The 57348-nt window shown below is 73.3% G+C and carries 46 protein-coding genes (1 of these 46 only partly in view); 32 read left to right on the plus strand and 14 right to left on the minus strand.

Annotated elements, in window-relative coordinates; translation table 11 throughout:
• Positions 1-170 (minus strand): maltotransferase domain-containing protein (locus ABWI07_RS35945; RefSeq protein ID WP_353821330.1); only part of this gene is annotated, 170 nt, incomplete at its 3' end.
• 128 nt (positions 171-298) lie between these two features.
• Positions 299-880 carry a hypothetical protein gene (locus ABWI07_RS35950; protein ID WP_353821295.1) on the minus strand — a complete coding sequence of 194 codons (582 nt, stop codon included), beginning with the start codon at positions 878-880 and terminating at the stop codon, positions 299-301.
• 318 nt (positions 881-1198) lie between these two features.
• Between ABWI07_RS35950 and glgP the strand changes: the two genes are divergently transcribed.
• On the plus strand, positions 1199-3796 hold the full coding sequence (gene glgP / locus ABWI07_RS35955; protein ID WP_353821296.1) for an alpha-glucan family phosphorylase: 2598 nt from the start codon (positions 1199-1201) through the stop codon (positions 3794-3796).
• On the opposite strand, the gene ABWI07_RS35960 is transcribed toward glgP, so the two are convergent.
• Together ABWI07_RS35960 and ABWI07_RS35965 are read right to left on the minus strand one after the other, a co-directional pair.
• Positions 3793-4368 (minus strand): hypothetical protein, encoded by a 576-nt coding sequence (locus ABWI07_RS35960; protein WP_353821297.1) that lies wholly within the window; start codon positions 4366-4368, stop codon positions 3793-3795. The two genes, glgP and ABWI07_RS35960, sit on opposite strands and share 4 nt — an antisense overlap.
• Entirely contained in the window at positions 4368-4625 is a 258-nt protein-coding gene (locus ABWI07_RS35965; RefSeq protein ID WP_235036618.1) for a helix-turn-helix transcriptional regulator, read from the minus strand. Before ABWI07_RS35965 ends, ABWI07_RS35960 begins: the two co-directional genes overlap by 1 nt.
• Positions 4626-4740: 115 nt before the next feature.
• Between ABWI07_RS35965 and ABWI07_RS35970 the strand changes: the two genes are divergently transcribed.
• Positions 4741-5910, plus strand: coding sequence for a sensor histidine kinase (locus ABWI07_RS35970; protein WP_353821298.1), 1170 nt, complete (start codon positions 4741-4743; stop codon positions 5908-5910).
• Positions 5911-5913: 3 nt separating this feature from the next.
• Here ABWI07_RS35970 and ABWI07_RS35975 read toward each other — a convergent pair whose 3' ends face one another.
• The 3 genes from ABWI07_RS35975 to ABWI07_RS35985 form a co-directional block, all read right to left on the minus strand.
• On the minus strand, positions 5914-6648 hold the full coding sequence (locus ABWI07_RS35975) for an ATP-binding cassette domain-containing protein (RefSeq protein ID WP_149257920.1): 735 nt from the start codon (positions 6646-6648) through the stop codon (positions 5914-5916).
• Positions 6649-6801: 153 nt separating this feature from the next.
• Positions 6802-7593 (minus strand): SWIM zinc finger family protein, encoded by a 792-nt coding sequence (locus ABWI07_RS35980; RefSeq protein WP_149257919.1) that lies wholly within the window; start codon positions 7591-7593, stop codon positions 6802-6804.
• Positions 7593-10592: a DEAD/DEAH box helicase gene (locus ABWI07_RS35985; protein WP_353821299.1), complete on the minus strand. Its 3000-nt coding sequence runs from the start codon at positions 10590-10592 to the stop codon at positions 7593-7595. Before ABWI07_RS35985 ends, ABWI07_RS35980 begins: the two co-directional genes overlap by 1 nt.
• A 101-nt stretch (positions 10593-10693) precedes the next feature.
• Here ABWI07_RS35985 and ABWI07_RS35990 point away from each other — a divergent pair, with 101 nt between their 5' ends.
• Positions 10694-11476 (plus strand): enoyl-CoA hydratase/isomerase family protein, encoded by a 783-nt coding sequence (locus ABWI07_RS35990; protein WP_149257917.1) that lies wholly within the window; start codon positions 10694-10696, stop codon positions 11474-11476.
• A 19-nt stretch (positions 11477-11495) separates the two neighbouring features.
• On the opposite strand, the gene ABWI07_RS35995 is transcribed toward ABWI07_RS35990, so the two are convergent.
• Positions 11496-11870: a winged helix-turn-helix transcriptional regulator gene (locus tag ABWI07_RS35995; RefSeq protein WP_353821300.1), complete on the minus strand. Its 375-nt coding sequence runs from the start codon at positions 11868-11870 to the stop codon at positions 11496-11498.
• A gap of 96 nt (positions 11871-11966) precedes the next feature.
• On the opposite strand from ABWI07_RS35995, the gene ABWI07_RS36000 reads away from it, so the two are divergent.
• The 8 genes from ABWI07_RS36000 to ABWI07_RS36035 all read left to right on the plus strand — a co-directional run bounded on the left by ABWI07_RS36000 (position 11967) and on the right by ABWI07_RS36035 (position 21192).
• Positions 11967-12650: an NADPH-dependent F420 reductase gene (locus ABWI07_RS36000; protein WP_353821301.1), complete on the plus strand. Its 684-nt coding sequence runs from the start codon at positions 11967-11969 to the stop codon at positions 12648-12650.
• A gap of 75 nt (positions 12651-12725) precedes the next feature.
• The gene (locus tag ABWI07_RS36005; protein ID WP_353821302.1) at positions 12726-13493 is read left to right on the plus strand and encodes an SDR family NAD(P)-dependent oxidoreductase; all 768 of its coding nucleotides are present in this window, start codon (positions 12726-12728) and stop codon (positions 13491-13493) included.
• 173 nt (positions 13494-13666) lie between these two features.
• Positions 13667-14614 carry an acyl-ACP desaturase gene (locus ABWI07_RS36010; RefSeq protein ID WP_149257914.1) on the plus strand — a complete coding sequence of 316 codons (948 nt, stop codon included), beginning with the start codon at positions 13667-13669 and terminating at the stop codon, positions 14612-14614.
• A 416-nt stretch (positions 14615-15030) separates the two neighbouring features.
• Entirely contained in the window at positions 15031-15843 is an 813-nt protein-coding gene (locus tag ABWI07_RS36015; RefSeq protein WP_149257913.1) for a serine/threonine-protein kinase, read from the plus strand.
• Positions 15844-15891: 48 nt separating this feature from the next.
• Complete coding sequence (locus ABWI07_RS36020; RefSeq protein WP_353821303.1) at positions 15892-17787, plus strand: serine/threonine-protein kinase; 1896 nt, start codon at positions 15892-15894, stop codon at positions 17785-17787.
• Between the two features lie 61 nt (positions 17788-17848).
• Positions 17849-19165 (plus strand): hypothetical protein, encoded by a 1317-nt coding sequence (locus tag ABWI07_RS36025; protein ID WP_353821304.1) that lies wholly within the window; start codon positions 17849-17851, stop codon positions 19163-19165.
• A 275-nt stretch (positions 19166-19440) separates the two neighbouring features.
• Complete coding sequence (locus ABWI07_RS36030) at positions 19441-20220, plus strand: electron transfer flavoprotein subunit beta/FixA family protein (RefSeq protein WP_149257910.1); 780 nt, start codon at positions 19441-19443, stop codon at positions 20218-20220.
• Between the two features lie 21 nt (positions 20221-20241).
• A complete protein-coding gene (locus ABWI07_RS36035) occupies positions 20242-21192 on the plus strand; it encodes an electron transfer flavoprotein subunit alpha/FixB family protein (protein WP_149257909.1) in 951 nt (316 codons plus the stop codon).
• A 48-nt stretch (positions 21193-21240) separates the two neighbouring features.
• Here the strand turns inward: ABWI07_RS36035 and ABWI07_RS36040 are convergent, their stop codons facing one another.
• From ABWI07_RS36040 to ABWI07_RS36050, 3 genes are all read right to left on the minus strand, one after another.
• On the minus strand, positions 21241-23082 hold the full coding sequence (locus ABWI07_RS36040) for a serine/threonine-protein kinase (RefSeq protein WP_353821305.1): 1842 nt from the start codon (positions 23080-23082) through the stop codon (positions 21241-21243).
• A 49-nt stretch (positions 23083-23131) separates the two neighbouring features.
• Complete coding sequence (locus ABWI07_RS36045) at positions 23132-24358, minus strand: MFS transporter (RefSeq protein WP_353821306.1); 1227 nt, start codon at positions 24356-24358, stop codon at positions 23132-23134.
• Positions 24359-24528: 170 nt separating this feature from the next.
• Positions 24529-25050: a TetR/AcrR family transcriptional regulator gene (locus tag ABWI07_RS36050; protein WP_149257906.1), complete on the minus strand. Its 522-nt coding sequence runs from the start codon at positions 25048-25050 to the stop codon at positions 24529-24531.
• 143 nt (positions 25051-25193) lie between these two features.
• On the opposite strand from ABWI07_RS36050, the gene ABWI07_RS36055 reads away from it, so the two are divergent.
• Together ABWI07_RS36055 and ABWI07_RS36060 are read left to right on the plus strand one after the other, a co-directional pair.
• On the plus strand, positions 25194-26369 hold the full coding sequence (locus ABWI07_RS36055; protein WP_149258089.1) for a cysteine desulfurase family protein: 1176 nt from the start codon (positions 25194-25196) through the stop codon (positions 26367-26369).
• 99 nt (positions 26370-26468) lie between these two features.
• Positions 26469-27236, plus strand: coding sequence for a DUF1206 domain-containing protein (locus tag ABWI07_RS36060; RefSeq protein WP_353821307.1), 768 nt, complete (start codon positions 26469-26471; stop codon positions 27234-27236).
• A gap of 198 nt (positions 27237-27434) precedes the next feature.
• On the opposite strand, the gene ABWI07_RS36065 is transcribed toward ABWI07_RS36060, so the two are convergent.
• A complete protein-coding gene (locus ABWI07_RS36065; protein ID WP_353821308.1) occupies positions 27435-28520 on the minus strand; it encodes a DUF695 domain-containing protein in 1086 nt (361 codons plus the stop codon).
• A 67-nt stretch (positions 28521-28587) separates the two neighbouring features.
• Here ABWI07_RS36065 and mnmA point away from each other — a divergent pair, with 67 nt between their 5' ends.
• The 4 genes from mnmA (at position 28588) to ABWI07_RS36085 (ending at position 35407) form a co-directional block, all read left to right on the plus strand.
• A complete protein-coding gene (mnmA, locus tag ABWI07_RS36070) occupies positions 28588-29664 on the plus strand; it encodes a tRNA 2-thiouridine(34) synthase MnmA (protein WP_149257903.1) in 1077 nt (358 codons plus the stop codon).
• A 148-nt stretch (positions 29665-29812) separates the two neighbouring features.
• On the plus strand, positions 29813-30814 hold the full coding sequence (locus ABWI07_RS36075; protein WP_149257902.1) for a methionine synthase: 1002 nt from the start codon (positions 29813-29815) through the stop codon (positions 30812-30814).
• A gap of 51 nt (positions 30815-30865) precedes the next feature.
• Complete coding sequence (gene ligA / locus ABWI07_RS36080) at positions 30866-33034, plus strand: NAD-dependent DNA ligase LigA (protein WP_353821309.1); 2169 nt, start codon at positions 30866-30868, stop codon at positions 33032-33034.
• A gap of 258 nt (positions 33035-33292) precedes the next feature.
• Positions 33293-35407, plus strand: a complete 2115-nt coding sequence (locus ABWI07_RS36085; protein ID WP_149257900.1) for a putative bifunctional diguanylate cyclase/phosphodiesterase — start codon at positions 33293-33295, stop codon at positions 35405-35407.
• 151 nt (positions 35408-35558) lie between these two features.
• Here ABWI07_RS36085 and ABWI07_RS36090 read toward each other — a convergent pair whose 3' ends face one another.
• On the minus strand, positions 35559-35807 hold the full coding sequence (locus ABWI07_RS36090; protein ID WP_353821310.1) for a DUF6458 family protein: 249 nt from the start codon (positions 35805-35807) through the stop codon (positions 35559-35561).
• Positions 35808-36005: 198 nt separating this feature from the next.
• On the opposite strand from ABWI07_RS36090, the gene gatC reads away from it, so the two are divergent.
• The 3 genes from gatC (at position 36006) to gatB (ending at position 39401) form a co-directional block, all read left to right on the plus strand.
• Positions 36006-36305, plus strand: a complete 300-nt coding sequence (gene gatC, locus ABWI07_RS36095; RefSeq protein ID WP_149257898.1) for an Asp-tRNA(Asn)/Glu-tRNA(Gln) amidotransferase subunit GatC — start codon at positions 36006-36008, stop codon at positions 36303-36305.
• A gap of 97 nt (positions 36306-36402) precedes the next feature.
• Positions 36403-37902 carry an Asp-tRNA(Asn)/Glu-tRNA(Gln) amidotransferase subunit GatA gene (gene gatA / locus ABWI07_RS36100; protein ID WP_149257897.1) on the plus strand — a complete coding sequence of 500 codons (1500 nt, stop codon included), beginning with the start codon at positions 36403-36405 and terminating at the stop codon, positions 37900-37902.
• Between the two features lie 14 nt (positions 37903-37916).
• Complete coding sequence (gene gatB / locus ABWI07_RS36105; protein WP_353821331.1) at positions 37917-39401, plus strand: Asp-tRNA(Asn)/Glu-tRNA(Gln) amidotransferase subunit GatB; 1485 nt, start codon at positions 37917-37919, stop codon at positions 39399-39401.
• Positions 39402-39425: 24 nt separating this feature from the next.
• Here the strand turns inward: gatB and ABWI07_RS36110 are convergent, their stop codons facing one another.
• Positions 39426-40532 carry a PQQ-dependent sugar dehydrogenase gene (locus tag ABWI07_RS36110; protein WP_353821311.1) on the minus strand — a complete coding sequence of 369 codons (1107 nt, stop codon included), beginning with the start codon at positions 40530-40532 and terminating at the stop codon, positions 39426-39428.
• Positions 40533-40996: 464 nt separating this feature from the next.
• On the opposite strand from ABWI07_RS36110, the gene ABWI07_RS36115 reads away from it, so the two are divergent.
• The 12 genes from ABWI07_RS36115 to ABWI07_RS36170 form a co-directional block, all read left to right on the plus strand.
• A complete protein-coding gene (locus ABWI07_RS36115) occupies positions 40997-43828 on the plus strand; it encodes a putative bifunctional diguanylate cyclase/phosphodiesterase (RefSeq protein WP_353821312.1) in 2832 nt (943 codons plus the stop codon).
• Positions 43829-43963: 135 nt separating this feature from the next.
• Positions 43964-45835 carry an acetolactate synthase large subunit gene (locus tag ABWI07_RS36120; protein WP_268843212.1) on the plus strand — a complete coding sequence of 624 codons (1872 nt, stop codon included), beginning with the start codon at positions 43964-43966 and terminating at the stop codon, positions 45833-45835.
• Between the two features lie 5 nt (positions 45836-45840).
• Positions 45841-46365 (plus strand): acetolactate synthase small subunit, encoded by a 525-nt coding sequence (gene ilvN, locus ABWI07_RS36125; RefSeq protein WP_141577682.1) that lies wholly within the window; start codon positions 45841-45843, stop codon positions 46363-46365.
• 69 nt (positions 46366-46434) lie between these two features.
• Entirely contained in the window at positions 46435-47418 is a 984-nt protein-coding gene (ilvC, locus tag ABWI07_RS36130) for a ketol-acid reductoisomerase (protein WP_149257893.1), read from the plus strand.
• Between the two features lie 203 nt (positions 47419-47621).
• The gene (locus ABWI07_RS36135; protein ID WP_149257892.1) at positions 47622-48236 is read left to right on the plus strand and encodes a PadR family transcriptional regulator; all 615 of its coding nucleotides are present in this window, start codon (positions 47622-47624) and stop codon (positions 48234-48236) included.
• Positions 48233-48949, plus strand: a complete 717-nt coding sequence (locus tag ABWI07_RS36140) for an ABC transporter ATP-binding protein (RefSeq protein WP_149257891.1) — start codon at positions 48233-48235, stop codon at positions 48947-48949. Before ABWI07_RS36135 ends, ABWI07_RS36140 begins: the two co-directional genes overlap by 4 nt.
• Positions 48946-50916 carry an FtsX-like permease family protein gene (locus ABWI07_RS36145; RefSeq protein ID WP_353821313.1) on the plus strand — a complete coding sequence of 657 codons (1971 nt, stop codon included), beginning with the start codon at positions 48946-48948 and terminating at the stop codon, positions 50914-50916. Before ABWI07_RS36140 ends, ABWI07_RS36145 begins: the two co-directional genes overlap by 4 nt.
• Before the next feature lie 56 nt (positions 50917-50972).
• Positions 50973-52604: a DUF2079 domain-containing protein gene (locus ABWI07_RS36150; RefSeq protein WP_353821314.1), complete on the plus strand. Its 1632-nt coding sequence runs from the start codon at positions 50973-50975 to the stop codon at positions 52602-52604.
• Positions 52605-53010: 406 nt separating this feature from the next.
• Positions 53011-53649 (plus strand): thymidylate synthase family protein, encoded by a 639-nt coding sequence (locus ABWI07_RS36155; protein ID WP_235036615.1) that lies wholly within the window; start codon positions 53011-53013, stop codon positions 53647-53649.
• 173 nt (positions 53650-53822) lie between these two features.
• The gene (gene serA / locus ABWI07_RS36160) at positions 53823-55412 is read left to right on the plus strand and encodes a phosphoglycerate dehydrogenase (RefSeq protein WP_149257888.1); all 1590 of its coding nucleotides are present in this window, start codon (positions 53823-53825) and stop codon (positions 55410-55412) included.
• 914 nt (positions 55413-56326) lie between these two features.
• Positions 56327-57271 (plus strand): NAD-dependent epimerase/dehydratase family protein, encoded by a 945-nt coding sequence (locus tag ABWI07_RS36165; RefSeq protein WP_353821315.1) that lies wholly within the window; start codon positions 56327-56329, stop codon positions 57269-57271.
• 6 nt (positions 57272-57277) lie between these two features.
• Positions 57278-57348, plus strand: the 5' portion of a protein-coding gene (locus ABWI07_RS36170) for an RNA polymerase sigma-70 factor (RefSeq protein WP_353821316.1). 922 nt of this gene lie beyond the right edge of the window; 71 of the gene's 993 nt are visible here — the first part of the coding sequence; its start codon is at positions 57278-57280; its stop codon lies beyond the right edge, outside the window.

The raw sequence follows: 57348 nt of genomic DNA on the forward strand, positions 1-57348 counted from the left end.
AACCGCTCGTGCCCCTCACGGAACACCGTCGCCGACACCTCGACCGTCTCACCCGCCACCGCCTTCGCCGGCCACCGGCCGCACCCCACCACCGGTTCGACGTTCACGATCGGAATGCGACCAAGCCTCGGAATGCCGGGCATGCTGGACGTTCCGGACTCGACGTGCATGTGCCATCTCCTACCCGTGCGAGACTTCCGAAACGTCTCCTGCCCGGGAAGGGGCCTTTAGCGTCCTGATTTTTTCGACAACTTTGTGCGACGCATCAACCGCGCAGGGTTGCGGTCGCGTAAGGCGCTCACCGGGTGGACCGCGCGGTCGGAGAGATCGGCGGGTCCGCCGACGTGACCTTGCCGGCGGCGTCCACGCACCTGCTGAACCCGCCGATCACCAGCGTCCCGTCGCCGGTGGTGCCGCTGAGCAGGATCTCCAGGTACATGCCCCGCCGGACGGCGATGAGCTTGCCGGCGTCGTCGCCGAGGGCCCAGCCGTCCCCCCGGAGCCGCTCCTTGACCGCGGCGTCCCTTGCGGCCGCCCCGTCCGGCCCGCGGTATTCCAGGCGCACCGCGTACTCCCAGTTGAGTTCGGCGGGCGCGCGCTCCGGGTCGTCCGGATCGTGGAAGCGGCACTGGTGGTCGTGGTCGCGGAGCACCGTCCGGGCCGTGCGCCCCTCGGCCGGGACGACGCCCGCCAGGCCGTCGACGGCGGTCCGGACCGCCGTCGCCTGCCGGTGCAGCAGCGGACGCTTCGCACTGGGGAACGGGCTCGGCGGCACGTCCGGGGACGCGACGAGGTTCCCGCACGACGTGAGCGCAAGCGCCAGGACAACGGTCAGCGCGGGCGCCAGGGCCCGCCGGACACCGCGATGGTCGGTGCGCACCGGCTCTCCTTCTTCCGCCCCGCGACGGCGCGCGGAGCATGTAGTGGTCTGCGGCTTTGACGGTGCGATGACCTGGTGTGATCGCCACTGGCCGACCTCGGCCAGTGGGGAACCGGTCTGGGGAAGGTCGAGTTTGGGCAAACGGTGGGCCGGGCCGCGAGGCCCCGCGCCGGCGACGAGCGGCCGCGGCAGGGCGCGAACCCCTGTGGCCGTGGGGCTCCGGGGACTCCTGCCATCGCCGGGACGACCGATCCGGAAGGTGAGGGTGTGGTCCCCGCCGTCGCGTCCATGCCCCCGAAGCGCATAGCGTGGCGTTGCGTGAAGGCAATCCGACGTTTCACGGTACGCACCGTCCTTCCCGAGCCCCTCAGGCAGCTCGAGGAGCTGGTCCTCAACCTGCGCTGGTCGTGGCACCACGAGACGCTCGACCTCTTCCGCGACGTGGACCCGGCGCTCTGGAAGGCCGTCCACCACGATCCCGTCCGGCTGCTCGGCGAGGTCGCCCCCGAGCGGCTCGCGCGGCTGGCGGAGGACCGGCGGTTCCTGCGGCGCCTCCAGGACACCGCCGAAGACCTGCACGAGTACCTGACGGCGCCGCGCTGGTACCAGTCGCGGCCCGGGGACTCACCGGTGAGCATCGCCTACTTCTCGCCCGAGTACGGGATCACCGCCGCGCTGCCGCAGTACTCCGGGGGCCTCGGCATCCTCGCCGGCGACCACCTGAAGACCGCGAGCGACCTCGGCGTCCCCATCGTCGGGGTCGGACTCCTCTACCGGCACGGCTACTTCTCCCAGTCGCTGTCGCCGGACGGCTGGCAGCTTGAGCGCTACCCCCCGATCGACCCCAACGGGCTGCCCCTCACGCTCCTCCGCGAGCGGGACGGAACGCCGGTGCGCGTCGTCATCGGCCTCCCCAAGGGCGGCGGCCTGCACGCGCAGGTCTGGATCGCGCGGGTCGGCCGCGTCCCGCAACTGCTCCTCGACTCCGACGTGGAGGAGAACGACCAGGCGGCGCGCGACGTCACCGACCGGCTGTACGGCGGAGGCGGCGACCACCGGCTGCTCCAGGAGATGCTGCTCGGCATCGGCGGCGTGCGGGCGATCCGCGCGTACTGCCGCATCACCGGGCACCCGGCGCCGGAGGTGTTCCACACCAACGAGGGCCACGCGGGGTTCCTCGGCCTGGAGCGCATCCGCGAGCTCGCCAAGGAGGAGGGGCTGAGCTTCGACGAGGCGCTGGAGGCGACCCGCGCGGGCACGGTGTTCACCACCCACACGCCCGTCCCGGCCGGCATCGACCGGTTCCCCCGCGACCTCATCTCCCGCTACTTCGGCGGCTCGAACGAGGAGGAGCAGGTCCCCGTCGACCGGATCCTCGCGCTCGGCGCCGAGGACTACCCCGGCGGCGACCGCACCGTGTTCAACATGGCCGTGATGGGGATGCGGCTGGCGCAGCGCGTCAACGGTGTCAGCAGGCTCCACGGCGAGGTCAGCCGGGAGATGTTCGGCGGGCTGTGGGGCGGGTTCGACACCGCCGAGGTCCCCATCGGGTCCATCACCAACGGCGTGCACGCGGGCACCTGGGTCGCCCGCGAGGTGCTCGAGTTCACCGCGCGGGAGCTGCCCGCGGTGATGGAGTCCGGGCGCGGCTGGGAAGCCGTCCGGGACGTCCCCGAGCCGGAGGTCTGGCGCATGCGGAACCTGCTGCGGCGCCGCCTCGTGATGGACGCGCGCCGCCGGCTGCGCGAGTCGTGGCGCCAGCGCGGCGCCAGCGAGGCCGAGACGTCCTGGATCGACGACGCCCTCGACCCCGACGTCCTGACGATCGGGTTCGCGCGGCGCGTCCCGTCCTACAAGCGGCTCACGCTGATGATGAGCGACCCCGACCGGCTCCGCTCGATCCTGCTGGACCCCGACCGGCCCGTGCAGATCGTCATCGCCGGGAAGGCCCACCCCGCCGACGAGGGCGGCAAGCGGCTCATCCAGGAGATCGTGCGGTTCACCGGGTCCGAGGCCGCCCGGCACCGGATCGTGTTCCTGCCCGACTACGACATGGCGCTCGGGCAGCTCATGGTGCAGGGCTGCGACGTGTGGATGAACAACCCGCTGCGCCCGCTGGAGGCGTGCGGCACGTCCGGGATGAAGGCGGCGCTGAACGGCGGGCTGAACCTGTCGATCCGCGACGGCTGGTGGGACGAGTGGTACGACGGCCAGAACGGCTGGGCGATCCCCTCCGCCGACGGCCTCGCCACCCCCGACCGGCGGGACGAGCTGGAGGCCGCCGCCCTGTACGAGCTGATCGAGGACCACGTGTCCGTCACGTTCTACGACCGGGACTCGGCCGGGATGCCGCGCCGCTGGCTGGAGATGGTCAAGCACACCATCGCCACCGTCGGCCCGAAGGTCCTCGCGTCCCGGATGCTGCGCGACTACGTCGACGACCTGTACACCCCGGCCGCCGTGGCGGAGCGCTCCATGGTCGCCGACAAGTTCGCGGGCGCCCGCGAGCTGGCGGCCTGGAAGCGGCGGGTCCGCGACGCGTGGCCGCGGGTCGCCGTCGAGCACGTCGAGTCCACCGGGGAGGAGAGCCCGCAGGTCGGCGCGCGGCTGACGGTCCGCGTCGTGGCGGACCTCGGCGGGCTCGCCCCCGAGGACGTCGCCGTCGAGGTCGCCTACGGCCGGGTGGACGACGCCGACGCCCTCGTCGAGCCGTCCTACCTGGAGCTGGCGGACGGCGGCCCGGCGGAGAACGGGCGGCGCCGCTACACCGGTGAGGTCCCGCTCGGACGCAGCGGCGCCTTCGGCTACAGCGTCCGGGTGGTGCCGAACCACCCGCTGCTGCCCGGCCGGACCGAGATGGGCCTCGTCGCGCTGCCGCCCGCGCCGCAGGGCATGACGAACGGCGACCTGCGCTAGCCGTCCTCCCCCTCGTCGTCGGCGGGCGGCGGATCCGGCGTCTGCCAGGCCGCCACGACGAGGGGGAGCAGCGCGTGCGTCGCCAGCAGCGCGAACAGGATCAGGAAGAGCGCGGCGCCGGGGATCTGCGACTCGCGGCCGCCCCGGTCGGCGATCATCGTCACCGCCAGCACGGCGGCCAGCACCAGCGTGGTGGCCCGGTGGGAGGTCGCGAACACGCGGAGCCGCGCCGCGAGCTGCCGCTCGTCCAGCTCCCGTTCCCGCTTGGCGGTCAGCCCGCGGGTCACCGCGATCAACTGGCCGGCCAGCGGCACCCCGCCCACCACCAGGACGCCCAGGATCACGAAGTTCACGATCATCGCGGTGTCGCTCGGGGCCAGCACCCAGGACACCGCGGCGTCCACCCAGAACAGGCCCAGCATGACCGCGCCCGTCCCGGCCAGGATCCGGCGGGGGCGGCGACGCGCGTAACGGGCGGGCAGCCGCCGCTCCAGATCCTCGTCGAGGCAGGCGAGGCGGTCCGCGCGCTTGCGGCGGGACCGCTCCACCCATCCGGCGGTGCGGTTCGTCATCACGTGTCTCCGATCCTCGGGAACGGCTTCAGGGAGAAGACGACCTCGACCGGCACCTCGAAGTACTCGGCGATGCGCAGGGCGAGGTGGAGGCTGGGGCTGTACTCGCCCCGTTCCAGGTAACCGACCGTCTGGTAGTGGACGCCCAGCGCGGCGGCGAGGTCGCGGCGGGAGACGCCGCGCTCCGCCCTCAGCACCGGGATCCGGTTGTAGACGGTCTCCTTCTCGGCGGACACCGGGCCAGTCTTGCGGATCACGACCCCCTCTGTACGGGTCCTAGAACAGTTCGCCATAGGACTGCATCCGTTGATAGTAGAAGTACTACATATGATCGCAGACATGCAAGCGGGCGGATCCTGGCAGGATGGACATGTGCGACTTGCTAACCGGCGCGCGCGGCCGCTGCCCTGGCTGCCGACCGGGCGCACCGCGGACGCCGCGCTGGCCGGCGGCTTCTTCGCGGTCCTGGCCGCGATGACCCTCGTGTCGGTCAACATGGGCCCGCCCACGCGGATGCCCCTCTACAGCTGGGCGCTGCTGGCGGTCGCGTGCGGCGCGCTGTACTTCCGCCGGAGACGTCCGGTCGCGGTCGCCGCCGTCACGCTCGTCGCCTGCGCCGTCTACTACCCGGTCACCGAGCCGGACGGCCCGGCGGTGCTCACGTTCGTCGTCGCGCTCTACACGGCGGCGTCCGAGGGGTACCTCACCGCGGCCGTCGTGCTCGCGGGGATCTCGGTCGGCGCGACCGTCACCGCCGACGCCCGCGACGACGTCAACCACCTCGCCGACGCGGCCGGCTTCCTGCTCATCGGCTGGTTCGTCGCGGTCGTCGCCATCGGCGGCGTCGTCCGCAACCGGCGCGCCTACCTGCGCGAGGCGGAGGAGCGCGCCCGGGTCGCCGAGCGCGGCCGCGAGGCCGAGGCCCGCCGCCGCGCCATCGAGGAGCGGCTGCGCATCGCCCGCGAGCTGCACGACGTCCTCGGCCACAACATCTCGCTCATCAACGTGCAGGCCACCGCCGCGCTGCACGGCCTGCGCCGCGAGCCGGAGCGCGCCGAGGACGCGCTCACCGCGATCAAGCAGGCCAGCAAGGACGTGCTGCGGGAGATGCGCGCCACCCTCGGCGTGCTGCGGCAGGTCGACGAGGCCGCCCCGGTCACGCCCGCCCCCGGCCTCGCCCGGCTGGACGAGCTGACCCGCGGCATCACCGCCGCCGGCGTCAAGATCCGCACCGAGGTCGAGGGGGAGCCGCGCCCGCTGCCCGCCGAGGCCGATCTCGCCGCGTTCCGGATCGTCCAGGAGGCGCTCACGAACGTGACCCGGCACTCCGGCGCGACCTCGGCCGCCGTCCGCATCCGCTACGGCGCCGACCACGTCGTCCTCAGCGTCGAGGACGACGGAACGCCCGGATCGAGCCCGCCGTCGGCCGACGGCAGCGGCATCCGCGGCATGCGGGACCGCGCCGAGACCCTCGGCGGCACCCTGGACGCCGGCCCCGCCCCCAACGGCGGCTTCACCGTCCGCGCCCGCCTCCCCCTCTGAGGGCTACACGGCCTTGGAGGTCGGGGGGTGGGCAGTGGTCATCGGGGGCCAGAAGCGGGTGGCGGTGGGCGGTCTGCGGGTCGGGATCATGCCGGTGGGGCCCGCGTCGGCCGTCGGTTGCACGTTTCGGGCCCGGTCGACGACGCCGATGCGGTCGGCTCGGCGGGCCTCGGCGGCGTCGCGCGTGGTGAGGAGGACGGTCGTGCCGGCGGCGGCGATCCGGCGCAGCGTCGCCCAGATCTGGTGGATCGTTCCACTGTCGAGGCCGGACGTGGGCTCGTCCAGGAACAGCACGTCCGAGCGGTCCAGCAGCGCCAGCGACAGGTCGAGCCGCCGCCGCTGCCCGGGCGTCAGCCGCTCGAACCGCACCCCCGCGGCCCTCTCCAGGCCGGTCAGCGCGAGCGCCTCCTCCGCCGTCAGCGGGTCCAGCGTCCAGCGGTGCCGGCCTTCGACGATCTCCGAGACGGTGAGGCCGGGGAACAGCCCCTCGTCCCGCCACACCGTGCCGATCCGCAGGCCCTCCCGCGCCGCGTACGGGTCGGCGCCGAGGATCCGCACCGTGCCGCGGCAGGGGCGGCGGAGTCCCGCGAGCGCCTCCAGCAGCGGGGTCTTGCCCGAGCCCTGGTGGCCGAGCAGCGCGTAGACCTCGCCCTCCGGCACCGCGAACGAGAAGTCCCCGACCGTCCGGGCGCCGCAGCGGACGCGCAGCCCCCGCGCCTCCACGACGATTCCGCTCATCCCTCGTAACTCCCCCCCATGAGGTGCGGGTCCCGGCCCTCCCCGGAGCGCCCGCATGGCAGGAGGCTACGGAGCGAACCCGCCGGTAGGCGGCCGAGCCGCGCCGGCGTTCGCACTCCGTAAGATCATCCGTGGCCCGGCGGAGCCCTCGGATCAGTCGTCGTCCTGCGCGGCGAGCGCCTCGTAGGCGGGGGCCAGGACGTCCGGCAGCGCGCGGCGGCGGACGCGGACCGGCGGGGGAGTGGCGACCTGGAGCACGAACCCCGGCGGGACCGGCGGCGCGGGCGGGCGCTCGCGGAGCCGGGCCAGGCCGGACGGCGGCGTCCAGAACCCGGCGGCGGTGAGCGGCTCGTCCTCCATCTCCAGCGGGTCGGGCTCGGTCGCGGTGGCGCGGCGGAGCGCGCCGAGCAGCTGGTCGCGCCGCCGGCCGTTCCACTGGAGGATGAGGAACGGGTCGTCGTCGAACGCCTCGGCCAGCAGGTACAGGACGGCGGCCGCGTGCTTGCACGGGTCGCCCCAGTCGGGGCAGTCGCACATCAGGTGCAGGTCGGACGCCGCGCCCGGGAACAGCGCCAGCCCCAGCTCGGCGAACACCCACTCGATCTCGGGCGGCATCTCCCCGGCCAGCAGCCGGGCCCGGAAGAGCGCGCGCGACGCCAGCTCGGCCTCCACCGCCCGCCAGCCGTCCTCGTCGATCGCCTCGATGCCGAGCGCCACCTCGTACGGCTCCGGCGCCGAGCCCCGCACCTTCGCGGTCACCTCGTACGCCTCCACCCGCAGGTCGAACACGTTGCCCTTGCGGGCGTACGTGCGGCCCCGCTGGAGCCGGCCGGCGTCGGCGAACGACTCCACCAGGTCGATGAAGCGACGCGACCACCACCGCGCCCCGATCGACCCCCGCCTGGTGCGCGCCCTGATCCCCCCGTCGTCCGGCCGCTCGTCCATCAGTCGCTCACCGCCTCCGGCGACAGCCGCAGGACGTCGCGCAGCTCGGCGACCGACAGCTCGGTCAGCCAGTCCTCGCCGGTGCCGACGATCGACTCGGCCAGGGCCTTCTTTCGTTCGATCATCTCGTCGACGCGCTCCTCCATCGTCCCGACGCAGATGAACTTGCGGACCTGGACGTTGCGGGTCTGCCCGATGCGGAACGCCCGGTCGGTGGCCTGGTCCTCGACGGCCGGGTTCCACCATCGGTCGACGTGCACGACGTGGTTGGCGGCGGTCAGCGTCAGGCCCGTCCCGGCGGCCTTGAGGGACAGCAGGAAGACGGCGGGCTCGGCGTCCTCCTGGAAGCGCTGGACGAGGTCGTCGCGCGCCTGCTTGGACGTCCCGCCGTGCAGCCACAGCACCGGGCGTTCGAGCCGCGCCGCCAGGTAGGGCTGGAGCATCGACCCGAACTCGGCGTACTGGGTGAACACGAGGGCCTTCTCGCCCTGCTCCAGCACCTCGGCGCAGATCTCCTCCAGCCGTTCGAGCTTGCCCGACCTGCCGGGCAGGCGCGAGCCGTCCTTGAGCAGCTGCGCCGGATGGTTGCAGACCTGCTTGAGCTTGGCCATCGTCGCGAGCACCAGCCCGCGCCGCTTGGCCTCCTCCGCCTCGGCGATCTGCTGGAGCATGTCGTCGACGGTGGCCCGGTAGAGCGACGCCTGCTCGGTCGTCAGGTTGCAGTAGACCTTGATCTCCTGCTTCTCCGGCAGGTCCGTGATGATCGACCTGTCGGTCTTGAGGCGCCGCAGGACGAACGGCTGCGTCGCCCGCCTGAGCGCCAGCGCCGCCTGCTCGTCGCCCTCCCGCTCGATCGGGATCGCGAACCGCCGCCGGAACTCGGCGCGCGGCCCCAGCAGCCCCGGGTTAGCGAACTCCATGATCGACCACAGTTCGGTCAGGTGGTTCTCCACCGGCGTGCCGGTGAGCGCGATCCGGCTGCGCGCCGGGATGCTCCGCACCGCCCTGGCCTGCCGCGTCCCGCTGTTCTTGAGCGCCTGCGCCTCGTCGCAGATGACCCGCTCCCACGCGATCGCGGCGAGCATCTCCGCGTCGCGCGCCGCCGTCCCGTACGTGGTGAGCACCAGGTCGGCGCCCGCCACCGCGGCGGCGAGGTCCTCACCCCGGTGCCGCCCCGTGCCATGGTGGACGTACACCCGCAGCTTGGGCGTGAACCGAGCCGCCTCCCGCTGCCAGTTCCCCACCAGCGACATGGGAACGATCGCGAGTGTCGGCGGCGGGGTTGCGCCGTCATTTCGTTCGTGAATTAGCAGCGAGAGCACCGAAATCGTCTTCCCGAGCCCCATGTCGTCCGCGAGAAGGGCGCCGAGGCCGAGATCGTTCATGAACGTCAGCCAGGCGAGCCCGCGCTCCTGGTAGGGGCGCAGCTCGGCGTCCAGGTCGTCGGGGGTGCGCATGGGGGTGAGGCGGCGGTCGGCTTCGCCGGAGAGGAGGTCGCCCAGTGAGCCTGCCGCGTCGACCTCGGTGAGGGGGAGGACGTCGTCGCCGGCGTGGACGATCGCGCGGATCGCCTCGGCGGCGGTCATGCGGCCGCGGCGCGGGTGGCGCAGGAAGTCGAGGGCCGCCTCCAGCTGCCGCTCGTCAAGCTCCACCCACTGGCCGCGCAGCCGGACGAGCGGCGTCTTCAGCCGGGCCAGCTCCTCCAGTTCGGCCTCGTCGATGCTCTCGTCGCCGATGGCGAGGTCCCAGCGGAAGTCGACCATCGATTTCAGGTCGAAGCCCGAGGGAGCTGCCGACCCTGAGGACGCCTCCGGGTCCTCGTTGCGGGTGGTGAGCTTCATGCCGAGCTTCGCCTTGCCCGCCCACTGGGGGAGCAGGACGCCGAAGCCCGCGGCGGCGAGCATTGGGGCCGCCTGGCGGAGGAAGCGGAACGCGCCCGCCGTGTCGAGCAGGAGCTCGGCCGGGGTGGGGCCGTCGAGGGCGGGCGCCAGCTCCGGGTAGAGGCGCAGAGCGCGGCCGAGGCCGGCGAGGAGCGTCTCCTCCGCCTGCGGGATCGAGGTGGCCTCCCCCTCCCAGACCATCGCGGCGGGGACGTAGAGGCTCGGGTCGTCGGTGCCCTGGAGGGCGAACTCCACCCGCCACGTGTCGCCCTCGCGGGGTTCGGCGTCCTCCTCGAACTCCTCGGCGCCCGGTTCGGCGAGGCGGAAGCAGGCCCGCAGCGGGCCGGACGGGCGGCGCGCTGCGGCGGCCCACGCCTCCAGCTCGGCGATCAGGTCGTCGGGGTCGTCGCGGGGTTCGCGGGCGACCTCGGCGGACGGGCCGGTGAGCGCCATCACCCAGCGCTCGGCGAGCGGCAGCCGGTCGGGCTCCTTGCGCCGCGACACCAGCAGCGGATGCGGCACCACGCCCCGCACCGCCGTGTCGACCAGGGCGGACAGCGCCTCGCGCAGGACCTCGGCGGCGGGGCGCCCGCCGTCCGCGGCGCGGCAGGCGGCGGGCATGGCGCGGGCCAGCGCGCGGAACCGCGCCGGGTCGTCGAGGACCGGGCGCCAGCGGGCCACGAGGTCGCCGTCCTCGCGCAGCAGGGCGGGCAGGACGTGGCCGCGCCCGGCGAGGTGCACCGCCTCGTCGGCGACCATGCACAGGAAGCGCAGGTCGGTGCCCGCGATCACGTCGGCGCCGTGCTCGGCCGCCTGCAGCAGCGCCATCGCGGGGAACGGCGCGAGGACCAGGGCGGGGACCCGCCACGGGCGCAGCTCGGGCTCGCCGCTCACCGGTTCGGGGCCCAGCTCGGCCGACGGCAGCGGATGGTCGCCCGCGGTGGGCAGTGCCATCGCCAGCTCGACGGGGAACGCGGTGCGCAGGAGCGGCTCGTAGGACGTGCCGGTGAAGTCGCAGGTCGCGAAGGGGTGGACGTCCGGGGAGGGCTCGTACGGGCCGGTGCGTTCGGCCCACAGGCAGAGCGCACCGCCATGCCAGGTGGCGTGGGCGACGAGCATGGTCCCCGAAGCTACCAGCAGCCTCGGACGTCACCGCGCTTCCCGCTCCCTCACTACTAGGCTCGGGGCGTCCGCCATCGGGTTTCATTAGGAGGGTCGCCGTGGGCGAGTTCGTACGGGTCGAGGTCGAGGACGGGATCGCGACGATCAGGCTGGACCGTCCGAAGATGAACGCCCTGAACGCCCAGATGCAGCGGGAGCTGATCGACGCGGCCCGGGAGGTCACCCAGGACGAGGCGGTCGGCGCCGTCGTGCTGTACGGGGGCGAGCGGGTGTTCGCGGCGGGCGCGGACATCAAGGAGATGGCTCCGATGTCGTACGCCGAGATGTCGGCGGGGCACTCGCGGCTGCTGCAGGACTTCGCCAAGGCGCTCGCCGCGATCCCGAAGCCGGTGATCGCCGCGATCACCGGGTACGCGCTCGGCGGCGGGCTGGAGACGGCGCTGACCGCCGACTTCCGGGTCGCGGGCGAGAGCGCGAAGGTGGGGCAGCCGGAGATCCAGCTCGGCATCATCCCGGGCGCGGGCGGCACGCAGCGGCTGTCCCGGCTGATCGGGCCGTCGAAGGCCAAGGACCTGATCTTCTCGGGACGGCACGTCGCGGCGGACGAGGCCCTCGCGATGGGCCTGGTGGACCGGGTCGTCCCGGACGACGCCGTCTACACCGCCGCCAAGGAGTGGGCGGCGACGTTCGTCGGCGGCCCCGCGATCGCGCTGCGCGCCGCCAAGCAGGCCGTCGACCGCGGCCTCGAGGCCGACCTCGACACCGGGCTGGAGATCGAGCGGACGCAGTTCGCGGCGCTGTTCGCCACGGAGGACCAGGCGAACGGGATGAAGAGCTTCATGGAGGAGGGCCCCGGCAAGGCCCGGTTCACCGGTCGCTGAGTTCACCGGGCCCCTGCGTTCACCGTTCGCTGAGCGCGCGGTCCCGCGTGTCGACCACCTCGTCGGCGTAGCGCTCGGTCCAGCGGCCGAGCGCGGCGAGGGGCTCCAGCATGCCGCGCCCCGGCCCGGTCAGCTCGTACTCGACGCGCGGAGGCGCCTCGGCGTAGCGGCGCCGGGTCACCAGCCCGTCGCGTTCGAGGCGGCGCAGCGTCCCGGTCAGCACCTTGTGGCTGATGCCTCCGATCCGTGCCTGCATCTCGCCCGGACGCAAGGGGCCGTGCTGCAGCGTCCACAGCACGACGCCCGCCCAGGTGCCGGACAGCAGGTCGAGGGCGAGCCGCGTACGGCAGTCGGCGGCGAACTCGCTCACGTTCAAGGGCTCGTATTCGTCCATGGGATCGCCCGCCATCCTGCCCCTTCCGATACGCACCGGATGGTGCGAAACGGACCACCTAACGTCCCGTCCGACGGTAATCGAACGGAGGACGGCATGCGGATCGGAATCCTCGGCGCGGGCGCCATGGCGGACGCCCTCGCGACGCAGTGGGCGCGCAAGGGGCACCAGGTTCGGATCGGGGCGCGCACGCCCGCGAAGGCGGTGGCGCTGGCCGACCGGATCGGGCACGGCGCGGCCGGCGGCACGCTCCGGGAGGCGGCGGAGTTCGGCGAGGCGGTGCTCCTCGCCGTCTGGCACGAGGGCGTGCAGGACGTCCTGCGCGAGGCGGGGCCGCTGGAGGGGCGGGTGCTGATCGACTGCACCAACCCGATGGAGCCGCCGTTCGAGCGGCTCAAGACGGCGGGCGGCCCGTCCGCGGCGCGGCGGATCGCCGACGCGACCGGCGCGCGGGTCGTCAAGGCCTTCAACACCTGCCACGAGAGCGTGTGGCGGATGACGCCCCCGGTGTTCGCGGGCCGTCCCCTCGGCGTCCCCCTCTGCGGCGACGACGAGGACGCCCTCGCCGTCGTCCGCGGCCTGGTGACCGACCTGGGCTGTGTGCCCATGGACGGCGGAAGCCTGGAAAGGGCCGGGCTCCTGGAGGCGGCAACCGCGTTCATGGTGGGGTTGTGGACGGCGGGCGAGGACCCGGCCGCGATGCTGCCGCCGCCCGAGTACGCTGGGGGCGACCCGGCGCGCACGTCCGAAGACCCGCGCGCGACGGAACTTGCGGGCTGACGGGCTAAAACGTTATTTGCGTTTTTTGGGCGTGCTGCGGGGCTGCGCGAAGATCGCCCGATAGCATCTCCCGCCATGCGACACGCGTACCGGACCGCGCTGGTGACGGGGGCGTCCAGCGGCATCGGCGAGAGCTTCGCCCGCCTCCTGGCCCGCCGCGGCACCGACCTCGTGATCGTGGCGCGCCGGAGCGACCTGCTGGACGGCCTCGCCCGCGACCTCGTCGAGCGGTACCGCGTGGCGGTGGAGGTGCTCGCCGCCGACCTCACCGACCCCGCGCAGCGCGCCGAGGTCGAGGGGCGGCTGCGGGCCGAGCCGGTCGAACTGCTGGTCAACAACGCCGGGTACGGCGCATTTGGAGCGTTCGCGGAACTGCCGCTGGACGACCACCTGGCGCAGATCGAGCTCAACGTGGCCGCGCTGGTGCGGCTCACCCACGCGGCCCTTCCGGGGATGATCGCGCGCGGCCGGGGCGGTGTGCTGAACGTCGCCTCGATGGCGGGGTTCGCGCCCTCGCCCGGCAGCGCGACCTACGGGGCGACGAAGGCGTACGTGGCGTCCTTCTCCGAGAGCCTGCACTCCGAGGTCTCGGGGAAGGGCGTCCACGTGACGGCGCTGTGCCCCGGATTCACCCGCACCGACGACGAAGCCCCGGCCAACGCGCTGTGGCTGCGGCGCGAGGACGTGGCGCGGGCGGGCCTGGAGGCGGTGTCGACCGGCCGCGCGCTGTGCGTCCCCGGCATGCAGTACAAGGCGGCGCTCCCGGCGCTGCGGCTCGTCCCGAGGCCGCTGCTCAGGGCCGCCGTGAACCGCATGTGGCAACAGGCCGCCGACACGCGGTGACGAGACGTCACACCGTTTCACGCAGGTCTACAAAAGTTCCCGCGCCCCGCTTGTCGCGGTGGTGACTTGACGGGGGTCGCGCTGACTCGCGACGATCGAACCTACGCTTGAGTAGGTTGTGAACGGCCTGCTGGGCGGCTGCAGGACGACCTCTCGTCAAGCGAAGGAACCGCATGTCCGTGACCCCCGAAGAGAAGTTCCAGACCAGCCTCATGCTCGACCTTGAGCCCGTGGTCGAGAAGGAGCTGAACCGGCACCTGTCGATGGCCAAGGAATGGTTCCCGCACCAGTACGTCCCGTGGAGCGAGGGACGCGACTTCGACGGGCCGCTGGACGGCGAGCCGTGGTCCCTCGAGCAGTCGAAGCTGAGCCTCGAGGCCCGCGAGTCGCTCATCGTCAACCTCCTCACCGAGGACAACCTCCCCGGCTACCACCGCGCCATCGCCACCGTGTTCGGCCGCGACGGCGCCTGGGGCACGTGGGTGAACCGCTGGACCGCCGAGGAGAACCGGCACGGCATCGCCCTGCGCGACTACCTCACCGTGACCCGCGCGGTCGACCCGATCGCGCTGGAGCGCGCCCGCATGCACCACATGGAGGCCGGCTACGAGGCCGACCACGGCGACTCCTTCCTGCACGGGACGGCATACGTGTCATTCCAGGAGCTCGCGACCCGCGTGTCGCACCGCAACACCGGCAAGGCGTCCGGCGAGCCCGTCTGCGAGCAGATGATGACCCGCATCGCCGCCGACGAGAACCTCCACATGATCTTCTACCGGAACCTGATGGGCGCCGCGCTCGAGGCCGCCCCGAACGAGACGATGCGGGCGATCACCGACGTCGTGACGTCGTTCCAGATGCCCGGCCACAGCATCGACGGCTTCCTGCGCAAGTCGGTCGTCATCGCCAACGCCGGCATCTACGACCTGCGGCTCCACCACGACGACGTGCTCATCCCGGTCCTGCGCAAGTGGGGCGTCTTCGACCGCACCGACCTGACCGGCGACGGCGAGAAGGCCCGCGAGGAGCTCAACGAGTTCCTGGAGCAGCTCGACGCCGCCGCCACCAAGTTCGAGACCCGCCGCGAAGAACGCCGCGCCCGCCAGGCAGCGCGGCGCTAGCCCAGGGGGGCGACCCCCTGGAACCCCCGTTGCGAGCCGGGCGATCCTCACGCCACGGTGCGGGTGTGTTGTGCCCGTGCGGGTTTGCGGCGTGGCGCTGCGGTCGCCCGGCTCGGCGGGCATGCGCGTTGCGCTCGCTGCGCTCGCTCCACGCGCCTGCCCGCGCTGTGTCTTCCCAGGGGGGCGACCCCCTGGAACCCCCGTTGCGACGCAGGCGATCCTCACGCCGCCGTTGCGGTCGCCGTGCCCGTTGCGGTCTGTGCGGCGTCGCTGCGGTCGCCTGCGTCGGCGGGCATGCGCGTTGCGCTCGCTGCGCTCGCTCCACGCGCCTGCCCGCGCGGCCGGCTGAGGTCCGGTCCAGGGTGATCTGAACCGTGGCGGGAACCAGAGGGGCGTTTTCGGGCGTCCAAGGGGGCATGGGGACGCACAGGCGACTGGGCGGGTACCGGTTGCTCGGCGAGATCGGCCGGGGGAGCACGGCGGTGGTCTACCTGGCCATGGACGCCGGCGGCCGGGAGGTCGCGGTCAAGGAGCTCGTTCCGGAGCTCACGGGGGAGCCGGAGGCGATCAGCCGGCTGGCGCGGGAGATGTCGGCGCAGGCGCGGGTGCGCAGCGCCTACGTCGCCCGGCTGCTGGACGGCGCGGTGTCGGCCCAGCGGCCGCACGTGGTCATGCAGTACGTGCCGGGGTGCCCGCTGAACGACCTCGTCGAGGCGTACGGGCCGCTGCGCGGCGACCGGCTCGTCCGGTTCGCGCGGCGGCTGGCGCTGGCGCTCGGGGACGTCCACGACGCGGGCGTGCTGCACCGCGACGTCTCGCCCGGCAACGTGATCGTCCTCGGCGACCGGCCGACGCTGATCGACTTCGGCATCGCGCACGAGTCCGGCGCGGAGCAGATCACGAGGCGCGGCATGGTCGTGGGCACGCCCGCCTACCTGGCGCCCGAGCTGATCGAGGGGGAGCGCGCCACGACCGCGTCGGACGTGTTCTCGTGGGCGTCGACCGCGGCGTACGCGGCGACGGGGCGCCCGCCGTTCGGGCGCGGCTCGCTGCACGGGGTGTGCTTCCGGATCCTGCGCGGCCAGGCCGACCTCGACGGGGTGCCCGAGCCGCTGGCAGGGCTGCTGCGGGCGGCGTTCCGCCGCGACCCCGCGGAGCGCCCCGCCGCGCGCTGGTTCGCCGGCGCGCTGGCCGACGCGGCCAAGGGCGACGGGGTGGTGGCGGCCTGATGGCTGGATCTCCTCCGCGGGATCGGCAAGGGTAGGGTTTCGGAAACGATGAAGGGAGCCGTCACGTCCGGGGACCGAATCGGCCACTACAGCGTCCTGCAGACCCTGGGGGAAGGGGGCATGGGCGTCGTCTACCTCGGCGCCGACCCCGAGGGGCGCAACGTGGCCATCAAGGTGCTGCGGCCCGCGGTCGCGGGGGACGCCACGGCGCGTCGCCGGCTGGCCCGCGAGGTCGACTCGATGCGCAGGGTGCACAGCCCCCACGTCGCCGAGATCCTCGACGCCGACGTGACCGCCGACCAGCCCTACATCGTGACCCAGTACGTGCCCGGCCGGACGCTGGAGGAGATCGTCGAGGAGGCCGGCCCGATCTACGGGCCGGGGCTCCAGCGGCTGGGCGTCGGGCTGGCGTCGGCGCTGTCGGCGATCCACGGCGCCGGGATCGTGCACCGCGACCTGAAGCCCGGCAACGTGATGCTCGTGGACGGCGAGCCCGTCGTGATCGACTTCGGCATCGCGCAGGCCGCCGACGCGACCCGGCTGACCGCGACCGGCATGGTCATCGGCACCCCCGGCTACCTCGCCCCGGAGATCATCGAGGGCGAGGACGCGGGCCCGCCGTCGGACGTGCACGCCTGGGCCGGGACGCTGGCCTACGCCGCGACCGGCCGGCCGCCGTTCGGCTCCGGCACCTTCGAGTCGATCTTCTACAAGATCATGCAGGGCACGCCCGACCTGGACGGCGTGCCCGAGGCGATGCTGCCCGTGCTGCGGTCGGCGATGGCGCGGCACCCGGCCGAGCGCCCGACGGCCGTCAGCCTGGTGCAGCTCACCCGCCGCATCCACCTCGAGGCCACGATCACCGACCAGACGCGCGTCGACCGGCACTACCCGTCGCCGAGCGCGTCCCGGCCTGAGGAGCCGGCGGCCGACCACTCCCGGCAGTTCTCCATGCCGCTGCCGTCGCAGGACCCGCCGTCGCGGTCGCCTTCGTCGTCGACGCCCAGCGGGACGGCGATCCCGTCGCCCGCCCCCGTCCCGGCGCAGCCGAAGGACTTCGTCGGGCAGCTGCCGCCCGCCGCGCCGCCGCCCGTCCCGCCGCCCGGGCCCGCGCCGTTCAAGGCGGGGGAGCAGTACGCGCAGCGCGGCTACGGGCCGCCCGCGCCCTACGACCAGGGGCCCTACCAGGGCGGCTATCCGCCGCAGTACGCGCCTCCGCCGACCCAGCCCCCGCCGGGCGCCCTCCAGCGGGGCCCCGCGGAGGCCAGGCCCGACCAGGCCCGGCCCGACCAGGCACGGCCCGACCGCGCCGCCGGTGCCGACAAGGAGCGGCGCAAGCCCTACGGCTGGTACCGGGTGCTCAGCTTCATCGTCCTTGTGGCGCTGCTCGGGTTCGCCAACATCGCGCCGCTGCTCGCCCTCGGCGTCACCGTCGTCGGCGTGCTCGTCCTGCGGATGGCCGACAAGGCGGCCAAGGGCATGGAGGGCCGGCAGACGCGGCGGGGCCCGCGCTCGGGCGACGCCGTTGCGGCCGCGTTCCGGACGCCGCTGCACCTGCCGGGCGCCCTGATGTCGACCGTGCTGTGGACGTCGCTCAGCTTCCTCGCCGGGCTGGTCCTGCTCGCCGTGCTGATCTTCGCCGATCCGAACATGACCGCGTCCAAGGCGATCGCCTACACGGCGATGGCGGTGATCGGGCTGCTGTGCCTCGCGCCGGGCAGCGGCGCGCCCCGCCGCCAGCTCGCCCGCATCTGGGGCGCGCTGCTGCCGCGCGCCGAGGCGGCGCTCGTCGGGGCGCTGATCCTCGGGATCTTCGCCGCGGTGCTGGTCGGCCTGTCGCAGCGGCAGCCGCCCGACACCACGCCGGTGGACGGGATGAGCCAGGACCTGGAGAGCCTGCGGGCCGACGTCCACGACCTCGTGGCGGGCATCCCCGGCACGTGACGCGCGGGCCCTCCCGCTGACCGGGCGCGGCCCCTCTCAGGTCGGTATGGTGGCGACCCATATGAGCGGCGAGACGAGCCATCAGGCGCACATCGGTCCGTACCGGCTGCTGTCCAGGCTGGGCGGCGGAACCGGTGGCGTCCACCGCGCCGCGGGCCCCGACGGCCGCGATGTGGCGATCAGGCTCCTCCCGCCGGGAGCCGCCCCCGACGTGGCGCGGATGCGCGAAGTGCTCAGCCCCTACGTGGCCGACGTCCTGGACGGCGAGGCCGCCGGCCCCCGCTCGTACGTGGTTTTCCGGTTCGTGCCCGGACGGCCGCTCGCGGAGACGGTCGCCGGCCAGGGGCCGATGTCGGGGGACGCGCTGCGCCGCATGGCCTTCGGGCTGGCCAAGGCCCTGGCCGCCATCCACCTGACCGGCCTCGCCCATGGCGAGCTGGGGCCGGGAACCGTCCTGGTCGTGGACGACGCTCCGGTCGTCGTCGACTTCGCGCTGACCGCGGGCGCCGACGCCGCCGACGACGTCCGCGCATGGGCCGCCACGGTGGCGTTCGCCGCCACCGGCCGTCCGGACGCGCCCGCCGACGCGCTGCCCGCCGACCTGCGCCCCCTGGTGGCGGCCGCCTCGCATCCCGACCCCGCCACCCGTCCGGCCGCGGCCGAACTGGCGGAGGCGGCGTCCCGGCTGAAGCTCCCTGCCGCCCCCTCCGCCCGTCCCGCCGGCGGGCCTCCCACCGCGGCCCCTTCCGCCCCTGGGACGTTCGCGGCCGAGCGGCCGAGCGGGCCCGCCGGGGAGCGCATCGCCTCCGACGGGGCGCGGGAGACGGCGGCGCACGAGATGGCGGTGGCGCAGGGCTGGGCTCGGCTGCTCGCGGCCCTGGTGGTCGTGGCGGGCGTCGGTGTCGTGATCATGCTGCCGATCGCGGGGCTCGCCCTGACGCTGGTCGCGGTGACGCTGCTGCGCGTCGCGGGCACGACGGCGCGCGGCTGGGCGTGGGCGCTCGGGCGGACGCTGCTGACCGTCCCCTACGCGGCGGCCTTCACGGTCGCCGTCCCGCTCGGGCTCGCCGCGGCGTCGGCGGTCGGCGGGAAGCTCGACTCCCTCACCGCCTGTGCTTTCGGCGCCGGAGCCGGGGCCGCGGTGCTGTGGACGGCGCCGGGCGTCAGCGCCCCGCGGCGCCAGCTGGAGCGGATGTTCCTGCCGGTGGCGCTGCGGCCGCGGGCCGTCGCCGCCGCGGTCGTGGGGCTCGGCGTGCTGTGCCTGCTCGTCGGCGTCGGCGCCATGACGATGACGCCGAGCTTCTCCCCGACCTACGGCCTGCAGCGGACGCTGGAGAGCTCCATGGACCGCCTCCAGCACGCCGTCAACAGGGTGTGAGGCGTGATGCCCGACACGTCCGATTCGGGACGGCGCATGACCCCCAAACCCGCCGCACACGTGGGTAAGGTCTCACGAACTGGGATTTGCCAGTAGGCTACCGACGAGTAACATTATCGTGCACGGCCCAACCGGGGACCCGGCTCCGAAGCGCGTTCGGGTGTTTGGCAGGCTGTGACTTCGAAAGCGCATGTCCGCGTCGACCCGTCATGGGCGGCGCCCCTCTGCCGCTTACCTCAGCGGCCAACTGAGTGCAGGGAGGTCGGCCACCGGCCATGAACATCGTCGTCCTGGTGAAGCAGGTTCCCGATACGGAGAGCCCGCGCAAGCTGAAGTCCGATGACAGCACGCTCGACCGCGCCGCGGCGGACGGCGTGATCAACGAACTCGACGAGTACGCGATCGAAGAGGCGCTGAGCATCAAGGAGGCCCAGGGCGGCGAGGTGACCGTCCTCACCATGGGCCCCGACAAGGCCACCGACTCCATCCGCAAGTCGCTGGCGATGGGCGCCGACAAGGCCGTCCACCTCGTCGACGACGGGCTGGCCGGATCGGACGCGCTGCAGACCTCCTACGCGCTGCAGCAGGCGCTCGGCCGCACCGGCTTCGACCTGGTGATCCTCGGCGCGGAGTCCACCGACGCGCGCACCGGCGTGCTCGCCGCGATGCTCGCCGAGCGGCTCGGGGTCCCGCAGCTGTCGCTCGCCAACAAGGTCGAGATCGACGGCACGTCCATCAAGGTGCAGCGGCAGACCGACTACGGCTTCGACCGGGTCGAGGCCACCCTGCCCGCGGTGGTGTCCGTCGTGGAGAAGATCAACGAGCCGCGCTACCCCTCGTTCAAGGGGATCATGGCGGCCAAGAAGAAGCCGGTCGAGACGCTCGGCCTCGGCGACGCCGGCATCGACGCGTCCCAGGTCGGCCTGGCGAACGCCGCGACCGAGGTGGTCGACTTCGCCGAGGCGCCGCCGCGCGCGAAGGGCGAGATCGTCACCGACGAGGGCGACGGCGGTGCGAAGATCGCCGAGTTCCTCGCGTCGAAGAAGTTCGTCTGACCGAGGAAGGGGATTGCAACCATGGCCGAGATTCTCGTCCTCGTCGACCACGTCGACGGTGAGGTCAAGAAGGTCACGCTCGAACTGCTGACGCTGGCGAACCGGCTCGGCGAGGCCGCCGCCGTATGGGTCGGCCCGGGCTACGAGAACGCCAAGGACAGGCTCGCCGAGTACGGCGCCGGCAAGGTCTACGTGGCCGCCGACGAGGAGCTCACCTCCTACGTCGTCGCCCCGAAGGCCGCGCTGCTGGCCCAGCTCGTGAGCGAGAAGTCCCCGGCCGCGGTGCTGGTGGCCGCGACCGGCGAGGGCAAGGAGATCGCGGGCCGCCTGGCCGTCAAGACCGGCTCCGGCGTGCTCACCGACGTCGTGGACGTCGCCGACGGCTTCGTCGCCGAGCACTCCATCTTCGGCGGCGGGATCATCGCGCACGCCAAGGTGAAGACGGGCACGCCGATCATCGCCGTGCGGCCGAACTCCGTCGCCCCCGAGGCGGCCCCGGCCACCCCGGCCGAGGAGCAGGTGTCGGTCGCGCTCTCGGACGCCGACAAGGGCGCCCGGATCGTGGAGAAGGTCGTCCAGGAGAAGGGCGAGCGCCCGGACCTGACCGAGGCCGCGATCGTGGTCTCCGGCGGCCGCGGCGTCGGCGGCGCCGAGAACTTCAAGATCATCGAGGGGCTGGCCGACTCGCTCGGCGCGGCCGTCGGCGCCTCCCGCGCCGCGACCGACGCCGGCTGGTACCCGCACTCGTTCCAGGTCGGCCAGACCGGCAAGACGGTGTCGCCGCAGCTCTACGTCGCGGTCGGCATCTCCGGCGCCATCCAGCACCGGGCCGGCATGCAGACCTCGAAGACCATCGTCGCCATCAACAAGGACCCCGAGGCGCCGATCTTCGAGCTCGTCGACTACGGCGTGGTGGGCGACCTGTTCCAGGTCGCGCCGCAGCTCACCGAGGAGATCAGCAAGCGCAAGTGATCCCGCGCGGACGGCCCGGCGACGCTCGCGTCGCCGGGCCGTCCGCGTTCAGGAGCGCTTCGGCGACGGGTACGGGACGGCTTTCAGCAGCGAGGGCTTGAGCATGTCGTCGACCTCGGCGTAGGGCAGGACGGAGTCGCGCAGGCCGCACGCCGACTCGTATCCCAGGGTCGAGCCGTAGAAGGCCACGCGCAGGCCCGTCGGGGTGAGCGCCATGGTGACCTCGCCGGACTTGACGAACGCGGACGGGTTGTCGGTGCCCCGTGGCTGGAAGCCGCCGTCGCGCGGCTGGTCGCTGTAGCAGTAGACCCCCCCGGGCTGGTGCGCCTTGACCCTGCCGTCCAGCGGCTTGAGGCCCTGCTCGGTCGGGACGCGGAACAGGTCGAGCGGTTTGTAGGACGCGCCCGTCCTGAGGTCGACGGTCGCCGCCTGGGACTGGTCCCAGCCCGTCCCGCGCTCGCCGCGCAGCTCGACGGTGTACCAGACCGACAGCAGCCGGTCGCTGCGCAGCAGGATCTTCGGCGTCACGACGTCGGTGTAGGGACCGCGGCCGCCGGACTGCAACCCGTTGCGCGTCTTGGCCCAGCGCTGTTCGAGCGGTGCCCGGAGCGCCTGGTTGATCTTCCGGTTGAGCGCGGCGTCCCCGCCCGTCACCCGCACGACCTGGCCCTGCGCCTGGAACGTTTTGCCGCCGCCGAGGTCCTGCCGCGGCTCGCTGAGAGCGGCCAGCTGCGCCACGAATGGCTTCGCCTTGGGAGCCTGGTCGGCCACCGCCACGTACACCGCCGCCCCGCCGCCCACGGCGACCGCGGCGGCGCCTCCCGCGACGGCGACGGCGCCCTTCGCGCCGAGCGTGCCGATGACGCCCTTGCCCGCCGCGCCCGCCGCGCCGGCGCCGCCCGTTCCGGCCGCGCCCGACCCGGCCGCCCCGGCGGCCCCCGCGGAGCCCGCGGCTCCGGCCGACCCGGCCGCGCCCGCCGCTCCGGCGGCCCCCGCCGAGGCGCCGCCGGAGCCGAGGCCGAGCGCGGTCAGCGGGAACAGCATCGACAGCGCGGCGGCGGTCCCCGCGAGCGTGCGGACGCCGCGCCCTTCCCAGTCGGGCCCGTACGCGCCCGCCGCGACCGACTCCAGCTCGGAGACGAACGCGGCGGCGCCCATCGGCCGCTCCCACGGGTCCTTCGCCAGCCCCCGCTCGATCAGCGGGCGGAGCGGTCCGGGGACGTCCGCCACCGGGATCGGGGCCGTGAGGTGGCGGCCCATCAGCCCGGCCTGGTCCTCGGCGGTGTAGGGGCGGCGCCCCGTGACGCACTCGAAGAACACGCACGCCGCCGCGTACACGTCGGTGGCGGGGGAGGCGGGCTCGTTCCGCCACTGCTCCGGCGCCATGTAGACGGGCGTCCCGGAGCGGCCGGACGCGCCCGCGTCCACCGCGATTCCGAAGTCGATCAGCTTGCTCAGCCCGTCGCCGCGCACGATCACGTTGGCGGGCTTGTAGTCGCGGTGGACGATCCCGAGGCCGTGGGCGGCGGCGAGGCCGAGCAGCGAGCCCTTGAGGAGCGCCAGCGCGGCCTCCGGCGCCAGCGGCCCCCGCTCGGCGAGCACCGACTTCAGCGGCGCCCCGTCCACCGCCTCCATGACGATCGCCGCGCCGTCCGGCGTCTCGACGAGGCCGAAGAGCTGGGCGACGAACGGGTTGCGCAGCCGGCCGAGCAGCTCGGCCTCGCCGCGGAAACGGTCGCGGAACTCCGCGTCCCGGGTGAGGGACGCCGACAGGTACTTGATCGCGGCCGGGCGGCCCGTCGCGTCGTGCCGCGCGAGCACGACGCGACCCTGTGCGCCCTCGCCGAGCACCCGCAGCTCGGTGTAGCCCGGAACCCGCCAGTCGCCCATACCGCCCCCTGTCCGCCCGTTCTGGAAGGGGTTATATCGGATGGCGGCCTCAGGCGGCGACGGGTTCCGGTCGAGCGTCGCCCGGCACCGGGGCCTCCGCGGCCGGCTCGGGGGCCGGGGCGGGGACGGTCACGTCCGCGGTCGCGCGCAGCGGCGCGTACCGGGCGCCCGCCGCGATCAGCAGCGCCAGGACGACGACCACGCCGACGCCGACCCGCAGGGACGTCGCCTCCGACAGGAAGCCGACCACGACGGGGCCGAGCAGCAGGCCGCCGTAGCCCATCGCGCCGACCTGGGCCACGGCCGCGGCGGGACGGTCCGGCGCGGCCGAGCCCGCCAGCGAGATCGTCGTCGGGACGACCGTGCAGACCACGAGGCCGGTCACGAAGAACCCGGCGATCGCCACCGCCGGGACGGGCGCCAGCACGACGACGGTCATGCCCGCCGCGGTGCCGAGGCCCGCGCCGACCAGCAGCCGGCGGGTGCCGACCCGCATCCGGACGCGGTCGCCGACGAGCCGCCCGAGCAGCATCGCCAGCTCGAACACCGGATAGCCGGCCGCGGCGACGGCCTCGGTGGCGCCGAGCTCCTCGTGCAGGAGCAGCCCGCTCCAGTCGGCGATCGACCCCTCGGTCATGAACGCGATGAACGCGAGGACGCCGATCAGGTAGACGGCGGGCGGCAGCCGGCGCGCCTTGCGCCCCGTCCCGGACGCGGCCGGCGCGGCGGGGTCGGGCAGGTAGGTGCGGCCGAGCGCGAGGGCGGCGGGCAGCGACAGCAGCGCGGCGGTCAGCACGGTCTCGGTGAACCCGAAGCCGGCCGCGGCCGTCGCGACGCCGAACAGGCCGCCGCTCATCGCGCCGACGCACCAGCCGGCGTGCATGCCGCTCATGACGGACCGGCGGTACGCCTGCTCGACGACGCTGCCCTGCGCGTTCATCGCGATGTCGGTGATCCCGAACGTCATGCCGAACAGCGCGACCGCGCCGAGGAGCACGCCGTAGGTGGGGGCGAGCGCGACGGCCGCGTAGGACACCGCGGTCAGCGGCAGGGCGACCCGCAGGACGGTGCGGCTGCCGGCCCGCGCCATCACGCCGCGCAGCGCCTGCATGGCCGCGATCGCGCCGACTCCCCAGACGAGGACGACGATGCCGATCTCACCCTCGTTCGTCCCGAACTTGCCGGCCAGCGCGGGCATGCGCGCCACCCACACTCCGGTCAGCAGACCGGCCAGTGCGAAGGTCAGGAACGTCCCCGAACGGGCACGGAACAGCATTGTTCACCTCTTTCTCGGCTGGGCGGGGCGCACCCCGGTGGTGCGGCGGGCGTCGGGGGACGTGCCGCGGCGTGTGACATGCGTCATGGAACGCTCCAAACCGCTGCGGGTCGGGAGCGTCCAGGTCCGGAGGTTCCGGAGGTTCGGGTGGGGCGCGCGGCGCCCCGGCGTCAGCGCTCCAGCAGCCCCAGGAGCCGCTGTTTCAGCGCGTCGAGCTGCGCGCCGTCGTACAGCGCGGGGTCATGGCTGACCACCTCCCAGAGGCCCTCGGCCGCCAGCCTGACGACCGCGGCGGTGCCGGGGTCGGGATCGTCCGCGGGATCGCGGCCGTGCCAGCGGCGCATCGCCTCGTTCAGCGGCTCGGCCTGCTCCGGATCGGCGGCGACGGCCGTGATGGCCGACCACCGCCGGTAGGCGCGGGCCTCGCCGGTGAGGATCTCGAACGTGGCCTCGACGTACGCGCGGGTGTAGGACCCGGGCGTGCCGTCGTCGTAGGCGGCGATCAGGGCGTCGAACTCCTCGATCACCCGCGCCACCATCGCCCGGACGAGCGCCTCCTTGGTGGGGAAGTGGTAGAGCAGCCCTCCCTTGCTGACGCCGGCGCGGTCGGCGACCGCGCTGAGCGTCAGCGCCTGCGTCCCCTGCTCGAAGAGCACGGACTCGGCGGCGTCCAAGAGGGCTTCCCGTTTCATGACGTCCTTACTGTACCGGCTGGACGGTATACGGGCCAACAGCGGGGGCCCCGCCGCTATTCCGGCCCGTCGCGGGCGTGTTCCGAGCGTTCCCCAGGGCCCCGGAAGGGAACACGAAGGGCGCGGATACTGTTGTCCGCGTGGTGACCTACCTCGACCATGCGGCGACCACCCCGATGCTGCCCGAGGCCATCGAGGCGATGACGGCGGAGCTGCGCGAGCTCGGCAACCCCTCCTCGCTGCACGCCGTGGGCCGGCGGGCCAGGCGCGTCGTCGAGGAGTCCCGCGAGGTCATCGCCGAGGCGTTCGGCGCCCGGCCGAGCGAGGTCGTGTTCACCTCCGGAGGCACCGAGGCCGACAACCTCGCCGTCAAGGGCGTCTACTGGGCGCGCCGCGCCGCCGACCCGTCCCGCACCCGCGTGCTCGTCGGCGCCGTCGAGCACCACGCCGTCCTGGACTCGGTCCAGTGGCTCGCCGACCACGAGGACGCCCGCGTCGACGTCGTCCCGGTGGACGGTCTGGGCCGCGTCACCCCCGAAGCGCTGCGCGAGGTGCTCGGCTCCGGCGACGACGTGGCGCTCGCCACCGTGATGTGGGCCAACAACGAGGTCGGCACCGTCCAGCCCGTCGCCGACCTGGCCGCCGCCGCGGGCGAGCGCGGCGTGCCGCTGCACACCGACGCCGTCCAGGCCGCGGGGCAGCTGCCCGTCGGCTTCGCGGCGAGCGGCGCGCAGGCGCTGACCATCACCGGCCACAAGCTCGGCGGCCCGATCGGCGTCGGCGCCCTGCTGCTGGCCAAGCCGAAGCCGCCGGTGTTCCTCGACCCGGTGCCGCTGCTGCACGGCGGCGGCCAGGAGCGCGACGTCCGCTCCGGGACGCTCGACACCCCCGCCATCGCCGGGTTCGCCGCCGCCGTCCAGGTCGCGGTCGCCCGCCGCGAGGCCGAGGCGCGCCGCCTCGCCGGGCTGCGCGACGAGCTGATCGCCGCCGTGCGCGCCGCCGTCCCCGAGGCGGTCCTGAACGGCGACCCCGACGACCGCCTCCCCGGCAACGCCCACTTCTCCTTCCCCGGCTGCGAGGGCGACGCCCTGCTCATGCTGCTGGACGCGCGCGGCATCGCCTGCTCCACCGGCTCGGCGTGCTCGGCGGGCGTCTCGCGGCCCAGCCACGTCCTCGTCGCCATGGACGCGGGCGCCGAGCGCGCCCGCGGCTCGCTGCGCTTCTCCCTCGGCCACACCAGCACCGAGGCCGACGTGAAGGCCCTCGCCGACGCCATCGGCCCGGTCGTCGAGCGCGCCAGGCGCGCCGGGCTCAGCTGACGCTTGTTTGACCTCCCCTTGAACGGGGACAGCGTGGCCGTGACGACGGACGTGAGCCACGGACTCAGGCAGGCTGCGGGACACCCCTGGTTCCACCACATGTCGCGGGTGGGACTGGTCGCGCGCGGCCTCCTCTACCTCCTCATCGGCTGGATGGCCCTCCAAGTCGCCTTCGGCGGCGGCGGGAAGGAGGCCGACCGCAAGGGCGCGCTGGAGGCCATCGCCGACAAACCGGGCGGCCTGGTCCTCATCGGGCTGATGGCGGCCGGTTTCGCCGCGCTCGTCCTCTGGCAGGTGGCGGAGGCCCTCTTCGGCCGTCCCGTCCCGGACGGCGACAAGGCGACCAAGCGCCTGGGCTCGGCCGGACGCGCGGTCGTCTACGCGTCCGCGTTCGCGGCGACCCTCGCGTTCCTGTTCGGCCACCACGGCTCGTCGAGCGACCAGCAGTCCAAGACCTACACCGCGCGCCTCATGGAGGCGCCCGGCGGCCGCTGGCTGGTCCTCGCGGTCGCGGCGGGCTTCATCGCCTGGGGCGTCTTCATGGTCGCGCACGCCCTCCGCCGGAAGTTCATGAAGGACCTGAAAGGCTGGGAGATGGGCGACACCGCCCGGCGCATCGTGAAGCCCCTCGCGATCGTCGGCAACGTCGCCCGCGGCCTCGTCGGCGGCGCCGTCGGCGCCTTCCTCGCCTACTCGGCCCTGACCTTCCAGCCCGACAAGGCCCAGGGCCTGGACGGCACCCTCCGCGAGTTCGCCTCCACCCCCGCCGGCCCCTGGGGCCTGGCGGCCATAGCCCTAGGCGTCCTCACATTCGGCCTCTACAGCTTCTGCGAAGCCCGCTACCGCAAGGTAGACGCAAGCAACTAGCCCGACCCGCAGGCTTGAACCCTGACCCCGGTCACGGGCAGGCGCGTGGAGCGAGCGCAGCGAGCGGAACGCGCCTGCCCGTCGAGCCGGGCGACCGCAGCGACACGACGAAAACCTGCACGGGCACGGAAACCGGCACCGTGGCGTGAGGATCGCCCGGCTCGTAACGGGGGTTCCAGGGGGTCGCCCCCCTGGGAATTACGGCTGGTAGGGGGCTAGGGCCTTCCAGCCTGGGTCGTTGGTGGAGGCTACCTTCGCTTTGCCTTCCGGCCAGCCGGCGGCGAGCTGGTCGAGTTCGGAGATGACGCCGGAGTCGGGGTCGGCGTACAGGTGGAAGACGCGCAGGCCGTCGCCGGTCTCCTGGACGGCGAGGACGGCGCGGTCGCCGAGCTTGGCGAGCTTCTTCTCGAACGCGCGCAGGGCGCCCGACGACGGCTCGACGGGGAGCCGGTCGGGGTTGCTGTTGGCGTACGGGACGGTGATCGCCACGTGCAGGTCGCAGAGCGGGTAGTCCTGCCGGTGCAGCGGGAACCGGGCGCCGAGGCGGGCGGGGTGGCCGCGCGGGGTGCGGCCCTCGCCGGTCAGCCAGGCGGGCTCGGAGAACGGCTCGGAGATCTGCTCGACCACCGCGGACAGCATGGACGGCGGCAGCGCGTCGATCGGCGCCTCGGTCGCGATCGAGACCTCGCCGATCCAGCGGGCCACGTCGTCCTCGCCGAGAGCCCAGTGCAGCACGTTCAGCGCGACCTGGAGCTGCTGCTCCTCGGAGACGAACAGGAAGTCGGGGTGGTAGGCCGTGATGTGCACGCGGGCGCGGTCGGCGTCGGCGCGCATGCCGAGCCGGACGTACTCCAGGTCGAACTCGTGGTCGCCGAGGATGAGGTCCTGGCCGAGCATCTCCGGATCGGCCTGGCGGGACGGGTGGAAGCTCCAGCCGGCGGCCGCGGAGCCGGTCGGCGCGGAGCGCACCCACCGCTCGGTCAGCCCGCGCAGCTCGGGGTCGCCGCCGCCGGTCACGGTGAGCGAGGGGTTCCGGTCGTCGGCGCCGCCGATCTCCCACTGGAGCCGGGGGTGGATCTTGTGGACGCGGCGGGACAGCTCCTCCACCGCCTCGGCCGACAGGCCCTCGCCGGGCACGCCCGGTTCGGCCTCCTCGGACCGCTCGGGTGCGGCGGCCAGCGAGGCCTCGATCGTCGGGCGGGCCTGCGCCCACCACTCCCAGAACTCGCTGATGGCGGGCGGTGCGGCGGCGGACGCCTCGCGCGGGCGGCGGAAGATTCCCATAGCGGCCCCAATCGTACGCGGAAATGACGTCGGGAGACCGGGCCACGCCGCGTACGCTCGAAGGACTATGGCTCTTCGCGTACTAGCCGCCATGTCGGGCGGCGTCGACTCCGCCGTGGCCGCCGCCCGCGCCGCCGAGGCCGGGCACGACGTGACCGGCGTCCACATGGCCCTCTCCAGCAACCCGCAGTCCTACCGGACGGGGGCGCGCGGATGCTGCACCCTGGAGGACTCCCGGGACGCCCGCCGCGCCGCCGACGTGATCGGCATCCCGTTCTACGTGTGGGACCTCGCCGAGCGCTTCCACAAGGACGTGGTGGAGGACTTCGTCAGCGAGTACGCGGCGGGACGCACCCCGAACCCGTGCCTGCGCTGCAACGAGAAGATCAAGTTCGCGGCGCTGCTGGACCGCGCGATGGCGCTCGGGTTCGACGCCGTCTGCACCGGCCACTACGCGCGGCTGGACGGCGGCGTCCTGCGCCGCGGCGTCGACGAGGCCAAGGACCAGTCCTACGTGCTGGCCGTCTGCACGCCCGAGCAGCTCGCGCACGCGCTGTTCCCGCTCGGCGACACCTCCAAGGCCGACATCCGCCGGGAGGCCGAGCGGCGCGGCCTCCAGGTCGCCGACAAGCCCGACAGCCACGACATCTGCTTCATCGCCGACGGCGACACGCGCGGCTTCCTGGCCGAGCGGCTGGGGACGGCGCCCGGCCCGATCGTCGACACCGACGGCAACGAGGTCGGCGAGCACGACGGCGCCTACGCCTACACGATCGGCCAGCGCAGGGGCCTGCGGATCGGCACCCCGGCGCCGGACGGGCGGCCCCGCTATGTCCTGGACATCTCGCCGGTCACGAACACGGTGACGGTGGGGCCGCGCGAGTCGCTGGACGTCCACGAGATCACCGGTGAGCGCCCGGTGTGGCTAGCCGACGCCCGGGAGGGCCGGTTCGACTGCCAGGTCCAGCTCCGCGCGCACGGCGAGGTCTACGACTGCACGGCCGAGCAGGCCGGCGACGAGCTGCGCGTCCGGCTGGCCGCCCCCGCACGGGGCGTGGCGACCGGCCAGGCCGCCGTCCTGTACGACGGCGACCGCGTCCTCGCGTCGGCGACGATCGCCGACACCGCCCGCGTCCCCGCCTGACCGGGCTCCGGCGACACGACCCCGGAGCGGACGCATGCGGTTCGCGCCGATGTTCTCGCGGCCTTGAGCCGTCCGCGGCGCACCTGGGATCGCGGCGCGGCGGTGGTCGCGGCGCTTGGCCGATCGCAGCGCGGATAGGGTTTCCAGGGTGACGAGCTATCCGTGGCAGGCCGGGACGGCGACCGGCGTCGGGTCCTATCCGGGGGACGATCCCGCCGAGGCGCTGCGGGTCGTCCTCGGCGAGCTGCCCGAGCTGCCGCACCTGCCCGAGCTGCCCGCGCGCGGGCCAGGCGCCGACCTCGCGGGGCGGACCGCCGGGCTGCTGGTCGACATGCCCGTGCACCTGGAGCCGTCCGGCTGGCGGTTCTCCGACCGCCCGGGACGCGACACGCTGCGCTCCCGCGACCACCTCGCCCGCGACCTGGACGTCCTGGAGGAGGTCGCGGGCGGCCACGACGGCCCGTTCAAGATCCAGGTGTGCGGTCCGTGGACGCTGGCCGCGTCGATCGAGCTGCGGCACGGCGACCGGGCGCTGAAGGACCCGGGCGCCGTCCGCGACCTGGTCGCCTCGCTGGCCGAGGGCGTGGCCGCGCACGTCGCGGACGTCCGGCGGCGGCTGCCCGCCGCGCAGGTCGTCCTCCAGCTGGACGAGCCCGGCCTGCCCGCCGCGCTCGCCGGGACGGTCCCGACCGCCAGCGGGTTCTCGCGGCTCCGGGCGATCGAGGAGCCGGTGGCCGAGGAGGCCCTGCGCACGGTGATCGAAGCGGCGGACGCCTACCCCGTCGTGCACTGCTGCGCCCGGAACGTCCCGTACGGGCTGCTGCGCGGCGCCGGGGCGAAGGCGCTCTCGGTCGACCTGCGGCTGGTGCCGAAGCGCGACGACGACGCGGTGGGAGAGGCGATCGACGCGGGGATCGGGCTGCTCCTCGGCGCGGTGCCCGCGACCGACGCGGCGCTGCCGTCCCTGAAGGAGACCGCCGAGCCGGTGCGGGACCTGTGGCGGCGGCTCGGGTTCCCGGCCGAGCGGCTGGCGGAGCAGGTCGTGGTCACTCCGGCGTGCGGGATGGCCGGCGCGTCGCCGCGCTACGTCCGCACGGCCCTCAAGCGCTGCCGCGACACGGCCCGGATGCTGTACGAAGCCGCCCTCTAGGAGGGCGCGCCGAGGGCTCATATTGTCGGTCCCGTTGGCGAGAATGGGGGCATGACCATGAGCGACGGCGTTCCGACCGAGGCGCGGCAGCGCCACAAGGAGCTGAGCGAGCGGCTCGACGAGGCCAACTACCGGTACTACGTCCTCGACCAGCCGACGCTCTCCGACGCTGACTACGACCGGATGATGCGGGAGATCCGCGAGCTGGAGGAGCGGCATCCCGAGCTGGTCACGCCCGACTCGCCGACGCAGAAGGTCGGCGCGCCCATCGTCACCGACTTCGCGACCGTCCAGCACCTGGAGCGGATGCAGAGCCTCGACAACGCGATGAGCGCCGACGAGCTGCTCGCCTGGGACGAGCGCGTCGTCAAGGAGGTCGGCGAGGTCGCCGGCTACCTGTGCGAGCTGAAGATCGACGGCCTGGCGATCGCGCTGACCTACGAGAAGGGGCGGCTCACGCGCGGGGTCACCCGCGGCGACGGGCGCACGGGCGAGGACGTCACCAACAACGTCCGCACCATCGCCGACATCCCGTCCCGGCTCGCGGGCGACGGCTGGCCGGACGTGCTGGAGGTCCGCGGCGAGGTCTTCCTGCCGGTCGAGGGGTTCGAGCAGGTCAACGCGGCCCAGCTGGAGGCGGGCAAGGAGCCCTTCGCCAACCCGCGCAACGCGGCGGCGGGCTCGCTGCGGCAGAAGGACCCGCGGGTCACCGCGCACCGGCCGCTCGGCATGCTCGTCCACGGGTTCGGCGCGTGGCGGGGCGGGAAGCAGCCCGACAGCCAGTCCGGCGCCTACGAGCTGATGCGCGGGTGGGGCCTGCCGGTCAGCGACCGCTACAAGGTCGTCGGCGGGCTCGACGCCGTCCGCGAGTACATCGCGGAGTACGGCGACGACCGGCACGGCACCGCGTACGAGATCGACGGCGTCGTGGTCAAGGTCGACCAGTTCGCGCTGCAGCGGCGGCTCGGGTCGACGAGCCGCGCGCCGCGCTGGGCGATCGCGTGGAAGTACCCGCCGGAGGAGGTCAACACCAAGCTCCTCGACATCAAGGTCGGCGTGGGCCGGACGGGGCGCGTCACCCCGTACGGGGTGATGGAGCCGATCAAGGTGGCGGGGTCCACGGTCGAGCGGGCGACGCTGCACAACGCGAGCGAGGTCAAGCGCAAGGGCGTCCTGATCGGCGACACGGTCGTGCTGCGGAAGGCGGGCGACGTCATCCCCGAGATCGTCGCGCCGGTGACGGGGCTGCGCGACGGCTCCGAGCGCGAGTTCACGATGCCCGAGACCTGCCCCGAGTGCGGGACGGAGCTGGCGTACGAGAAGGAGGGCGACGTCGACATCCGCTGCCCGAACGCCAGGAGCTGCCCCGGCCAGCTGCGCGAGCGCCTGTTCTACCTGGCGAGCCGCAAGGTGCTCGACATCGAGGCGCTCGGCTACGTCGCGGCTACCGCGCTCACCCAGCCGCTGGAGCCGAGCGACCCCCCGGTGAAGAACGAGGGCGACCTGTTCCACCTCACGGTCGACCGGCTGCTCCCGATCAGAAGCCTCGTCCTCGACCAGCGGACCGGGACGGTGAAGACCGACCCGAAGACCGGCGAGCCGAAGGTGGTGTCGTTCTTCGCCAACAAGGAGGGCGAGCCGAAGAAGACGGTCGAGATCCTCTTCGAGGAGCTGGAGAAGGCCAAGCGGCAGCCGCTGTGGCGGGTGCTGGTGGCGCTGTCGATCCGGCACGTGGGGCCGTCCGCCGCCCAGGACCTCGCGCGCGAGATGCGCTCGATGGACGCGATCGCCGGCGCGACGGAGGAGGAGCTCGCGGCGGTCGACGGCGTCGGGCCGACCATCGCCGCGTCGATCAAGAGGTGGTTCGAGGAGGACTGGCACCGCGAGATCGTCGACAAGTGGCGGGCCGCCGGGGTCCGGATGCAGGACGAGGGCGCCGAGGGCCCGCGCCCGCTGGAGGGCGTCACGGTGGTCATCACCGGGTCGCTGGAGGGGTTCAGCCGCGACTCGGCGACCGAGGCGGTGCAGCGGCTCGGCGGGAAGGTGTCCGGGTCGGTGTCGAAGAAGACGGGCTTCGTGGTCGTCGGCGACAGTCCCGGGTCGAAATACGACAAGGCGGTCAAGTTGGGCGTACCGGTCCTGGAGGAGGAGGGATTCCGGGTCCTGCTGTCCGATGGGCCAGATGCGGCCAAAAACGTAACTATGCGCGCCGAGGCCTAACACGGCGTGGTTACGGGGGTTTCGACCAGGGTTGCGTTACTCAGGGGTACACTTCCACTACCCAGCGACGAGGGACGGGTGCGGAAAGGAAATAACGGAACGTACCCAACCGGTTTCGCGAAGTTGAGCAAAGGCCGTACCCTCCCTCACATCACGACCCACACCTGAAATCTCCGGACGTAACACCCGGGGGGCGTCCCCCGAGGTCGGGGACGCCCGGTGCCGGGGGACGGCCCCCCGAAGCCCCCCGAGGATGTGATGAAGGACCCGAACAACACGCGGAACACGGCGCCACGCCGTGGCTCCCCGTTGTGGATCTACTTCGTCGTCGTCATCCTGCTCGGCCTCGCCGCCGGCGTCACCGCGTTCTCCGGGCTGAGCCGCGCCGACCTGGACGCGCTCGCCGGCAACCCGGTCTTCTGGATCCTCGGCTGCTTCATCATCTTCGGCGAGCTGCGCCCGATCATCACGCCCGGCTCCACCGAGAACAACGGCGCCACCACCTCGACCACGTTCTCGTTCGCCGCGCTGCTGTACGCGGGGCTGCCCATCGCCGCCGCCCTCCAGGCCGTCGCCGTGGTCACCTGCGGGATCTTCCGCGCCCGCTCCCCGCACCGCATCGCCTTCAACGTCGCCCAGTACACCCTCAGCCTCGCCGCCGCCCAGTTCGTCCTCGCGCTGTCCGGCGACGTCGCCACCCCGTCTCAGCTGTGGGTTCCGCACGGCTCCGACCTGCCGGCCATCGCGCTCGCCGGCGCCGTCTACTTCGCCTGCAACGACACCCTCGTCGGCGCCGCCGTCGCGCTGCACTCCCGCGTGTCGCTCCTCAAGGCGCTCCGCTGGGACCTCGCCTACCAGGTGCTCGTCCACCTGGCGCTGCTCGGCCTCGCCCCGCTGATGGTCATCGCGATGGACCGGTCCGCCGTCTTCGTGCCGCTCATCGTCCTGCCGTTCATCGCCGTCTACCTGAACGCCTCCGTCTCGGTCCGGCGCGAGCACCAGGCGCTGCACGACGGGCTGACCGGACTGCCCAACCGCAAGCTGCTGATCGTCCGCACCGAGGAGGCGCTCGCCGAGGCGCGCGGCGCGGAACGGCGGCGGCCGCGCGCGGCGGGCCTCGGGTCCCGGCGGCGCAAGGCGGCCGAGCCGCCCGACCAGCGCGCCGGGCTGTTCCTCCTCGACCTCGACCGGTTCAAGGAGGTCAACGACACCCTCGGGCACCCCACCGGCGACCGGCTGCTGCAGATCGTCGCGCACCGGCTCACCCACAGCGTCCGCCCCGGCGACCTCGTCGCGCGGCTCGGCGGCGACGAGTTCGCGGTGCTGCTGCCCACCGTGCGGGACGAGGCCGCCGCCCGCGAGGTCGCCGCCCGGCTGCGCGCCGCGCTCTCCGAACCCGTCCGGCTGGACGGCATGTCGTTCGACCTGGAGGCCAGCGTCGGCATCGCGCTGTTCCCCGACCACGCGCCCGACTTCGAGCTGCTGCTGCAACGCGCCGACGTGGCCATGTACAACGCCAAGGAGGCCCGGACCGGCGTCGAGACCTACTCGCCCGGCAAGGACCGCAACTCCCCGGCTCGGCTCAGCATGCTCGGCGACCTGCGCCGCGCCCTCGACCGCTCCGAACTGGAGCTGTTCTACCAGCCGAAGATCTCGCTGCGGGACGGCCACCTCGTCGGCATGGAGGCGCTGCTGCGCTGGCGCCACCCCGACAAGGGCCTCCTGGAGCCGGAGGCGTTCCTGTCGGTCGCCGAGCAGACCTACCTGATGCGCTCGATCACCCACTACGTGGTGGAGGCCGCGCTCGCCCAGGCGGCCGCGTGGTGGCGGGCCGACATGCCCGTCCAGGTCGCGGTGAACGCCTCGGGGCGCGACCTGCTCGACACCGGCCTCACCGAGGTCATCGAGGAGGGCCTGCTCGCCCGCGGCCTGCCCGCGGCCGCGCTCCAGCTGGAGATCACCGAGCGCATCCTGATGAACGAGCCCGCCTACGCCTCCGACACCGTGGGCGCCCTCGCCGAGCTCGGCATCCCGCTCAGCCTGGACGACTTCGGCACCGGCTACTCCTCGCTCGTCCGGCTCAAGCGGCTGCCGGTCGAGGAGATCAAGATCGACTCCTCGTTCGTGCGGCGGTTGGCCGACTCGCCCGACGACGCCGTCATCGTCCGCTCGATCGTCGACCTCGTCCGCACCCTCGGCCTGCGCTCGGTGGCCGAGGGCGTCGAGGACCCCGCGATCGCCGAGCGGCTCCGCGAGATGGGCTGCGACGCCGCGCAGGGCTGGCACTTCTGCCGCCCCATGGACGCCGCCGCCGCGACCGACTGGCTGTACTCGGTCGCGGTCCCGTCGGTGAAGGCCCCCGGAGGCGCCTGACCCGGCATGCTGCGGAGGTGTCTTCGCGCGGCGGAGCGCCGCCTTCGCGCAGGCGCCCTGGGGCAGGGCGTCGTCCTGCTGGAAGACGGCGCTTCCTCCGCTGCCGGTCGCGGGGTCTCGCGGCGGTGCCCGCGTTCAGTGCCGCCCGCGGTCAGTAGCGGCGGCGGGCCTCGTAGTCGTCCTCGTAGTACTCCTCGCGCACGGCGGCCGGCGGGGGACGGCGGGTGACCGCGCGCCTGGCGGACATGATCCGCACGATGCCGACGACCAGGCCGATCAGGCCGCCGATCATCAGGATCACGCCGACCAGCCGGATGTCGATGCCGCTGATGTCGTAGTTGACTGCGTATGCCAGGATCGCGCCGATGATGATCAGGGCGATGCTGCCGCCGATGGTCACGGCGGTCTCCTCTCCTCGTCCCGGGGGTGGACGGAAGTAGCGTTCCCTCCCTGCGGGAATGAAACGGGCGACCTGCTCGGCCCCGCCCCGGCCCGCGCCGGCCTCTCGCGGGCGCGCCCCCGTAAACAAGTCGGGCCGCGGGGGCGCGGCCCCATAGGATGGCGGTGAACCCACTTCATCGCACGAACGGTTTCTCGAATGTCCGCCATCACCCGCGACGAGGTGTCGCATCTCGCCCGGCTGTCCCGGCTGGCGCTCGGCGACGATGAGCTCGACCATCTCGCCGCCCAGCTCGACCAGATCATCTCCGCGGTCGCGCGGGTGCAGGAGGTCGCCGCGGAGGACATCCCGCCCACCTCCCACGCGCTCCCGCTGACCAACGTCTACCGGACCGACGAGGTGCGGCCGTGCCTCCGGCCCGAGCAGGCCCTCGCCGGCGCCCCGGCCGCCGAGGAGCAGCGCTTCCGCGTACCGCGGATCCTGGACGAGGAGGCCTGACCGGTGCCCGTAACGGAGCGCAGCGGAGTGGAGGGCGCCGGTCAGGCGGCACGGCCGGGGGGTCTGGGGGGTCGTCCCCCCAGAAAGGACATGACCCGTGAGTGAGCTGGTGAGGAAGACGGCGGCGGAGCTCGGGGAGCTGATCGCCGCCGGGGAGACGTCGGCCGTCGAGGTGGCCGAGGCGCACCTCGACCGCATCGCGGCGGTGGACGGCGCGATCAACGCGTTCCTGCACGTCGACCGCGACACGACGCTGGCGCAGGCCCGCAGGGTGGACGAGCGGCGCGCCGCGGGGGAGGAGCTCGGCCCGCTGGCCGGCGTCCCCATCGCGCACAAGGACGTGTTCACCACCCAGGACATGCCCACCACCGCCGGGTCCAAGATCCTTGAGGGCTGGCGGCCGCCGTACGACGCGACCGTGACGGCGCGCCTGCGGCAGGCCGGGCTGGTGATCCTCGGCAAGACGAACATGGACGAGTTCGCGATGGGCTCGTCCACGGAGAACAGCGCCTACTTCACGTCCCGCAACCCGTGGGACCTGGAGCGGATCCCCGGCGGGTCGTCCGGCGGGTCGTCCGCGGCGGTCGCCGCGTACGAGGCGCCGCTGTCCACCGGCACCGACACCGGCGGCTCCATCCGGCAGCCCGCCGCGGTCACCGGCATCGTGGGCATGAAGCCGACCTACGGCGGCTCGTCCCGCTACGGCGTCATCGCGTTCGCGTCCTCGCTCGACACGCCCGGGCCGTTCGCCCGCAACGTCCTCGACGCGGCCCTGCTGCACGAGGCGTTCAGCGGCCACGACCCGATGGACTCCACCTCCGTGGACGAGGCCGTCCCGCCGGTCGTGGAGGCCGCGCGCCGCGGCGACGTCAACGGGCTGCGCGTCGGGGTCGTGAAGGAGTTCGCGGGCGACGGCTACCAGCCGGGCGTCTCCGCGCGCTTCGCCGAGGCGGTCGAGCTGCTGGAGTCCCTCGGCGCGAAGGTCGTCGAGGTCTCCTGCCCGCACTTCACGTACGCGCTGCCCGCCTACTACCTGATCGCGCCGTCGGAGTGCTCGTCCAACCTGGCCCGCTTCGACGCGATGCGGTACGGCCTGCGCGTCGGCGACGACGGCACCCGCAGCGCCGAGGAGGTCATGGCGCTGACCCGCGCCGAGGGCTTCGGGCCCGAGGTCAAGCGGCGCATCATGCTCGGCACCTACGCGCTGTCGTCGGGCTACTACGACGCCTACTACGGCAAGGCGCAGCAGGTCCGCACGCTGATCAAGCGCGACTTCGAGGCCGCGTTCGAGCAGGTGGACGTGCTGGTCTCGCCGACCACGCCGACCACCGCGTTCCCGATCGGCGAGCGCGCCGACGACCCGATCGCCATGTACCTGGCCGACCTGTGCACGATCCCGGCCAACCTCACCGGCAACGCCGCGATCTCGGTGCCGTGCGGCCTCGCGGACGGCCTGCCCGTCGGCCTGCAGATCATGGCCCCCGTGCTCGGCGACGACCGCGTCTACCGCGTCGGCGCCGCCGTCGAGCGGGCCCTCGAAGACCGCTGGGGCGGCCCGCTGCTGGCCAAGGCCCCGGAACTGGTGGAGGCGAAGTGACCACTCCGGCCCTGATGGACTACGACGAGGCGCTGGCGAAGTTCGAGCCGGTGCTCGGCATCGAGACGCACATCGAGCTCGGCACCGCGTCCAAGATGTTCTGCGGGTGCCCGACGGCGTTCGGCGCGGAGCCGAACACGCAGGTGTGCCCGGTGTGCCTGGGTCTGCCGGGATCGCTGCCCGTCACCAACCACGCCGCGATCGAGGGCATCATCAAGATCGGCCTCGCGCTGAACTGCGACATCGTGGAGTGGTGCAGGTTCGCCCGGAAGAACTACTTCTATCCGGACATGCCGAAGAACTTCCAGATCTCGCAGTACGACGAGCCGCTCTGCGTGGAGGGCCACCTCGACGTCGAGGTCGAGGGCGAGACCTACCGGATCGGGATCGAGCGCGTCCACATGGAGGAGGACACCGGCAAGTCGCTGCACGTCGGCGGCTCGACCGGGCGGATCCACGGCGCCGAGTACTCCCTGGTCGACTACAACCGGGCCGGCATCCCGCTGGTGGAGATCGTCACCAAGCCGATCCCCGCGACCGGCGACCGGGCGCCGCTGGTGGCGCGGGCCTACGCGACGGAGCTGCGCGAGCTGGTCCGGTCGCTCGGCGTCTCGGACGTGCGCATGGAGCAGGGCTCGATGCGCTGCGACGTGAACGTCTCGCTCATGCCGCGCGGCGCGCAGGAGTGGGGCACGCGGACCGAGACCAAGAACGTCAACTCGCTGCGCTCGGTGGAGCGGGCCGTCCGGTCGGAGATCGAGCGGCAGGCGGCCGTGCTGGACGCCGGCGGCAAGATCGTTCAGGAGACCCGGCACTTCCACGAGGACACCGGCCGCACCACGAGCGGGCGCAGCAAGGAGGAGGCGCAGGACTACCGCTACTTCCCCGAGCCCGACCTGGTGCCCATGGCGCCGTCCCGGGAGTGGGTGGAGGAGCTGCGGACCTCGCTGCCGGAGCTTCCGGCCGCGCGCCGCCGCCGCATCCAGCGGGAGTGGAACCTCTCCGACCTGGAGCTGCGGGACGTCGTGAACGCCGGCGCCGTCGACCTCATCGAGGCGACGGTCGCGCAGGGCGCCGACGCCCCGGCGGCCCGCAAGTGGTGGATGAACGAGCTGTCGCGGCGCGCCACCGAGCAGGGCGTCGAGCTGGCCGACCTGCCGATCACGCCCGAGCAGGTCGCCCGCGTGCAGGCGATGATCACCGCGGGGGAGCTGAACGACAAGCTGGCCCGCAAGGTGTTCGAGGGCGTCCTCGTGGGCGAGGGCGGCCCGGACGAGGTCGTCGCCGCGCGGGGCCTGAAGGTCGTCAGCGACGAGGGCGAGCTGGCCTCGGTCGTCGACCAGGTGATCGCCGACAACGCGGACGTGGCCGACAAGATCCGCGCCGGGAAGGTCGCCGCCGCCGGCGCCCTCGTCGGCGCCGTGATGAAGGCCACCCGCGGCCAGGCCGACGCCGGCCGGGCCCGCGAGCTCATCCTGGAGAAGCTCGGCGCCGCCTGATCCGTCCGGCGCGGCCGGGGCGGCTCAGCGGAGCGGGACGTCGAGGATGCGGTCGTCGCCCGGTCTGGGGTCGCCCCGGCCGTCGGTGTTGCTTGTCGTCACCCACAGGGAGCCGTCCGGTGCCCTGACGACCGCGCGCAGCCGTCCGTAGCGGCCCTGGAACCGGGCGATGGGCCGCTCCGCCTTGCCGTCGCTGAGCGGGATCTGCCACAGGCGCTCGCCGCGCAGCGCGGCGGCCCACAGGGAACCGCCGGCATAGGCGAGGCCGGACGGCGACGCCTCGTCGGTCGTCCAGGTCAGGAGCGGGTCGGTGAAGCCCTTGCGGTGGCCGACGCCCTCCACCACGGGCCAGCCGTAGTTGCGGCCCTTCTGGATCAGGTTGATCTCGTCGAAGCGGTTCTGGCCGAACTCGGTGGCGTACATGCGGCCCGCGCCGTCCCAGGCCAGGCCCTGGACGTTGCGGTGCCCGTACGTCCAGACGCGGGTGCCGAAGGGGTTGCCGGACGCGGGCGCGCCCTCGGGGGTGACGCGGAGGATCTTCCCGGCGAGGGAGTTCTTGTCCTGCGCCTTGCCGCCCTGGCCGGTCTCACCGGTGCTGATGTAGAGCATCTTGTCGGGCCCGAACGCCAGGCGCCCGCCGTTGTGGATGGAACCCTTGGGGATGCCGGTGACGATCGGCTTCAGATCGCTGAGACGGCCGTCATAGGTGGCGCGGACGACACGGTTGTCGGACGCCGCCGTGTAGTACAGGTAGACGAATCGGTCGGTGCCGAAAGACGGGGACACCGCGACGCCGAGGAGGCCGCCCTCACCTTGCGCGTCGACGCCGGGCACCGTGCCGACGGTCGTCCTGCGGCCGGACGGCGTGACGCGCAGGAGCCGGCCGGTGTCCCGTTCCGTCACCAGCGCGTCGCCCCCGGGCAGGAACGCCACGGCCCACGGCACCTTCAGGCCGTCGGCGACGGTCCGGGGCGGGCCCGGTGCGCCGCTCCGCGTCCCGGACGGGGCGGTGGACGCCGGCGGCGGCGTCCGGCCCTCCCCGCCACGGGACGGCGAGGACGAGCAGGCCGCCAGGAGCGCGGCGGCCGGGACCAGGACGGCCGGGACGAGGATGGTCGTGTGCTGTCGCATGAGCGCCTCCCGTAGGTGGTACGGATGCCGGGTGCCCGCCGTTCCCCGCCACCCGGATCCCCGTCACACGTCTCCCCGTCACGGAGTTCCGTCATGCCGATCTTCGTCACGCAGCGTCACCCGGGGAAGGAGGCGATCCGGCGCCGATCGGCTTTCGGATGTCCCAAACGGATCCGCGACGAGGTCGTTCGTCGCGGGAAGGTCGCCCAGCCTCAATCGCTCCGTGACCTACCGAACGTACAGTGAGCGACACGGTGATCCCGTAGTGCAGCAACGTCGCTGATCTCCGGTGGGCGAGGCCCCGGTGCGCTCGCGACCGGTCCGCGCCGATCCGGCGCGGGGCACGATCCGTGACCTTCGGGCCGTTATCCAGGCGGTGGGGGTCGTGGACTCGAATCTCCCCTGGCGCGGACGGTCTCCGCCGGGGCCGATCAGCCCATCGGGGCAGGAAGGGACACGGCGCGATGAGCGGCGACTACGCCAGGCGGGTGTCGCCGCGTGCGCTGCCCGTCGCCCTGGCGGCGATCCTCGGTGTGCTGTACGCCACCGGCTCGCTGCTCGGCTGGGGCGGCCGCGCCTTCATCGCGTGGACCGAGGCCGGCGCCGCGGGCGCCGCCGCGATCTCCCTGCTGCTGTCGTCCCGGCGCCCGGACGGCCCTTCGGCCGACCCCGCCGGCGCCCCCGGCGGCATCTGGCGCGCGTCCTGGCGGTGGTACGGCATCGCCGCCGCCTCCTGGTTCGCCGGCGCGGTCGGCGGCGCGCTGTCCTACGGCTCCGGCCGCAGCGCCCTGTCGCTGTCGGTCCCCGACCTGTTCTACCTGTTCGCGCTGGTCGCGCTCGTCACCGGCCTGGTCGCGCCGATCAGGCTGCCGCGCGACGCGGGGACGTGGCTGCGCTACGCAGCCGACACCTACGTCTGCGCCTGCGCGCTGTTCGTGCTCGGCTGGGTGGCGCTGTTCGGGAGCCTGTACCACCGGACGGGGGAGTCGCCGCCGGAGTTCCTGCTGGAGCTGCTGTACCCGCTGATCGACATCGTGTTCGTCTGCGGCGCGCTGCCGTTCGTCCTCGGCGCGGCGCGCGGGCACCGCCGCCTCGCCTGGATGGGGTACGGCGCGCTGTCGGCCATCGCGGTCGCCGACATCGTGACCACGTTCGTCCGGCTGGACGGGGGCGGGTCCGCCGACGACCCCTCCGACATCCTGCGCCTCGCCGGGCTGCTGCTCCTGCTGCTGGTGCCGTGGACGGGCCCGGCCGCCGAGCCGGCGCTGCCCGTCGACGACATCCCCGAGGACGTCGCGGCCCCCGCCGAGGAGTGCGGCCGCATGATCGGGCCGGGCCTCGCGCCCGCCGCGGTCGCCGCCGCGGCCGCGCTGTTCATCGCGGGCCACTCGATCGCCGGCAACGACGGCCTGGAGCCGGCGATCTCGATCGCCGCGGGCTCGGCCGCGCTGGTGCTGCTCGCGCGGCTGGCCGCGCTGATCCGGGAGAACGAGGCGCTGCGCCGGGCCGTGGACACCGGCGAGGAGCACTTCCGGGCCCTGTCGGAGAGCATCAACGACGCGGTGCTCATCTGCGATCTGGACGCCACCGTCCAGTACGCCAGCGCGGGCGCCCTGCGGACCTACCGCTACACGCCGGACGAGCTGCTCGGCCGCCCGCTGAACGAGATCATCCATCCGGAGGACCTCCCGCGCGTCCAGCAGGTGTTCACCGAGTTCCTGGAGGAGCCGTCCGGCGACGTAGGGCCGCAGGACGCCCTGCGGGTGCCGTGCCGGCTGCGCGCGGCGGACGGGACGTGGCTGCCGACCGAGTCGACGATCTCCCGGTACAGCGGTTCGGACGGGGCGCCGGCCCGGCTGCTGGTCACCACCCGGGACCTGAGCGAGCAGGCGGCCCTGCAGCGGCAGGTCGCCCACCTGACGTTCCACGACGGGCTGACGGGCCTGCCGAACCGCTCCTACTTCGAGGAGCGCACGCGGGAGGTCCTGTCGCGGCAGACGTCCGGCGGCAAGGCGGCGGTCGTGTTCGTGGACATCGACGGCTTCACCGCCGTGAACGACTCCGACGGGCACGCGGCGGGCGACCAGGTCCTCGCGCAGGCGGCCCGGCGGCTGCGCGCGAACGTCCAGGCCGACGACACGGTGGCGCGGTGGGGCGGCGACGAGTTCGCGGTCCTGGTCCAGCTCCCGCCCGACGACCGTGAGACGCACGCCACAGTCGAGCTCGCCGGTCGGCTCCTGCGCGTGCTTTCGGTCGACCCTTACAAGGTCGGCAGCAAGCACATCGTGCTGACGGCGAGTGTCGGCATCGCGTTCGCCGGGGACGAGGAGCAGTCGAGCGGCGGCGGATCGGACGCGGGACGCCGGCTCCGCCGCAGCGCCGCCGACCTGATCCGCAACGGCGACCTCGCGATGGCCCGCGCGAAGGAGCTCGGCGGCGGGCGCGTCGAGGTGTACGCGCCGCACATGCACGCCGACGTCGTCCGGCGGCTGGAGCTCGGCAGCGACCTGCAGGCGGCGCTCGCCGAGGAGCAGTTCTCGGTCGAGTTCCAGCCGGTCGTCGACCTGAGCACGTCCCGGGTGACCGGCGTGGAGGCGCTGCTGCGCTGGCGCAGGGGGAACGAGGCGGTGCCGCCGGAGGAGTTCATCGGCCTGGCCGAGGAGTCCGGCCTGATGATCCCGCTCGGCGACTGGATGCTGCGGGAGGCGTGCCGGGAGGTCGCCCGCTGGCGCGGCGACTCGTGGGACGTGAGCCTGTCGGTGAACTTCACCGCCCGGCAGATCGCCGCGCCCCGGTTCGTGGAGTCGGTCGCGGCGGCGCTGGCGGAGACGGGGCTGCCGCCGCAGGCCCTCACGCTGGAGGTGCGCGAGGAGGTCCTCGTCGAGGACGCCGACCAGAACGTCGAGCGTCTGTCCCAGCTGCGCGACCTCGGCGTCCGGCTCGCGATCGACGACTTCGGCACCGGGTACGCGTCGCTGGCCTACCTCGGGCAGCTCCCCGTCGACATCATCAAGATCGACCCGTCGTTCGTGGCGGGGCTCGGCTCGGACGAGACGCTGACGCTGCTCACCCGGACGATCGTGCGGCTCGGCAGCGACCTCGGGCTGACCGTGGTGGCGGAGGGCATCGAGCGGCCCGAGCAGCTGGAGCTGCTGCGGGAGATGGGGTGCCCGCGCGGCCAGGGCTTCCTCGTGGCGCGCCCGATGGCGGCGCGGCGGATGGAGTCGCTGGTGCGGACGAACCTCACCGGCCAGAACCGTGCGGGCGGCGACGTCCCGCTCCCGCTTCCGGGCTGACGGCGGCGGTGACGCGCACCACTCCGGACGCCCGATCGTCTCGACATATGAGACAAAGCGTCCAAGGATTTGACCGCTGGCCGGACATCGGCGAAAGTGAACACGTGCAGAGCACCTCCATCATCCTCGTAGTACTTGGTCGGCGCGCAGGCTGACCAAGCTTTCCGTCCTGCGCGCCTCCCCTCGACCGCTTCACGGCGGCGGGGGTTTTTTGTTGCCCGGCGAGCCAACACTCACTCCCCAAGGAACCGCAGAATCATGACGACCGAACAGATGACGGGAGCCCAGGCGCTGGTCCGCGCCCTGGAGAACGTCGGCGTCGACACCGTGTTCGGCATCCCGGGCGGCGCGATCCTCCCGGCCTACGACCCGCTGTTCGACTCCAGGAAGCTGCGCCACATCCTCGTCCGGCACGAGCAGGGCGCAGGCCACGCCGCCCAGGGCTACGCGATGGTTACCGGCAAGGTGGGCGTCTGCATGGCCACGAGCGGGCCGGGCGCGACCAACCTCGTCACGGCGATCTCCGACGCCTACATGGACTCGGTGCCGATGGTGGCGATCACGGGGCAGGTCGCCTCCTCGCTCATCGGCACGGACGGCTTCCAGGAGGCCGACATCGTCGGCATCACGATGCCGATCACCAAGCACAACTTCCTGGTGACCAGGGCCGAGGACATCGCCCGCACCATCGCCGAGGCGTTCCACATCGCGGGCACCGGGCGGCCCGGGCCCGTCCTGGTCGACATCTCCAAGGACGCCCTGCAGGCCACGGTCGGGTTCGAGTGGCCGGTCCCGCTGCAGCTCCCCGGGTACCGGCCCGTCACCCGGCCGCACTCCAAGCAGGTCCGCGAGGCGGCACGGCTGATCGTCCAGGCGAAGCGCCCGGTGCTGTACGTCGGCGGCGGGGTGCTGAAGGCGGGCGCGTCCGCCGAGCTGAAGGTGCTCGCCGAGCTGACCGGCGCCCCGGTCGTCACCACGCTGATGGCCAAGGGCGCGCTGCCCGACAGCCACCCGCTGCACATGGGCATGCCGGGCATGCACGGCGCGGTCGGCGCGGTCGGCGCGCTGCAGCGCTCCGACCTGATGGTCGCGCTCGGCGCCCGCTTCGACGACCGCGTCACCGGGAAGCTGGACGGGTTCGCGCCGCACGCCAAGGTCGTCCATGCCGACATCGACCCGGCCGAGATCTCCAAGAACCGGCACGCCGACGTCCCGATCGTCGGGGACGCCCGCGAGGTGATCGCCGACCTGATCGTCGCCGTGCAGAACGAGCACGAGGCGGGCCGCAAGGGCGACTACACCGACTGGTGGCGCCAGCTCGACGCCTGGCGCGAGACGTACCCGCTGGGCTACGACGCGCCCACCGACGGCTCGCTGTCCCCGCAGTACGTCATCGAGCGGATCGGGCGGATCGCCGGGCCGGACGCGTACTACGTCGCCGGCGTCGGCCAGCACCAGATGTGGGCCGCGCAGTTCATCAAGTACGAGCGGCCCGGCGCGTTCCTGAACTCCGGGGGCGCCGGGACGATGGGGTACTCCGTCCCGGCCGCGATGGGCGCCAAGGTCGGCGCGCCCGACTCGACGGTCTGGGCGATCGACGGCGACGGCTGCTTCCAGATGACCAACCAGGAGCTCGCGACCTGCGCGATCGAGGGCATCCCGGTCAAGGTCGCCGTGATCAACAACGGCAACCTCGGGATGGTCCGGCAGTGGCAGACGCTCTTCTACAACGAGCGCTACTCCAACACCAATCTTCACTCGGCCAAGCGGATCCCCGACTTCGTGAAGCTCGCCGAGGCGTACGGTTGCGTCGGCCTGCGCTGCGAGAAGGCCGAGGACGTGGACGAGGTCATCGCCAAGGCCATGGAGATCAACGACGCCCCCGTCGTGATCGACTTCGTCGTGCACCAGGACGCCATGGTCTGGCCGATGGTCGCGGCCGGCACCGCCAACGACGACATCAAGATCGCCCGGGACATGGCGCCCGACTGGGAGAACGGAGACTGACCCCGATGAGCCTGCACACCCTCTCGGTGCTGGTGGAGAACAAGCCCGGCATCCTGGCTCGGGTCGCGGCGCTGTTCTCCCGGCGCGGCTTCAACATCGAGTCCCTCGCGGTGGGCACCACCGAGCATCCGGAGATCTCCCGGATGACGATCGTGGTGAACGTCGCCGACCTGCCGCTGGAGCAGGTCACCAAGCAGCTCAACAAGCTGGTCAACGTGCTGAAGATCGTCGAGCTGGACCCCTCGGCGTCCGTCCAGCGCGAGCTCATCCTGGTCAAGGTGCGCGCCGACGCCGAGACCCGCTCGCAGGTCCTCGAGACCGTGTCGCTGTTCCGCGCCAAGGTGGTGGACGTCGCGCCCGACGCCGTCACGATCGAGGCGACCGGCAACCGCGACAAGCTGGACGCGTTCATCAGGATCCTGGAGCCGTTCGGCATCAAGGAGCTGGTGCAGTCGGGCATGGTGGCCGTCGGCCGCGGCGCCCGGTCCATCACCGACCGCTCGCTGCGCGCCATCGAGCGCAGCGCCTGACCCGCGACCCGGGCCGTCCGCGCGGGCGGCACAACCACACCAACGAAAGGCAACAGCACTGTGGCTGAGATGTTCTACGACGACGCCGCCGACCTGAGCGTGATCCAGGGCCGGCACGTGGCGATCATCGGCTACGGCAGCCAGGGGCACGCGCACGCGCTCTCGCTGCGCGACTCCGGCGTCGACGTGCGGGTCGGGCTCCGCGAGGGGTCGGCCAGCCGGGAGAAGGCGGAGGCCGAGGGCCTGCGCGTGGTCACCCCGGCGGAGGCCGCCGAGGAGGCCGACCTGATCATGCTGCTGGCCCCGGACCACCACCACCGGGAGATCTTCGAGAAGGACATCAAGCCCGCCCTCGTCGAGGGCGACGCGCTGTTCTTCGGCCACGGCTTCAGCATCCGGTACGACCTCGTCCAGCCGCCGGAGGGCGTGGACGTGGCCATGGTCGCGCCGAAGGGCCCGGGGCACCTCGTGCGCCGCCAGTTCGTCGCCGGGCGCGGCGTGCCGGTGATCGTCGCCGTGGAGAAGGACCCGTCCGGCAACGCCTGGCCGCTGGCGCTGTCCTACGCCAAGGCCATCGGCGGCCTGCGCGCGGGCGGCATCAAGACGACCTTCACCGAGGAGACCGAGACCGACCTGTTCGGCGAGCAGTCGGTGCTGTGCGGCGGCGTCTCCGAGCTGATCAAGACCGGGTTCGAGGTGCTGACCGAGGCCGGCTACCAGCCGGAGGTCGCCTACTTCGAGGTCCTGCACGAGATGAAGCTGATCGTCGACCTGATGTACGAGGGCGGCATCTCGAAGATGTACTGGTCGGTGTCCGACAACGCCGAGTACGGCGGCTACAGCCGCGGCCCGCGCGTCATCACGCCGGAGACCAAGGCCGCGATGAAGAAGATCCTCGGCGAGATCCAGTCCGGCGAGTACGCCAAGGAGCTGGTGGACGAGTTCGAGGGCGGCCAGAAGCAGTTCACGCAGTACCGCGAGGAGCTGGCCCAGCACCCGATCGAGAAGACGGGCGCCGAGCTGCGCCCGATGATGAGCTGGCTCAACGACTGAGCCGTTCCGTGAAGGCGCGGGGAGCCGGTGGCCCCCGCGCCTTCGCATGTCCGGGGACGGCGCCGCCCTAGCCCTCCCCGAGGTGTGTCCCGCTCGGACGCAGGGGCGTTTCGGACGCGATGCGCCTCCTCTCATCTGCGACTTCCTTCTGGATGCATACTCGGTATTGCCATGACCATACTCCGTATGCATACTTGGTAGGTATGTCGATCCGTCATGGCCTGCTGGCACTTCTGTCCCAGGGGCCCCGCTACGGCTACCAGCTGCGCGCCGAGTTCGAGTCGTCCACCGGCGCCACCTGGCCGCTCAACATCGGCCAGGTCTACTCCACGCTGTCGCGCCTCGAACGCGACGAGCTCGTCACGCGCGTCGGCGCCGACGACGAGGGCCGGTTCGTCTACCGGATCACCCCGGCGGGCGAGGAGGACGTGCGGCGGTGGTTCGCCACCCCGATCGCCCGCACCGACCGGCCCCGCGACGAACTGGCGATCAAGCTGGCGATGGCCGTCACCACACCGGGCGTCGACGTGGCGCACGTCGTCCAGACCCAGCGCACCGCCACGCTGCGCGCCCTCCAGGACCTCACCCGCCTCAAGGCCGACGCCCCCGCCGTCCCGGCGGACCAGGGCGACCGCGCCTGGCGGCTGGTCCTGGAATCCATGATCTTCCAGGCGGAGGCCGAGGTGCGCTGGCTGGACCACTGCGAGGCCTTCGTCGCCCGCGCCGAGCCCGCCGCCCGGCCCGCCCCGCCGGCCGCCGCCGACCCGTCCGCCCCCGCCGAGGCGCCCGCTCCGTCCGATCGGAAGGCGCGCCGATGAGCCTGCTGGAGATGCGCGAGGTCTCCCGCGACCACGGCGCCGGGCCGTCCCTCGTCCACGCGCTGCGCGGGGTGACGCTGGACGTCGCGGCGGGCGAGTTCGTCGCCGTGATGGGCCCGTCCGGCTCCGGCAAGTCGACCCTGCTGGCGCTCGCCGGCGGGCTCGACAGCCCGACCTCGGGACGGATCCTGATGGACGGCGCCGACCTCGGCGGCCTCGGCCGGGCCGGGCGGGCGGCGCTGCGCCGCCGCGGCGTCGGCTACGTCTTCCAGGACCTCAACCTCATCCCGAGCCTCACCGCGGCCGAGAACGTCATGCTGCCGCGCGAGCTGGACGGCGTCCGCGCCCGCACGGCCCGCCGCGAGGCGCGGGAGGCGCTCGATGAGGTCGGCGTCGCCGAGCTGGCCGACCGGTTCCCCGACGAGATGTCCGGCGGCCAGCAGCAGCGCGTCGCGATCGCCCGCGCGCTGGTCGGCGAGCGGCGCCTGGTCCTCACCGACGAGCCCACGGGAGCGCTCGACAGCCACACCGGCGAGGACGTCCTGCGCGTCCTGCGGGGCCGCTGCGACGCCGGCGCCTCCTGCCTCATGGTCACGCACGAGTCCCGGCACGCCGCCTGGGCCGACCGGGTCGTGTTCCTGCGCGACGGCCGGATCGTGGACGCCACGCCCCGTACGCCCGGCCCCGAGAGCCTCCTCCAGGAGAAACTGTGAACCGCTACGCCTTCGCGCTGCGCATGGCCCGCCAGGACGCGCTGCGCTCCAAGGGCCGCACGGCGCTCGTACTGTCCATGATCGGCCTGCCGATCGGCGCCGTCGTCGCGCTGGCCGTGCTGTACCGGACCGCCGACGCGAGGTTCGAGGGGGAGCCCGGCAGCGCGAGCGGCGCCGAGTCGGCCGTCCTGGCGATGATCTTCGCGATGGTCGTGCTGGAGGTCGTCCTGCTCGCCGGGCCGGCGCTCCTGATGGACGTCCGGCGGCGCCGCCGCGACCTCGCGCTCGTCGCCGCGTCGGGAGGCGCCGGCCGGCATCTGCGCGCCGTCGTCCTGACCAGCGGCCTGTTCCTCGGCGGGATCGCCGCGGTGGGCGGGGCCGGGCTCGGCCTCGCCGCGGCCGCCGTCGTGCGGGCCGCGTCCGACGGCGACGACTACGGCCCGCTCACCGTGCCGTGGACCGTGGTCTTGGCGACCATGCTGGTCGGCGCGGGCAGCGGGGTGCTCGCCGCGCTGGTGCCCGCGCGGCAGGCCGGCCGGATGGACGTGGTCGCCGCCCTCGCCGGACGCCGCGAACCGCCGGGACCGGCGCGGCGCGGCCTGCCGATCGCGGGGGGCGTCCTCGTCCTCGCGGGCGTGGCGGCGACCCTGGAGGGCATCCGGGTGCTGCGCGAGTTCGGAGCCGCGCTCGGCGCCGCGGCGATCATCATCGGCCTCGTGCTCGCCTGCCCGTGGATCGTCGGGGCCACCGGGCGGCTCGCGCCCCGGCTCCCGCTGCCGCTGCGCCTCGCCGTCCGGGACGGCGCCCGCAACCGGGCCCGCACCGCGCCGGCGGTCGCCGCGATCATGGCGGCCGTGGCGGCGGTCACCGCGCTGGCCATCGGAAGCGCCAGCGACTACCGGCAGCGGCAGGTGGAGTACCAGGCGCAGCTGCCGCACGGTTCGGCGCTGATCCGGCTGCCGCAGGGCAGGGGGCAGGAGGCCGCCGAGACCGCCGTCCGGCGCGTTGTCCCGGGCTTGCCCGTCGTCCCGATGCGCACCCTCCCGGGGTCGACCGGGTACTGCCTGGCAGAGGGCGACTGCCGCAGCCTGTCCTTCGCGGCCGAGCGGACGGGGAGGGGCTCCAACGAGATCCTGCAGATCGTGGTCGGCGGCTCTCGGGAGGCGCGGATGCTGCTCGGCCGCGACGACCCCGCCGTGGCGTCGGCGCTGGACGCCGGGAAGATCGCCCTGTTCGGGGTGCGCCCGCTCGCCGGGGAGTCCACCACCGCCAAGGTGACCTACTGGAAGGACGACCAGGAGCACACGACCGCGACGATCAAGGATCTGCCCGCCGTGGCCGCCCAGGGCGACCCCCGCGTGCGGGCCATCGTCCCCCCGAAGATCGCGGAACGGCTCGTCGCGAAGACCGGCGTCCCCGCCCAGACCGAGGCGCTGGGCGTGGACCGCGCCGACCACCGGGTCACCAAGGCCGAGGAGGCGCGGCTGAAAAGGGCGATGGCGGCCAACACCCAGGACGGGAGCGCCGTCTACGTGGAGCGGGGCTTCACCGAGTCGTTCGGCAACGTCACGCTGCTGCTGGGCGCGGTCGCGGCCGTCCTGGCGCTCGGCGCCACGCTGATCGCCACCGGGCTCGCCGCCGCCGACGCCCGCCCCGACCTCGCGACCCTGCGCGCCGTCGGCGCCCGGCCCCGCACCGGCCGGCTGCTGACGATGGGCCGGGGCGCCTACATCGCCGTGCTCGGCTGCTGGCTCGGCATCGCCGGCGGCCTCGTCCCCGGCCTCGCGGTGACGCGCCCGCTCACCGACAGCCTGGACGAGGCCGGCGCGCCCCCGCACGGGACGATCACCGACGTCCCGTGGCTGCTCCTGCTGGCGATCGGGATCGGCGTCCCGCTCGTCGCGGCGTGCGCCGCCGCGGTGGTGACCGGGGGTCGCCCCACGCCGACCCGGCGCGAAGCGGCGTAGAGGACACCCGTAGGGCCGCTCGGCCACGCGCCGGCGCTGGTGGTAGCGTCCGGCGCGTGGTCGAGGCGGTTGCGGTGGAGGGACCGGCCGGGGGCTCCTCCGCAGGCCGCGGGGGAGCCGCCCGGCGTCGGCGTGCCGCCCTGGCGGCGCTGGTGGCGGCGAGCGCGCTGCTGTACGCGGTGTACTCGCTGATGCGGCTGCGCGCCTTCCGGGCGGGCAGCTACGACCTGGTGATCTTCGACCAGGCGATCCGCTCCTACAGCCGGTTCGGCCTGCCGGTCGCGATCGTCAAGGGCGTCCACAACGACTTCGGTCCCGACTTCTCGATCCTCGGCGACCACTTCTCGCCGATCCTCGCGCTGCTCGCGCCGCTCTACTGGATCCACGACGGCCCGGCGACGCTGCTCGTCGCGCAGGCCGTCCTGCTCGCGCTGGCGATCCTCCCGATCTGGCGGTACACCGAGCGGAGGCTCGGCGCCGGCGCCGCCTACTGCGCGGCGGGCGCCTACGCTCTGTCCTGGCCGATCGCCGAGGCGCTGGCCTTCGACTTCCACGAGGTCGCCTTCGTCCCGCTGCTGTCGGCGCTGATGATCGAGCGGTACGACGCGGGACGCCGCGGCCAGGCGGCCGCCGCCGCGTTCGCCCTCCTGCTGGTCAAGGAGGACATGGGCCTACTCCTCGCCGGCTTCGGCCTCTACCTCCTGACCCGCCCCACCCCCCACCCCCCACGCTCCCCGCGCGCCCATGGCTCCCCGCGCGGCCTCGACTCTCCGCGCGGTCTGCGCTTTCTGCGCGGCCTGCGCGTTCCGCGCGGCCTCGGCTTTCTGCGCGGGCTGCCGGCGCCGGGGGAGCGGCGGGCGGGGCTGGCGTACGTCGCGGTCGGGCTGGGCGCCACCTGGTTCTGCTCCCGCGTGGTCATCGCGGCGTTCGGCGGGGACAACGACTACTACTGGGCGTACGGCGACCTCGGCCCCGACCTTCCCCACGCGGCGGTGCACGCCGTCACCCACCCGTGGGACGTCGTGCGCGTCCTCGGCGACCCGCCGCGGAAGCTCCTCACGATGGCGCTGGTGCTGCTGCCGCTGCTCCTGCTGCCGCTGGCGTCCCCGCTGACCCTGACGGCCGTCCCGCTGCTCGCGGAGCGGATGCTCGCCAGCCGGTTCGGCAACTGGTGGGAGCCCCACTACCACTACAACGCCTTCATCGTCGCCGTGCTCGTCCTGGCGGCGGCGGACGGCGCGGCGCGGCTGCGCGGGCGGGCCCGGTTCGCGAGCGGGCGGCTCGGACGGCTGCCGTCCGCCGCGCCGATGGCCGGGATCCTCGCTGCCATGGTCGCGTGCGCGCCGTTCTTCGCCTACCGGCACCTCGCCGACCCCGCGCTGTGGCGGCAGAACGAGCGGGCCAGGGCGGCGTCCGCGGCGGCCGCGCGCATCCCGGACGGCGCGCTCGTCGAGGCCGCCAACGGCGTCGGCCCGGCGCTGACGTCCCGCGCCCGCGTGCTGCTGTGGGACGACCGGTCGCACGGCGCGCCCTGGGTGGTCGCGCAGGTGAGGCGGCTGGAGTTCCCCTTCGCCTCGCCCGCCGAGCAGCGGCGGCGGGTCGAGGAGCTGAAGGCGGAGGGGTACCGGGAGGTGTTCCGGCGGAACGGCTACATCGTGCTGTACCGGGACGTCCCCGACCCCTGGTGAGGCGGGCCCCTGACAGGCCGCCCTCGGTAAGGCGGGCCCCTGGTAAGGCAAAACGCGGCTTTTGGACGGATTGTCCGCTGACCGATCATCGTCGCACGCGTCAGAATGCCGGTGAAGGCACCGATCCGCCAATCATCCCTATCCTTTCCGGGTACTTTGCCAGATACTTGAGGGGAGCCGTGGCGGCCGCGGCCGGCGCGGGAGAACCTGCGCGAACACCCCGTGACCTCGGCCGGTGCGGGCCTTTGGGGCGTGTGCATGAGCGGTGTGAGGCGGAACGGCGGCGAGGCGATGGCACCGGCGAGTGGTGCACCGGAATTCCCCGCCCGGCGGGCAATGCGAGGTGCGGGCGAATCCCCGGTCCGCGCGGCGGGCCGGCGCGCGGGCAGCGGCGAGGAGCCGTGACATGCCGGGGCGGGAGGACAACGACGTCCGGCGCTTCGAGACGTGCGGGCAAGCGTGGATCGGGGTCCTGCGGCACGTGTGGGCGGCAGGGGAGGCGGGGCTGGAGGACGGCGGCCCCATCATCGAGGGGCCGCCGCTGCTGTTCGAGATCTGCTCGCTGAGCTGGGAGGACCCGATCCTGCGCGAGTACGGCGACCGGGAGCGGCTCGTCCGGCGGGCGCAGGAGCGCACCCGCCGGGCCGTCCGCGGGCGGCTCTGGCCGCGGCTGCACGACCTGCAGGGCCACGACCAGATCCGGTGGGTGGTCGACCTGCTTCGCGCGCGGCCGTGGACGACCAGCGCGTGGATCTCGCTGACGATCCCGGGCGAGCCGGCCGACGGGCTGCCGGCGCTGACCGCGCTGTCGTTCCGCATCCGCGGCTACCGGCTGATCATGACGGCGATGTTCCGGTCGCAGAACGTCCACCGCGCCTACCTGGCGTACATCCCGCTGCGCGAGGTGCAGCTCCAGGTCGCCGACGAGCTGGGCCTGCCGCCCGGGCCGCTGCGGGTGTTCGTGGACGTCCCGCACGTGCACGTGGCCGACGCGGAGCGGGTCGCGTCCGTGCTCGTCTCGGTGCCGGAGCCGAACGCCGCCTGACGAACCCGGCGCGGCGGGACGAACCGGAGTTACCGGTGGGTCTTTCCCTGCCGCGAACCGGTGCCGCCCCCGGGTTATAGACTCGCCGGCGGGGGCGAGGGCACGACGAGGTGACTCGCGACTTCACCTGCACACAGCACACGAACATCCACTTTTCGAAGGACTGTTTCCTCTTGAGCAAGCCCGTCGTCCTCGTCGCAGAAGAACTCTCCCCGGCCGGCATCGCCGTGCTGGAGGCCGACTTCGACGTCCGGCACGTCGACGGCAGCGACAAAGAACAGCTGCTGCCCGCCGTCGCGGACGTGGACGCCCTGATCGTCCGCAGCGCCACCAAGGTCACCGCCGAGGTGTTCCGCCACGCCAAGAAGCTCCGGGTCGTCGCCCGGGCAGGCGTCGGCCTCGACAACGTCGACGTGGAGGCCGCCACCAAGGCCGGCGTCATGGTCGTCAACGCGCCGACGTCCAACATCGTCACCGCCGCCGAGCATGCGATCGCGCTGCTCCTCGCCACCGCCCGGAACGTGCCGCAGGGCCACTCCGCGCTCAAGCAGGGCGAGTGGAAGCGCTCCAAGTACACCGGCGTCGAGCTCCAGGGCAAGACCGTCGGCGTGCTCGGGCTCGGCCGCATCGGCGTCCTCGTCGCGCAGCGCCTCGCCGCCTTCGACATGAACGTGATCGCGTTCGACCCCTACGTCCAGGCCGCCCGCGCCGCCCAGCTCGGTGTGAAGCTCGTCACCATCGACGAGCTGCTCCGCGAGAGCGACTTCATCACCGTCCACCTGCCGAAGACGCCCGAGACCCTCGGCCTCATCGGCGACCGCGAGCTCCAGCAGGTCAAGCCGTCCGTCCGCATCGTCAACGCCGCCCGCGGCGGCATCGTCGACGAGGCCGCCCTCGACCTCGCGCTCAAGGACGGCCGGGTCGCCGGCGCCGGCATCGACGTGTTCAGCACCGAGCCGTGCACCGAGAGCCCGCTGTTCCACCACGACAGCGTCGTCGTCACCCCGCACCTCGGCGCCAGCACACACGAGGCGCAGGAGAAGGCGGGCACCCAGGTCGCCCGCTCGGTGAAGCTCGCGCTGTCCGGCGAGTTCGTCCCGGACGCCGTGAACGTGCAGGGCGGCGCCGTCGCCGAGGACGTCAAGCCCGGCCTGCCGCTCGCCGAGAAGCTCGGCCGCATCTTCACCGCCCTCGCAGGCGGCGTCCCCGTCCGGCTGGACGTGGTGGTCCGCGGCGAGATCGCCGAGCACGACGTCAAGGTGCTGGAGCTGGCCGCCCTCAAGGGCGTCTTCGTGGACGTCATCGAGGAGGCCGTGACCTTCGTCAACGCGCCGCTGCTGGCCCGCGACCGCGGCGTCGAGGTCACCCTCACCACCAGCGAGGACAGCCCCGACTGGCGCAACGTCGTCCAGGTCCGCGGCACGATGTCCGACGGCTCCGTGGTGTCGGTCTCGGGGACCCTCACCGGCCCCAAGCACGCCGAGCGGATCATCGAGATCAACGGCTACAACATGGAGCTCGTCCCGACCGAGCACATGGCGTTCTTCTCCTACGTCGACCGCCCCGGCATCGTCGGCGCGGTCGGCAAGCTCCTCGGCGACGAGCAGGTCAACATCGCCGGCATGCAGGTCGGCCGCGATGCCAAGGGCGGCAAGGCGCTGATCGCCCTCACCGTCGACTCGGCGATCTCCCCGCAGCTCGTCGACGCCATCACACGCGAGGTGGGCGCCGACATGGGCCGCCGCGTCGACCTGGAAGGCTGATCCGGGGGTTCCCCGGGAGAATGCGCAGGCTGATCGCCGGTCCGGGATCGCCCCCAGACCGACGCGGACGCTGAGCTTCGGGCGGGTGTCCGGCCAGGTGCCGGACACCCGCCCGTCTCATATGCCGAGATTTTGGGCCACGGGTCGGGACAACCCGCCGGACCGCGGGTAACCTCGCAGTAGTCATGCGGCGTTACGTGGTAATCCTTCGCTGCCGCAGCGGGGCCTGATCATCGGCAGGCCGGCACCCGCTGCGGAGGCTCTGCCTGGCCATGAGTCCGATATCGCGCCGGACCGTGCGAACCACGGTCTCCCCGGCGGCCCCTCTGGCCACCAGCTCAGCGATCGGAGCAACCCATCATGAACGAAACCCAGAACAACGCCCCCGCCGAAGACGCCCAGGAAGAAGTCGCCCGCGCCCTGCAGACGGCCCTGGACAGGCGTGCTGATTGATTTTTCTCCTCCTTCGGGCCTGAAGGCCCTCCATCGTCGAAAAAATCGGGGCGATCGCTGGCATCGCTCCGTCTCGCCTTGGCGGCTCGCTGCTGTGTTCATGGCAGTGCCCTCCTCCTTCGGGCCTTGGCGGCCCTCCATCGTCGGGCACTGCGGGCGATCGCTGGCATCGCTCCGTCTCGCCTGGCGGCTCGCTGCGCGATCAGGTTCTCGCAGGCTCGAACCTGCCTTCGGACGCGATCGCGACCATTGAGGTCGTCGCGTGGTCGCGGCGCGGGCTGAGGTCAGCGCACCCGGTCTTTCCTCCTCGGCCGTCTTGGTAATCGCTGGGCTTGGTTCGTCGCCTCCTGCGCCGTGAGGTGAGCCGGGGCTGTGTTCTCGGTCACTGCTGTTCATGGGGGGTGGGGGCGTTTCGTCTTCTGTTCGAGCGCGACTTGGGGAGCGCAACGAACGGAGGCGTTATGAAGATCTTCATCGCGGGGGCGTCGGGGGCGATCGGGGGGCACCTTGTCTCCCAGTTGGTGGCGCGTGGGCATGCGGTTGTCGGTACGACCCGGTCGCCTGCCAAGACGGCTGGGCTTCGGAAGCTGGGCGCGGAACCGGTGGTCGTCGACGCGCTCGACCCCGACTCGGTGGCCGACGCGGTGGCGCGGGCCGAGCCGGAGGTGATCGTCCATCAGCTCACCGCGTTGAGCGGGCCGGTGGACTTCCGGCGTGTGAAGCGGATGGCGGCCGCCACCGACCGGCTGCGCACCGAAGGCACCGACCACCTGCTGGCCGCTGCGCGCGCCGCCGGCGTCGGCAGGTTCGTGGCGCAGAGCCACTCCATGTGGATGGAGCGCACCGGCGGACCGCTCGCCGACGAGAACGACCGGATCGAGCCGAATCCGCCCGCGGACGTGGCGAGGTCGGTGGCCGCGCTGCGCCACCTGGAGGAGGCGGTGACCGGCATCACCTGGGGCGACGGGATCGCGCTTCGCTACGGTGGCTTCTATGGCCCCGGGACCGGCATCAGCGCAGCGCCGGACGCCGTGATGGCCGAGCAGATCGGCAAGCGGAAGTTCCCGATCGTCGGCGGTGGCGGCGGGGTGTGGTCGCTGGTGCACATCACCGATGCGGCGTCCGCCACGGTCGCGGCCATCGAACGCGGCAAGCCCGGGATCTACCACGTCGCCGACGACGAGCCGGCGCCCGTGCGCGTCTGGTTGCCGGAGCTGGCCCGCGCGCTCGGCGCCCCGCCGCCGCGCCGCGTCCCCGCCTGGCTCGTACGGCTGCTGGCCGGAAAGGGACCCGTGGACATGATGACGCAGGCCCGCGGGGTCTCCAGCGAGAAGATCAAGCGTGAACTGGGCTGGACGCCGCAGTACCCCACCTGGCGTACGGGTTTCACCGACGGGTTGAGGTAGTCCGGCTTGTCCGCCAACGATCTGTACGACGAGCTGCGGCCGCGGGCGTTCGCCATCGCCTACCGGATGCTCGGCAG

It is taken from the genome of Actinomadura sp. NPDC000600, assembly GCF_040492135.1.
In the GTDB taxonomy this organism is placed as follows: Bacteria; Actinomycetota; Actinomycetes; order Streptosporangiales; family Streptosporangiaceae; genus Spirillospora.

What these genes read in the sequence shown, in the direction of transcription:
- ABWI07_RS35960 (WP_353821297.1), bottom strand. Translation starts at nt 4,368, where the DNA reads ATGACGAACCGCACCGCCGGATGGGTGGAGCGGTCCCGCCGCAAGCGC.
- ABWI07_RS35975 (WP_149257920.1), bottom strand. Translation starts at nt 6,648, where the DNA reads ATGAGCGGAATCGTCGTGGAGGCGCGGGGGCTGCGCGTCCGCTGCGGC.
- ABWI07_RS35980 (WP_149257919.1), bottom strand. Translation starts at nt 7,593, where the DNA reads ATGGACGAGCGGCCGGACGACGGGGGGATCAGGGCGCGCACCAGGCGG.
- ABWI07_RS35985 (WP_353821299.1), bottom strand. Translation starts at nt 10,592, where the DNA reads ATGCTCGTCGCCCACGCCACCTGGCATGGCGGTGCGCTCTGCCTGTGG.
- ABWI07_RS35995 (WP_353821300.1), bottom strand. Translation starts at nt 11,870, where the DNA reads ATGGACGAATACGAGCCCTTGAACGTGAGCGAGTTCGCCGCCGACTGC.
- ABWI07_RS36000 (WP_353821301.1), top strand. Translation starts at nt 11,967, where the DNA reads ATGCGGATCGGAATCCTCGGCGCGGGCGCCATGGCGGACGCCCTCGCG.
- ABWI07_RS36005 (WP_353821302.1), top strand. Translation starts at nt 12,726, where the DNA reads ATGCGACACGCGTACCGGACCGCGCTGGTGACGGGGGCGTCCAGCGGC.
- ABWI07_RS36010 (WP_149257914.1), top strand. Translation starts at nt 13,667, where the DNA reads ATGTCCGTGACCCCCGAAGAGAAGTTCCAGACCAGCCTCATGCTCGAC.
- ABWI07_RS36015 (WP_149257913.1), top strand. Translation starts at nt 15,031, where the DNA reads ATGGGGACGCACAGGCGACTGGGCGGGTACCGGTTGCTCGGCGAGATC.
- ABWI07_RS36020 (WP_353821303.1), top strand. Translation starts at nt 15,892, where the DNA reads ATGAAGGGAGCCGTCACGTCCGGGGACCGAATCGGCCACTACAGCGTC.
- ABWI07_RS36025 (WP_353821304.1), top strand. Translation starts at nt 17,849, where the DNA reads ATGAGCGGCGAGACGAGCCATCAGGCGCACATCGGTCCGTACCGGCTG.
- ABWI07_RS36030 (WP_149257910.1), top strand. Translation starts at nt 19,441, where the DNA reads ATGAACATCGTCGTCCTGGTGAAGCAGGTTCCCGATACGGAGAGCCCG.
- ABWI07_RS36035 (WP_149257909.1), top strand. Translation starts at nt 20,242, where the DNA reads ATGGCCGAGATTCTCGTCCTCGTCGACCACGTCGACGGTGAGGTCAAG.
- ABWI07_RS36040 (WP_353821305.1), bottom strand. Translation starts at nt 23,082, where the DNA reads ATGGGCGACTGGCGGGTTCCGGGCTACACCGAGCTGCGGGTGCTCGGC.
- ABWI07_RS36045 (WP_353821306.1), bottom strand. Translation starts at nt 24,358, where the DNA reads ATGCTGTTCCGTGCCCGTTCGGGGACGTTCCTGACCTTCGCACTGGCC.
- ABWI07_RS36050 (WP_149257906.1), bottom strand. Translation starts at nt 25,050, where the DNA reads ATGAAACGGGAAGCCCTCTTGGACGCCGCCGAGTCCGTGCTCTTCGAG.
- ABWI07_RS36060 (WP_353821307.1), top strand. Translation starts at nt 26,469, where the DNA reads ATGTCGCGGGTGGGACTGGTCGCGCGCGGCCTCCTCTACCTCCTCATC.
- ABWI07_RS36065 (WP_353821308.1), bottom strand. Translation starts at nt 28,520, where the DNA reads ATGGGAATCTTCCGCCGCCCGCGCGAGGCGTCCGCCGCCGCACCGCCC.
- mnmA (WP_149257903.1), top strand. Translation starts at nt 28,588, where the DNA reads ATGGCTCTTCGCGTACTAGCCGCCATGTCGGGCGGCGTCGACTCCGCC.
- ligA (WP_353821309.1), top strand. Translation starts at nt 30,866, where the DNA reads ATGACCATGAGCGACGGCGTTCCGACCGAGGCGCGGCAGCGCCACAAG.
- ABWI07_RS36085 (WP_149257900.1), top strand. Translation starts at nt 33,293, where the DNA reads ATGAAGGACCCGAACAACACGCGGAACACGGCGCCACGCCGTGGCTCC.
- gatC (WP_149257898.1), top strand. Translation starts at nt 36,006, where the DNA reads ATGTCCGCCATCACCCGCGACGAGGTGTCGCATCTCGCCCGGCTGTCC.
- gatB (WP_353821331.1), top strand. Translation starts at nt 37,917, where the DNA reads ATGGACTACGACGAGGCGCTGGCGAAGTTCGAGCCGGTGCTCGGCATC.
- ABWI07_RS36110 (WP_353821311.1), bottom strand. Translation starts at nt 40,532, where the DNA reads ATGCGACAGCACACGACCATCCTCGTCCCGGCCGTCCTGGTCCCGGCC.
- ABWI07_RS36115 (WP_353821312.1), top strand. Translation starts at nt 40,997, where the DNA reads ATGAGCGGCGACTACGCCAGGCGGGTGTCGCCGCGTGCGCTGCCCGTC.
- ilvN (WP_141577682.1), top strand. Translation starts at nt 45,841, where the DNA reads ATGAGCCTGCACACCCTCTCGGTGCTGGTGGAGAACAAGCCCGGCATC.
- ilvC (WP_149257893.1), top strand. Translation starts at nt 46,435, where the DNA reads ATGTTCTACGACGACGCCGCCGACCTGAGCGTGATCCAGGGCCGGCAC.
- ABWI07_RS36135 (WP_149257892.1), top strand. Translation starts at nt 47,622, where the DNA reads ATGTCGATCCGTCATGGCCTGCTGGCACTTCTGTCCCAGGGGCCCCGC.
- ABWI07_RS36140 (WP_149257891.1), top strand. Translation starts at nt 48,233, where the DNA reads ATGAGCCTGCTGGAGATGCGCGAGGTCTCCCGCGACCACGGCGCCGGG.
- ABWI07_RS36155 (WP_235036615.1), top strand. Translation starts at nt 53,011, where the DNA reads ATGCCGGGGCGGGAGGACAACGACGTCCGGCGCTTCGAGACGTGCGGG.
- ABWI07_RS36165 (WP_353821315.1), top strand. Translation starts at nt 56,327, where the DNA reads ATGAAGATCTTCATCGCGGGGGCGTCGGGGGCGATCGGGGGGCACCTT.